Origin of the sequence: Slackia heliotrinireducens DSM 20476 (genome assembly GCF_000023885.1) — a bacterium.
In the GTDB taxonomy this organism is placed as follows: Bacteria; Actinomycetota; Coriobacteriia; order Coriobacteriales; family Eggerthellaceae; genus Slackia; species Slackia heliotrinireducens.
Window position 1 is genome coordinate 2,123,613 of record NC_013165.1, and the last position, 57,382, is coordinate 2,180,994.

55 protein-coding genes and 1 riboswitch (2 of these 56 only partly in view) are annotated in these 57,382 nt (G+C 60.2%); of the genes, 24 read left to right on the plus strand and 31 right to left on the minus strand.

Translation table 11 applies throughout. The annotated features are described in order from the left end of the window. The 7 genes from SHEL_RS09275 to SHEL_RS09305 all read left to right on the plus strand — a co-directional run. On the plus strand, positions 1-1,659 hold the 3' portion of the coding sequence (locus tag SHEL_RS09275; RefSeq protein ID WP_420542167.1) for a VirB4-like conjugal transfer ATPase, CD1110 family. 978 nt of this gene lie to the left of the window's left edge; the window shows 1,659 of its 2,637 coding nt (coding positions 979-2,637); its start codon lies beyond the left edge, outside the window; it ends in the stop codon at positions 1,657-1,659. A gap of 688 nt (positions 1,660-2,347) precedes the next feature. Further along, positions 2,348-3,337: a glucosaminidase domain-containing protein gene (locus tag SHEL_RS15750; protein WP_269471195.1), complete on the plus strand. Its 990-nt coding sequence runs from the start codon at positions 2,348-2,350 to the stop codon at positions 3,335-3,337. A 97-nt stretch (positions 3,338-3,434) separates the two neighbouring features. Next, positions 3,435-4,061 (plus strand): hypothetical protein, encoded by a 627-nt coding sequence (locus SHEL_RS09285; protein WP_126513796.1) that lies wholly within the window; start codon positions 3,435-3,437, stop codon positions 4,059-4,061. 2 nt (positions 4,062-4,063) lie between these two features. Next, positions 4,064-5,062, plus strand: a complete 999-nt coding sequence (locus tag SHEL_RS09290; RefSeq protein WP_012799015.1) for a VirB6/TrbL-like conjugal transfer protein, CD1112 family — start codon at positions 4,064-4,066, stop codon at positions 5,060-5,062. A 97-nt stretch (positions 5,063-5,159) separates the two neighbouring features. Continuing rightward, positions 5,160-5,666 carry a hypothetical protein gene (locus SHEL_RS09295; RefSeq protein WP_012799016.1) on the plus strand — a complete coding sequence of 169 codons (507 nt, stop codon included), beginning with the start codon at positions 5,160-5,162 and terminating at the stop codon, positions 5,664-5,666. 6 nt (positions 5,667-5,672) lie between these two features. Further along, a complete protein-coding gene (locus tag SHEL_RS09300) occupies positions 5,673-9,473 on the plus strand; it encodes a VaFE repeat-containing surface-anchored protein (RefSeq protein WP_012799017.1) in 3,801 nt (1,266 codons plus the stop codon). Between the two features lie 111 nt (positions 9,474-9,584). Next, a complete protein-coding gene (locus SHEL_RS09305; protein ID WP_012799018.1) occupies positions 9,585-10,472 on the plus strand; it encodes an abortive infection family protein in 888 nt (295 codons plus the stop codon). Positions 10,473-10,476: 4 nt separating this feature from the next. Here SHEL_RS09305 and SHEL_RS09310 read toward each other — a convergent pair whose 3' ends face one another. The 4 genes from SHEL_RS09310 to SHEL_RS09325 form a co-directional block, all read right to left on the minus strand. Then, entirely contained in the window at positions 10,477-10,776 is a 300-nt protein-coding gene (locus tag SHEL_RS09310) for a hypothetical protein (RefSeq protein ID WP_012799019.1), read from the minus strand. A gap of 171 nt (positions 10,777-10,947) precedes the next feature. Further along, entirely contained in the window at positions 10,948-11,508 is a 561-nt protein-coding gene (locus SHEL_RS09315; RefSeq protein ID WP_012799020.1) for a Mic1 family protein, read from the minus strand. Position 11,509: 1 nt separating this feature from the next. Further along, positions 11,510-12,739, minus strand: a complete 1,230-nt coding sequence (locus tag SHEL_RS09320; protein ID WP_012799021.1) for a relaxase/mobilization nuclease domain-containing protein — start codon at positions 12,737-12,739, stop codon at positions 11,510-11,512. Positions 12,740-12,743: 4 nt separating this feature from the next. Beyond that, positions 12,744-13,154, minus strand: coding sequence for a hypothetical protein (locus SHEL_RS09325; RefSeq protein WP_012799022.1), 411 nt, complete (start codon positions 13,152-13,154; stop codon positions 12,744-12,746). A gap of 424 nt (positions 13,155-13,578) precedes the next feature. Between SHEL_RS09325 and SHEL_RS09330 the strand changes: the two genes are divergently transcribed. Genes SHEL_RS09330 through SHEL_RS09360 form a run of 7 tightly spaced genes read left to right on the plus strand, consistent with a single transcriptional unit; the run spans position 13,579 to position 23,370 of the window. Then, positions 13,579-13,782, plus strand: coding sequence for a hypothetical protein (locus tag SHEL_RS09330; protein ID WP_012799023.1), 204 nt, complete (start codon positions 13,579-13,581; stop codon positions 13,780-13,782). A 1-nt stretch (position 13,783) separates the two neighbouring features. Then, complete coding sequence (locus SHEL_RS09335) at positions 13,784-15,544, plus strand: type I restriction-modification system subunit M (RefSeq protein ID WP_012799024.1); 1,761 nt, start codon at positions 13,784-13,786, stop codon at positions 15,542-15,544. 2 nt (positions 15,545-15,546) lie between these two features. Next, entirely contained in the window at positions 15,547-16,824 is a 1,278-nt protein-coding gene (locus tag SHEL_RS09340; protein ID WP_012799025.1) for a restriction endonuclease subunit S, read from the plus strand. A gap of 18 nt (positions 16,825-16,842) precedes the next feature. Continuing rightward, positions 16,843-18,681: a DUF262 domain-containing protein gene (locus SHEL_RS09345; RefSeq protein ID WP_012799026.1), complete on the plus strand. Its 1,839-nt coding sequence runs from the start codon at positions 16,843-16,845 to the stop codon at positions 18,679-18,681. 15 nt (positions 18,682-18,696) lie between these two features. After that, positions 18,697-21,711, plus strand: coding sequence for a type I restriction endonuclease subunit R (locus tag SHEL_RS09350; RefSeq protein ID WP_012799027.1), 3,015 nt, complete (start codon positions 18,697-18,699; stop codon positions 21,709-21,711). Then, positions 21,701-22,312, plus strand: a complete 612-nt coding sequence (locus SHEL_RS09355) for a hypothetical protein (protein WP_012799028.1) — start codon at positions 21,701-21,703, stop codon at positions 22,310-22,312. Before SHEL_RS09350 ends, SHEL_RS09355 begins: the two co-directional genes overlap by 11 nt. Continuing rightward, positions 22,309-23,370: a hypothetical protein gene (locus tag SHEL_RS09360; RefSeq protein WP_012799029.1), complete on the plus strand. Its 1,062-nt coding sequence runs from the start codon at positions 22,309-22,311 to the stop codon at positions 23,368-23,370. The genes SHEL_RS09355 and SHEL_RS09360 overlap by 4 nt, the downstream gene beginning before the upstream one ends. A 138-nt stretch (positions 23,371-23,508) precedes the next feature. Here the strand turns inward: SHEL_RS09360 and SHEL_RS09365 are convergent, their stop codons facing one another. The 6 genes from SHEL_RS09365 to SHEL_RS09390 form a co-directional block, all read right to left on the minus strand. Next, on the minus strand, positions 23,509-23,862 hold the full coding sequence (locus tag SHEL_RS09365) for a YraN family protein (RefSeq protein WP_012799030.1): 354 nt from the start codon (positions 23,860-23,862) through the stop codon (positions 23,509-23,511). 551 nt (positions 23,863-24,413) lie between these two features. Beyond that, positions 24,414-24,659: a hypothetical protein gene (locus SHEL_RS09370; RefSeq protein ID WP_012799031.1), complete on the minus strand. Its 246-nt coding sequence runs from the start codon at positions 24,657-24,659 to the stop codon at positions 24,414-24,416. Between the two features lie 143 nt (positions 24,660-24,802). Beyond that, positions 24,803-25,468 (minus strand): hypothetical protein, encoded by a 666-nt coding sequence (locus SHEL_RS09375; protein WP_012799032.1) that lies wholly within the window; start codon positions 25,466-25,468, stop codon positions 24,803-24,805. Between the two features lie 397 nt (positions 25,469-25,865). Beyond that, the gene (locus SHEL_RS09380; protein WP_012799033.1) at positions 25,866-26,231 is read right to left on the minus strand and encodes a plasmid mobilization protein; all 366 of its coding nucleotides are present in this window, start codon (positions 26,229-26,231) and stop codon (positions 25,866-25,868) included. Continuing rightward, a complete protein-coding gene (locus tag SHEL_RS09385; RefSeq protein ID WP_012799034.1) occupies positions 26,231-27,301 on the minus strand; it encodes a site-specific integrase in 1,071 nt (356 codons plus the stop codon). Before SHEL_RS09385 ends, SHEL_RS09380 begins: the two co-directional genes overlap by 1 nt. Further along, complete coding sequence (locus SHEL_RS09390; protein ID WP_012799035.1) at positions 27,291-27,497, minus strand: hypothetical protein; 207 nt, start codon at positions 27,495-27,497, stop codon at positions 27,291-27,293. Before SHEL_RS09390 ends, SHEL_RS09385 begins: the two co-directional genes overlap by 11 nt. A gap of 165 nt (positions 27,498-27,662) precedes the next feature. On the opposite strand from SHEL_RS09390, the gene SHEL_RS09395 reads away from it, so the two are divergent. Next, positions 27,663-28,088, plus strand: a complete 426-nt coding sequence (locus SHEL_RS09395) for a helix-turn-helix domain-containing protein (RefSeq protein WP_012799036.1) — start codon at positions 27,663-27,665, stop codon at positions 28,086-28,088. 505 nt (positions 28,089-28,593) lie between these two features. Here the strand turns inward: SHEL_RS09395 and guaA are convergent. Together guaA and SHEL_RS09405 are read right to left on the minus strand one after the other, a co-directional pair. Then, on the minus strand, positions 28,594-30,204 hold the full coding sequence (guaA, locus tag SHEL_RS09400; RefSeq protein WP_012799037.1) for a glutamine-hydrolyzing GMP synthase: 1,611 nt from the start codon (positions 30,202-30,204) through the stop codon (positions 28,594-28,596). Positions 30,205-30,346: 142 nt separating this feature from the next. Further along, positions 30,347-30,865 carry a DUF1836 domain-containing protein gene (locus tag SHEL_RS09405; protein WP_012799038.1) on the minus strand — a complete coding sequence of 173 codons (519 nt, stop codon included), beginning with the start codon at positions 30,863-30,865 and terminating at the stop codon, positions 30,347-30,349. Positions 30,866-31,039: 174 nt separating this feature from the next. Here SHEL_RS09405 and SHEL_RS09410 point away from each other — a divergent pair, with 174 nt between their 5' ends. From SHEL_RS09410 to thpR, 4 genes are all read left to right on the plus strand, one after another. After that, entirely contained in the window at positions 31,040-31,873 is an 834-nt protein-coding gene (locus SHEL_RS09410; RefSeq protein ID WP_012799039.1) for a DegV family protein, read from the plus strand. Between the two features lie 35 nt (positions 31,874-31,908). Beyond that, on the plus strand, positions 31,909-32,511 hold the full coding sequence (locus tag SHEL_RS15105; RefSeq protein ID WP_126513797.1) for a hypothetical protein: 603 nt from the start codon (positions 31,909-31,911) through the stop codon (positions 32,509-32,511). 100 nt (positions 32,512-32,611) lie between these two features. Further along, the gene (locus SHEL_RS09420) at positions 32,612-33,433 is read left to right on the plus strand and encodes a gamma-glutamyl-gamma-aminobutyrate hydrolase family protein (RefSeq protein ID WP_012799041.1); all 822 of its coding nucleotides are present in this window, start codon (positions 32,612-32,614) and stop codon (positions 33,431-33,433) included. 8 nt (positions 33,434-33,441) lie between these two features. Further along, on the plus strand, positions 33,442-34,077 hold the full coding sequence (gene thpR / locus SHEL_RS09425) for an RNA 2',3'-cyclic phosphodiesterase (protein ID WP_232001587.1): 636 nt from the start codon (positions 33,442-33,444) through the stop codon (positions 34,075-34,077). Between the two features lie 39 nt (positions 34,078-34,116). On the opposite strand, the gene SHEL_RS09430 is transcribed toward thpR, so the two are convergent. The 6 genes from SHEL_RS09430 to SHEL_RS15110 all read right to left on the minus strand — a co-directional run bounded on the left by SHEL_RS09430 (position 34,117) and on the right by SHEL_RS15110 (position 41,132). Next, on the minus strand, positions 34,117-35,568 hold the full coding sequence (locus SHEL_RS09430; RefSeq protein WP_012799043.1) for a hypothetical protein: 1,452 nt from the start codon (positions 35,566-35,568) through the stop codon (positions 34,117-34,119). A gap of 84 nt (positions 35,569-35,652) precedes the next feature. Then, the gene (locus SHEL_RS09435) at positions 35,653-36,276 is read right to left on the minus strand and encodes a response regulator transcription factor (RefSeq protein WP_012799044.1); all 624 of its coding nucleotides are present in this window, start codon (positions 36,274-36,276) and stop codon (positions 35,653-35,655) included. 12 nt (positions 36,277-36,288) lie between these two features. Continuing rightward, a complete protein-coding gene (locus SHEL_RS14480; RefSeq protein WP_126513798.1) occupies positions 36,289-37,695 on the minus strand; it encodes a sensor histidine kinase in 1,407 nt (468 codons plus the stop codon). Positions 37,696-37,742: 47 nt separating this feature from the next. Then, complete coding sequence (locus SHEL_RS09445) at positions 37,743-39,272, minus strand: hypothetical protein (protein WP_126513799.1); 1,530 nt, start codon at positions 39,270-39,272, stop codon at positions 37,743-37,745. Positions 39,273-39,732: 460 nt separating this feature from the next. Beyond that, a complete protein-coding gene (locus tag SHEL_RS09450) occupies positions 39,733-40,554 on the minus strand; it encodes a hypothetical protein (RefSeq protein WP_012799047.1) in 822 nt (273 codons plus the stop codon). Positions 40,555-40,688: 134 nt separating this feature from the next. Beyond that, entirely contained in the window at positions 40,689-41,132 is a 444-nt protein-coding gene (locus tag SHEL_RS15110; RefSeq protein ID WP_126513800.1) for a hypothetical protein, read from the minus strand. A 139-nt stretch (positions 41,133-41,271) separates the two neighbouring features. Beyond that, positions 41,272-41,367, plus strand: a riboswitch (NiCo riboswitch). Positions 41,368-41,453: 86 nt separating this feature from the next. Between SHEL_RS15110 and SHEL_RS09460 the strand changes: the two genes are divergently transcribed. Continuing rightward, positions 41,454-42,350: a cation diffusion facilitator family transporter gene (locus SHEL_RS09460; protein ID WP_012799049.1), complete on the plus strand. Its 897-nt coding sequence runs from the start codon at positions 41,454-41,456 to the stop codon at positions 42,348-42,350. 10 nt (positions 42,351-42,360) lie between these two features. Here the strand turns inward: SHEL_RS09460 and SHEL_RS09465 are convergent, their stop codons facing one another. Then, positions 42,361-42,783, minus strand: coding sequence for a Fur family transcriptional regulator (locus SHEL_RS09465; RefSeq protein ID WP_012799050.1), 423 nt, complete (start codon positions 42,781-42,783; stop codon positions 42,361-42,363). Between the two features lie 105 nt (positions 42,784-42,888). Between SHEL_RS09465 and SHEL_RS09470 the strand changes: the two genes are divergently transcribed. Next, complete coding sequence (locus SHEL_RS09470; protein ID WP_012799051.1) at positions 42,889-43,617, plus strand: ZIP family metal transporter; 729 nt, start codon at positions 42,889-42,891, stop codon at positions 43,615-43,617. 109 nt (positions 43,618-43,726) lie between these two features. Here SHEL_RS09470 and SHEL_RS09475 read toward each other — a convergent pair whose 3' ends face one another. Further along, on the minus strand, positions 43,727-43,978 hold the full coding sequence (locus tag SHEL_RS09475) for a hypothetical protein (protein ID WP_012799052.1): 252 nt from the start codon (positions 43,976-43,978) through the stop codon (positions 43,727-43,729). 353 nt (positions 43,979-44,331) lie between these two features. Between SHEL_RS09475 and SHEL_RS09480 the strand changes: the two genes are divergently transcribed. After that, positions 44,332-45,615, plus strand: a complete 1,284-nt coding sequence (locus tag SHEL_RS09480; protein ID WP_012799053.1) for a glutamate-5-semialdehyde dehydrogenase — start codon at positions 44,332-44,334, stop codon at positions 45,613-45,615. A gap of 4 nt (positions 45,616-45,619) precedes the next feature. Then, positions 45,620-46,360, plus strand: coding sequence for a YdcF family protein (locus SHEL_RS09485; RefSeq protein WP_012799054.1), 741 nt, complete (start codon positions 45,620-45,622; stop codon positions 46,358-46,360). A gap of 119 nt (positions 46,361-46,479) precedes the next feature. Here SHEL_RS09485 and SHEL_RS09490 read toward each other — a convergent pair whose 3' ends face one another. Continuing rightward, positions 46,480-47,307, minus strand: coding sequence for a helix-turn-helix domain-containing protein (locus SHEL_RS09490; RefSeq protein ID WP_126513801.1), 828 nt, complete (start codon positions 47,305-47,307; stop codon positions 46,480-46,482). Positions 47,308-47,418: 111 nt separating this feature from the next. Here SHEL_RS09490 and SHEL_RS15115 point away from each other — a divergent pair, with 111 nt between their 5' ends. Beyond that, the gene (locus tag SHEL_RS15115) at positions 47,419-47,607 is read left to right on the plus strand and encodes a hypothetical protein (protein ID WP_126513802.1); all 189 of its coding nucleotides are present in this window, start codon (positions 47,419-47,421) and stop codon (positions 47,605-47,607) included. Between the two features lie 181 nt (positions 47,608-47,788). Here SHEL_RS15115 and SHEL_RS09495 read toward each other — a convergent pair whose 3' ends face one another. The 10 genes from SHEL_RS09495 to ispD form a co-directional block, all read right to left on the minus strand. Beyond that, positions 47,789-48,427, minus strand: coding sequence for a MarR family winged helix-turn-helix transcriptional regulator (locus tag SHEL_RS09495; RefSeq protein WP_126513803.1), 639 nt, complete (start codon positions 48,425-48,427; stop codon positions 47,789-47,791). A 441-nt stretch (positions 48,428-48,868) separates the two neighbouring features. Further along, positions 48,869-51,382, minus strand: coding sequence for an excinuclease ABC subunit UvrA (locus SHEL_RS09500; protein WP_012799057.1), 2,514 nt, complete (start codon positions 51,380-51,382; stop codon positions 48,869-48,871). A 51-nt stretch (positions 51,383-51,433) separates the two neighbouring features. Continuing rightward, positions 51,434-51,853 carry a rhodanese-like domain-containing protein gene (locus tag SHEL_RS09505; RefSeq protein WP_012799058.1) on the minus strand — a complete coding sequence of 140 codons (420 nt, stop codon included), beginning with the start codon at positions 51,851-51,853 and terminating at the stop codon, positions 51,434-51,436. 18 nt (positions 51,854-51,871) lie between these two features. After that, entirely contained in the window at positions 51,872-52,459 is a 588-nt protein-coding gene (locus SHEL_RS09510) for a metallophosphoesterase family protein (RefSeq protein WP_012799059.1), read from the minus strand. 101 nt (positions 52,460-52,560) lie between these two features. Next, positions 52,561-53,031, minus strand: a complete 471-nt coding sequence (gene rlmH / locus SHEL_RS09515; RefSeq protein WP_012799060.1) for a 23S rRNA (pseudouridine(1915)-N(3))-methyltransferase RlmH — start codon at positions 53,029-53,031, stop codon at positions 52,561-52,563. A gap of 117 nt (positions 53,032-53,148) precedes the next feature. Continuing rightward, on the minus strand, positions 53,149-53,694 hold the full coding sequence (locus tag SHEL_RS09520; RefSeq protein WP_012799061.1) for an NYN domain-containing protein: 546 nt from the start codon (positions 53,692-53,694) through the stop codon (positions 53,149-53,151). Between the two features lie 9 nt (positions 53,695-53,703). Further along, entirely contained in the window at positions 53,704-54,474 is a 771-nt protein-coding gene (rlmB, locus tag SHEL_RS09525) for a 23S rRNA (guanosine(2251)-2'-O)-methyltransferase RlmB (RefSeq protein ID WP_012799062.1), read from the minus strand. 49 nt (positions 54,475-54,523) lie between these two features. Then, positions 54,524-56,020 (minus strand): cysteine--tRNA ligase, encoded by a 1,497-nt coding sequence (gene cysS / locus SHEL_RS09530; RefSeq protein ID WP_012799063.1) that lies wholly within the window; start codon positions 56,018-56,020, stop codon positions 54,524-54,526. 160 nt (positions 56,021-56,180) lie between these two features. Next, entirely contained in the window at positions 56,181-56,675 is a 495-nt protein-coding gene (ispF, locus tag SHEL_RS09535) for a 2-C-methyl-D-erythritol 2,4-cyclodiphosphate synthase (RefSeq protein WP_012799064.1), read from the minus strand. Positions 56,676-56,678: 3 nt separating this feature from the next. Further along, positions 56,679-57,382, minus strand: the 3' portion of a protein-coding gene (ispD, locus tag SHEL_RS09540) for a 2-C-methyl-D-erythritol 4-phosphate cytidylyltransferase (RefSeq protein WP_012799065.1). It continues 166 nt past the right edge of the window; only the last 704 of its 870 coding nucleotides appear in the window; its start codon lies beyond the right edge, outside the window; it ends in the stop codon at positions 56,679-56,681.

Here is a 57,382-nt window from a genome sequence, read left to right on the forward strand (position 1 = left end):
CTCGACCACCTGCAGAACAAGAACCAGCGCCTGTTCGTCTACACGGGGCTCGTGTTCACCTACGCCCCGACGCGCGAGGAGCTCGACGACCAGGTAATGCAGATCGTCGCCACCGCCAGGCGCAACTCCATCGAGTGCGACACGCTCGACTACCGCCAGCGCGAGGGCATGAACTCGATCCTACCGCTCGGCCACAACCACGTGCAGGTGTGCCGCATGATGACGACCGCGCAGGTCGCCATCCAGATGCCCTTCGCGACCCAGGAGCTCGCCCAGGAGGGCGGCGGCTACTACGGCCAGAACAAGCAGAGCTCCAACCTGGTGCTGTGCAACCGCAAGCGCCTCGCGAGCCCCATGGGCTTCGTCGCGGGCAAGCCGGGGTCGGGCAAGTCCTTCTCCGTGAAGCGCGAGATCGAGAACACGATCCTTGCGTACCCCGACGACGAGGTCATCATCCTCGACCCCGCCGGCGAGTACGCGCCAGTGGTGGAGGGCAACGGCGGCGAGTGCATCCGCTTCGCCCCCGACTCCGGCACGCACCTGAACCCCTTCGACCTCTCCGACGTGGCGCACCAGTCGACGGCGGCGCAGATGGCGTTCAAGATCGACGCGTTCCTGGCGCTCTCGTCGGCCACCATGGCGGAGGGAAGCCAGGGGCTTCCCGAGGCGGACAAGTCCATCATCAGCAGGTGCGTGGAGCTCGCGTACTCCGAGTGCGCCGACGAGGGGCGCCTGCCGCTTCTGGGCGACTTCCACCGCATCCTCTCGGAACAGCCCGAGCGCGAGGCCCGCGACATCGCGCTGCGCTACGAGCGCTACGTGAAGGGGGCGCTCTCGTTCTTCAACCACGAGTCCAACGTCACCTTCGAGAAGCGCATCACAAACATCGACTTCAAGGACCTCTCGGAGAACATGCGGGCCTTCGGCATCGTCGCCGTCCTGGAGACGGTGCGCAACCGCATGTACTACAACTTCGAGCGCGGCGTGACCACCTGGCTCTACATCGACGAGGTGCAGAGCCTGTTCGGGCACCCGGCGGTGATCACGTACTTCTCGAAGTTCTGGGCCGAGGGCCGCAAGTTCAACCTCGTCTGCACCGGCATCACGCAGAACAGCGTCTACATGCTGGAGCACGAGGAGGCCCGCAACATGGTGCTCAACTCCGACTTCATCCTGCTGCACAAGCAGTCCCCGCTCGACCGCAAGGCATGGGTCGACCTGCTGGACCTCTCCGCACAGGAGGCCGGGTACATCGACGAGTCGATACGCGCCGGCGAGGGCCTGCTCGTCGCCGGCGGCGCGCGCATCCCCATAAAAGACGACTTCCCCAAGGGCGCGCTCTACGACCTCTTCAACACCAAGCCTGAGGAGATCGCCGCAATGAAGAAGGCCTCCGAGTTCGCCGCGAGGGCGCGCGAGCGCAAGGGGTCGGCGGCCCACGCAACGCTCGCGGAGCGCTGCGCGCGGCTCGCGAGGGAGTCCGGAGGCGCCTGGCGGGGCACGGCGACCGAGCTCGCCGACGCCCTCGGCATGGCGGGCGCCAACCCCTCGAAGCTCTCCAAGGACGTCGCTGCATGCGGCCTGGAGTCCGCGGGTGCGTCCATGAGGCGCGAGGCGCGCGGAAAGCGCACGACGATCGTCATCTCCGCGACGGCGTGATCCGACCATGCCCGCGAAGGACGTCGCATACGAGACCCACGCGCCGACGCTCGCGTCCGACGCCGCATCGGCGGCAAGGGACGCGGGAGAGGCAGCGCGCACGGGCAGGACAGACGCCGTATCCGCGGGCATCGTCCGCGCGTCCGAAAGGCGCGAGTTCGGGGCGAAAACGGCCGGCAGACCGCCCGCAACTCCATCGAAACAGCAGGTCGGCGCTGCAAAGGCGTCGAAGTCAAAGCTGGATTTGACCTCAGAGGAGCAATCCAGGACGGCATTGCACAGGGCGACCGGAGCGGCATACGCGGGCGCCGCATCGGTCGCGAGGGCGGCCGACGGGACAGACGACGGCGACGAGGACGAGAGCGTCGCCTACCCGCCGTCGAGGAGGCCGGCATCGGCCAGGGCGGCGGAGCACGCGGCAGACGCCAAGGAAGCGGCAGTGGCTGATCAGCAACAAGCCGCCCGGGCCTCCGCCGCGAAGCACGCCGACAAGGCGCGGTCCGCGGGCAAGGCGGGAAAGGCCGCCAAGGCCGACCGCGAGCGAAGGAGGGCATCGGCCGCGAAGGCGCGCATGCAGTCGAGGCGGACGTGGCTCAAGGCGCGCGCGTCCCAGGAGGCGCAGGCGAAGGCAGCGGGCACCGTCGCGAAGAAGGGGGTGCGGGCCAGGCTAGCCGTCGCGGCGTCGTCGATGGCGGCGCCGGCTGCGGGCGCGCTCGCGGGGATCCTGTTCTTCGTGCTCGCCGCAATCCTCGTCTCGCAGCTCGTGAGCGCGCTGTTCGGCTTCTGGGACAACGAGGCCAGGGCCCAGGCGGTCGAGGGCCTTCCGCCCTACATAACCGCCGACATGGTCGAGGCGGCGCTCGAGTGCCAGGAGCAGTACGGCCACCCGGCCGGATGCACGCTCGCGCAGATCATCTGCGAGTCGGGCCAGGGAGACCACCTGTCGGGGCTCGCCACCCAGGACAACAACCTCTTCGGCATCAAGTGGGCGGCTAGCTTCGCCTCGTGCCCCGAGGTGTCGGGCAAGTCGTCATGGTCGACCGGCGAGGAGTACGGCGGCGAGTACGTGACCATCATGGCCGACTTCACGAGCTTCAGGTCCCACAGGGACTGCATCGTCTTCCGCTCCCGCGTGCTGCTGCAGAGCGACCGCTACGCCGGGAACGAGCTCATACAGCGAGCTATCGCCGAGCACGACTCGGACCTCATGGCCGAGGGCCTCAAGGACGCCGGCTACGCGACGAGCTCCGTCTACGTCGAGTCGCTGAAATCCGTGATGGACACGTACGGCCTGAGGCGCTTCGACGGCATGAGCGTGGAGGACTGGAAGAGCGGCACAGCCTCCGGCAACGCCGTCGTCGCCGCCGCGACGAGCCAGCTCGGCGTTCCCTACGTCTGGGGCGGCTCCACGCCGGGCGTGGGCCTGGACTGCTCGGGACTAACCCAGTGGTGCTACGCGCAGGCCGGCATCGCGATCCCGCGCACGGCCGACGCCCAGGCTGCGGCGGGCACGCACGTGCCGCTGTCCGAGGCGAGGCCCGGCGACATCCTCTGGCGCCCGGGCCACGTCGCCATCTACGCCGGAGGAGACGAGTACATACACGAGCCCCACTCGGGGGCCGTCTGCGAGAGGTCGAGCGGCATCGCGTACTTCACCTGCGCGGTCCGGTTCCGATGAGAAGGGAGAAGAGATGGACAGGAAGAACAAGGTGATGCTCGCCGCCGCGATCGGCGCCATAGTCGTCCTCGTCGCGAGCAGCGCGGTGAGATGCGCGGTGTCGAGGACGGCGGACACGGCCCCAGAGCAGCCCGCAGCCGAGCAGTCCCAGGAGGGCGACATGAGCGCCCGGGACAAGGCCATGGAGGCGCTGCGCGGCCACGCATGGCGCTCGGAGGCCGACGCGTCCGCGTCCGTCGAGTTCCGCGAGGGCAGCTTCGTCGAGACCAGGGGCGGGCAGGCAACCGTGACCGCATTCGAGGTGACGGGCTCCTCGGAGGGAGACGACTGGGCGAGCCTGGACGTCTCCTTCGTGCGCGACGGCGCCTCCGGCGACGCCGTCGTCATGCTCGAGGGGCGCGAGGGGTCGCTGCGCGTCGCGAGCGACGCCTTCGCCAACGCCGACGCCTACGTCGAGGGCAAGGCCTCGGCGGGCCCCGTGGCGGTCTCCGGCGTCACCGAGCCCTACACGTCCCTCATCGACGGCAGGACCGACGAGCTCGCGGGCGCCGTCGCCGACCACTGCCGCAAAAAGGTGCCCGCCGCGACGCGGGCGGACTTCGACGGCGAGGTCTTCGTCGACGTCAAGGGAGGACGCGTGAGCGCGACATTCACCTGCGACGACCCGGCCCGCACGATCCTCAACGTCACCTACGACGGCGCGACCTTCAAGGTGGAGGGCTAGCCGTGGGCGCGATAAGACAGGCCCTCTCCGACAGGCGCTTCGCGTACGGCTTCGCCGCGGCCGTCGTGCTCCTGACGGCCGCGCTGGCGCTGCCGGAGCCCGCGTTCGCGGGCATAGCCGAGGACATCAACGCGTGGATCTGCGGCGTGCTGCGGGACACCTGCAACTGGATCTTCAACAGCCAGGTGGACATGCTGCGCGGCATCGGCGTTGACGGCGTCCTGTCGGCCGACTTCACACAGATGCTCGGGTCCGCAGGCTCCATAACGATGTACGACGTCGTCCGCGCGGTGTGGCAGAACGCGATCCTGCCCATCGGATGCGGCGTGCTGTCGTTCGTGTTCACCGTGCAGCTCATCAAGGTGAGCCAGCGCATGGACGGAAACGCCAGCATGCCCGGCGTCAAGGAGGTCGTGTTCCTGCTGGTTTTCTTCGCGGTGTTCCTGTTCCTCGTGCAGAACAGCTTCGAGATCATGCAGGGCATCTACGGCATCGCCAAGATCGCCATCTCGCGCACGGCGGGGCTGTTCGGCACGGGAGGCGAGCTCGACCTCTCCACGGTCTCGATCGCCACCACCGACGACGACGTGGCGGCGCTGCTCGCGATGCTCGTCATCGCGCTCATCAGCTGGGTCGTCGTCATCGTCGCCTACGTGGTGGCGCTCGTCGTGAGCTGGGCGCGGGCCCTGCAGATCTACATCATGGCGGCCTTCGCGCCGATCCCGATATCGCTCCTGGCGCTCGACGAGACGCGGCAGATGGGCGTGGGCTACCTCAAGAACTTCGCGGCGGTGTGCCTGGCGGGCGTGATCATCCTCGTGCTCCTCGTGAGCTTCCCGATCGTGCTCGGGGGCCTGAACGCCGCCACCGTGGGCGTGCCCGTCGTCGACTCGGTCGTAGGGGGCCTCAGCTACGCCCTGCAGTACCTGGCCATGTGCATCCTGCTCATCATCTCGCTCGTCAAGAGCGGATCGTGGGCGCGCGACGTCATGGGCGGCTAGGGAGAGGAGGCCTGCGATGGCGAGGGGCCCATAGGGGTCCCGGCCGCCGACGGCGGCCGGCCCCATCCGTAACAAGCCAAACCGAAAGGAGGAGGAAATGGCCGACAAGGCTGAGAAGAGGAACGTCTACATCTCGCTGCACAAGCTCTACGTGCGCGAGGGCATCGAGTACGCGGACCCCGCGACCGGCGAGGCAAAGTCGTTCAACATGGCGACGCTGCCCAGGGGCACCGTCATCGACGGCAAGGACGTGAGCGGCTACCAGTTCAGCCCGCTGTACGTGAACCCGTCGAGGTTCAAGGGAGAGGACTGGCGCGACATACCGCTCCTGGCGGACCGGGAGGTGTGGCTCCAGAAATCGGTCCTCGACCCCGAGGGCAACCCCGTCATCGGCGAGGACGGGCGCCGCCAGCGCGACACCATCGTGGTGACGCCCCAGCAGATCAAGGACGCGATAGCGGAGTCGAGGCGCGCATGGCTCGCCGAGCACTCGCGCGACGACCGGGGGCTCGCCGACAGGGCGCAGCAGGCGCGGCACGCGTCCGAGGCGGCCTCGAAGGAGGCCCCCGAGCGCCCTTTGTCCCGCGACGCGGCGAGGGGGTGAGCGGCCATGAGGACAGCGGCTCGTGAGGCCTCCACCTCCAAGCTCTTCAGGGTCGTCATGGCGGCCGTGCTCGCGGTATCCATGTGCATCCCCGCAACCGCGCTGCAGGCGCAGCGCGCATTCGCGGCCTCGGACTCGCTCTCCCAGGTCACCTGGGAGGAGGCCAAGCCGCAGATCGAGCAGTACATGGGCGTGCCCTACGTGTGGGGCGGCCGCTCGACCGACGGCTGGGACTGCTCGGGCTTCGTGTCGTTCGTGATGCACGACATCTACGGCACCGACTGGCCGGGCGGCACCTGGGGCGACTCGGGCACGGGCTCGATCTACAACTACTGCGCCGACTACCAGGTGTTCTCGGGCGACTCGGCGGAGGACTACAACTCGGCGTTCGACAACGGCACCGTGAAGCCCGGCGACATCATCATCTTCCTGAACTCGCAGGTCGTGACGGTCCACGCCGCAATCGCAGGCGAGGACGCCACGGTCTACCACGCCTGGCACGAGGGCTTCGGAACCGGCAACTGCCGCTTCGACTACATGTGGGGCATCAACGGCGGGCACGGCAAGGTCTACAGCTCCTTCGTCGTCTACCGCGGCCTCACCGAGGGCGGCTACGTGACCATGGACAAGTCGTCCGCAGACGTGAAGGTCACGGGTGGCAACGCGCAGTACTCGCTCGCGGGGGCCGTCTTCGGCGTGTACCGCGACGGCGCGCAGGTGGCCACCATCACCACCGACGGGGACGGCCACGGCTCCACATCCGACAAGCTCCCGAACGGCTCCTACACCGTGAGGGAGATCGAGGCGCCGGCAGGCTACGCGCTCGACGGCCGCACGTTCCCCGTCACCGTCTCCGGCTCCGACGCCGGGGCGGAGATGGCCGAGCGGCCCGTCACCGTCACCCTCACCGTCGCGAAGTTCGACGACGGCACCGGGCGGCGTGAGGCGCAGGGCGACGCCACGCTCGACGGGGCGGTCTACGAGGCAAGCTACGCCTACGACGGTGGCACGAAGACCGTCACGGGCACGACGAGCAACGGCACCGTGACCTTCGAAGGCATCCCGCTCGGCGACGTCACCGTGCGCGAGCTTGAGGCTCCCGAGGGCTACCTTCCCGACGCCGAGAAGCACACCCTGACCGTGAGCGCCGGCATGGCCGGCCACGACCCCGTCTTCTACTACGAGCCGGCCGACGAGTTTGCGGAGACCGTCTTTCGCGGCGGCATCACCGTCGGCAAGGCCGACTCCGAGGAGTACGACCACAGGGACGGCGACTACGCCAACTACGCCCAGGGCGACGCGACCTTCGCGGGCGCCGAGTTCGCGGTCGTGAACCGCTCCGAGGGATCGATCTGGTACGACGCGAACAAGGACGGGAAGCACCAGGATTCCGAGGACTTCGCCCCCGGCGCCGAGGTGCTTCGCATGACCACCTCCTACGACGCGGCCCTCGACGCCTACGTCGCAAAGACCGGCGAGAGGGCGCTGCCGTACGGCACCTACGGGGTCGTCGAGACCAAGTCGCCCGAGGGCTACACCGAGCGCGGCAAGGTCGACGTCACCTGCGAGATCCGCGAGGACGGCCAGGTGGTGGAACTCACCCGAGACTCCGGCATCGAGAACGAGGTGATCCGCGGCGGCGTGCAAGTGGAGAAGGACGACTGGGAGCTCGGCAAGTCCGAGGCCATCGGCGGCGCGGGCCACTCCGCGCTCGACGCGCAGGGCCACCTCGGGACGTCGCTCGAGGGCATCGAGTTCACGGTCACGAACGCCTCCAGGCACGGCGTGATGCTCGACGGCGAGTACGTTGGCAAGGGCGAGGTCGCGGCGACCATCTACACGTCCTGGAACGAGGAGCTCGGCGCCTACACGGCCCAGACCGGGCCCGACGCGCTCCCGTACGGCACCTACACCATCATGGAGACGGCCACGAACGACTCATACATGCTCACCGACGGGAAGGCCCGCACCTTCGAGGTCCGCACCGACGGCGAGACCGTGACCTTCGACAAATCCGGCGCGGACCTCACGTGGCGCGACCGCGTCGTGCGCAACGACGTCCACCTGCAGAAGAAGGGCGCCGACGACTCGCACAAGTTCGCCTACGTGCCGTTCCTCATCACCAACGTCACCACGGGCGAGGCGCACGTGGCAGTGACCGACCGCAACGGGGCGCTGAACACCTCCGCCGGCTGGAACAGCCACATCCGCGACGCTAACGCCAACGACTCGCTCATCGGCAAGGAAACCATCACGGCCTCCGACGTCGACGAGTCCTGCGGCGTGTGGTTCGGCCTTGCCGAGGACGGCTCGGTCTCCGAGCCCGACGACCGGTTCGGCGCGCTGCCGTACGGCGAGTACACCATCGAGGAGCTGCGCTGCGAGTCCAACGAGGGCTACGGCCTTTGGAGCGACAGCTTCAACGTATCGCGCGACTCCACGACGACCAAGTTCGACGTCGACCTCGGCACGGTCGACGACCAGCCCGGCCCGCGCATCGGCACGACTGCGACCGACGCCGCAGACGGCGACCACGAGGCCTACGCCGGCAAGGTCGAGATCGTCGACACCGTCGCGTACCGCAACCTCGAGCCCGGACGTGAGTACACCGTCACGGGCACGCTCATGGACAAGGCCACGGGCGAGTCCGTCAAGGACGGCGGCAAAGAGGTGACCGCCAACGCGACCTTCACCGCCAAGGACGCCAACGGCACAGTAGACGTCACCTTCTCGTTCGACGCGTCCGCGCTCGCCGGCCACGACGTCGTAGCCTTCGAGACGCTCACGCATGAGGGCCGCGAGGTCGCCGTGCACGCGGAGATCGAGGACGAGGGCCAGACCGTGAGCATCGTCCCCAAGCCCGAAATCGGCACCACGGCGGTCGACGCCGACGACCTTGACCACGAGGCGGGGGCCGACTCCAAGGTCGAGATCCGCGACGTGGTGGCCTACAAGGGGCTCACCCCCGGCAAGGCCTACACCCTCACCGGCAGCCTCATGGACAAGGAGACCGGCGAGCCCGTGCAGTCCGGAAGCAAGGACGTGACCTCGACCGTGACGTTCACGCCCGAAAAGGCCGACGGGTCGGCCGCGGTGACGTTCTCGTTCGACGGCAGAGCCCTAGCGGGCCACGACGTCGTCGCATTCGAGTCGCTTAAGTCCGGTGGCGCAGAAATCGCCTCGCACATGGACATCGAGGACGGCGGCCAAACTGTCAAGCTGGTCAAGCCCGAGGAGCCGCAGAAGCCCGAAGAGCCCTCCATCGGCACCATGGCCACCGACGCCGACGACGGCGACCACGAGGCCGTCGCGGACGCAGAGGTGACCATCGTCGACGAGGTCGCCTACAAGGGCCTCACCCCCGGGGAGGAGTACACCGTCACCGGCACGCTCATGGACAAGGAGACCGGCAAAGCCGTCCAGTCGGGCGGAAAGGATGTGACAGCCACGGCCTCGTTCGTCCCCGACAAGGCGTCCGGTTCCGTGAGCCTCTCCTTCACGTTCGACGGGAGCGCCCTCAAGGGCCACGACATCGTAGCGTTCGAGACGGTCTCCAAGGACGGGGCGGAGGTCGCGGTGCATGCCGACATCGACGACGCCGGCCAGACCGTAAGCCTGGTTGAAGAGCCCGCGACGCCTTCGAGCCCGACGCCCAAGGGCAGCCTGCCCAAGACCGGCGACGCGGTGCCCTGGATCCCGCTCGCATGCCTGGCTGCCGCGGCGGCATGCGGAATCGCCATCCTCGTGTTGATGCGCAGGAAGGGCAACTGGATCGACGAGGACGATGGCGACATTATCGAAGAGTAAGCAGCGATACGGCTCCTGTTTTCTCATTGGGAGGAGGCCCGAAAGGGCCTCCTCCCAATCTTATCCAGCGTAAAATAGACGCATGCAGCAAAGGCTCGGCATTGGAGACGCATGGACGATAAACTCAACGATTTCAACCTGCTGACGCGGCGCCCGATAATCGACATCTTGATAGGAGACGCCTCTTTGGACGACGAAGATACAAAGATGCCACGGCAGTCTGGACCCATGCTGGTTGGGCTTTTGAATAAATATGGCTCTCCGACTGAATACGGTCCCGGAGGAAAGAGCCGCTGGATGTACATGGAGGACCTGCTGAAACACTGCATCGCAAATGGCACCGTGCAGGACTTGATGGCGGAGTTCTTCTCCATTGGCCATTTCGCGAATGAACTATCGGGTATGTCCGCAGATCAAGTACGCAACGAGCATAATCGAATCGCAACGCTGGCCATTGAGAGAATCAACGGCGAGCTTCTTTTCGGGAAAAAGAAGCTCGTTGTTACCGGCAAGAGCTTCGCAATCCGTGATGCGGATGCGAAAGTCACGATTGCCGCGCCTGCAATCAAGAGAATCGACCGCGAATACGTACGAGATATAGCCAAGAGAGCCTCGAACGATGTTGAAAACGGCGACTATGACAGCGCATTGACGAAGTCAAGGACGCTGCTTGAAGAGTCCTTTTGTTATGTCATCGAACTTGCCGGCGAGAATCCGGAAGCAAAAGGAGACATCGGCAAGCTGTTCAAACAGGTGAGAAACCTGTACAGCATGCACACCGGACCTGAAGTCGATGGCAGAATCAACGAAATCGTTTCAGGGCTCATCAAAGCTGTTTCAGGCATTGGAGATTTGAGGAACGCGCAAAGTGACGCCCATGGCGTTGGAGCTAAACGAATGGCGATATCCGATTACCATGCGCAGCTGGCGGTTAATGCGTCGGCAACTGTTTCAGAATTCGTGCTGCAGGTCGCAGCGAACAAACACCGATCGGCATAGCTGACTATTCTTCCGGTGGAACGTCGGGGACCTCAAACCCACAGAGGATCTTCTCCCACCATTCCCTCGACTCAACGCCCGACTCGGCAAGCATATCAAGGAGCTTCACCTTGGCCTCGGGAGGAAGCGACTCGAAGTCGGCGCGCATGGCGGCGTCGACCTTGTCGGTGCTCGCGTCCATGGCGGCCGAGATCTCCCTCATCTCCTCGAGCGTGTAGCTCTCGGGCGAGCTCGTCGCGAGGTCGCCCCTGAAGTAGGCCATCTCGTGCTCCTCCATGAGCTTCTTGTATTCGTCCTCGCGCATCGTGCACCCGCCTTTGCTTAAATCATGCCTGACAATGCTGATTATAGTGCGGGGACGCCTCTTGGGACCCGATAAGCCGGGTTTTGCAAAACCGCAGGTAGATGAGGCGCTGTAATCGATTCTAAGGCCCGTTTATCACTCGGGTCGACCCAGAACACCTTGGAAACGGGGCTAATCGTCGAAATCCTCGCCTCCATGGACGCTGGATGCGGCGATAGCCGTCTGCGCGGCCTCGATTTCGCGCCAGGTCTCGAAGGTCATGCCCATGCGCCGGCAAATCTCATCCTCCGGGTCCCCGGCGCAGCCGTCGCCCTGCAGCGCCTCGAGGTATCTGTGCGCCGAGACGGCCCTGGGGCCGAGGTCGTCGGCGGCGTCGTAGGCGCGCATGAGCGCCGCGGCGTCGACGAGGGCGCCGGCGATCCGCTCAAGCACAATCTCCCCGTCGAGGGTGAGCCGCTCGAGCATCGCGACGTCCCCGGCGTCGGCCATAAGGAAACTCCACCCGTCGCGCCGGCGGGCTACGGGAAGGCCGGCGTCGTCCACGACGCCGCGGTACTCGTCGGCCGTTTCGTGCCAGTAGGCGCGCATCCAGATGCCGCCGCCGGAAAGCGCGCCGGACCAGTCGAGCACGTAGTTGGTGAGCAGGTTGCCGCGCAGGGGCAGCGCCTCCGTGAAGTGGTCGGTGTCGAACACGTCGACCAGCCCTCCGGGATAGTAGGCCTTCACAATCATCTCATCGGTCCTCCCTCGGGGGCCTCGGCCCCCGGTCGTCGCGCCTCGGCTGCTGCGGGGGCGCGCTCCTCTGCCTCTGCTGCTCTGAGCCGCGCCTGTATGCAGGACCCGATCCGGGTCTTTGGGTCCTCACTCCGGCAGGCCTCCTTGCCGGCGGTCTCTGCGAGCGCTCGGGGAGCATTCCCGTGCGCTCGGCCACGGCCAAAACCTTCTCCCCCATCGCGGGGGAGGCCTCGGCAGCGCGCCTCAGCTCCTCCATGCTCCTGATCCTGCGGGAGTCGACGAACGAGACGGCCTCGGCGAGGTCGCGCAGCTCGTCGACGCCGCCGACCCTCAACGCATCGGCTGCAGCTGCGGCGAGGGCGCGGCCGCCGTTAGTTGCGAGCGCCGACGCGCCAGACGAGAACCGTGCGAGCAGGCGGTCCCTTCCGTAGGAGAGCCCGAGGCTCTCGCCGGATATGCGCCTCGTCGGGGCGTCGGAGAGCGAGTAGACCCAGTCGCGCCTCTGCGCCCTGGGCGAGTTGTCCGCAACGGCGACGCCCATCTCGGAGAGCAGCGACCGGAAGTCGGCCTCGTCGCGCGCCACGGCGCGGGCTATCTCGACGCGCATGCGGATGTCGGCCACCCACGAGTAGAGCCCGCGGCGGGAAAGCTCCGCCTCCGCTCGCCTCACGTAAGTCCTCTGGAGCGTGCCCCGGGGCGGGCTGGGGGCACCCTTCGGGGCATCCTTCAGGTACGACAGCCCCATCTCCTTCGCGAGTCTCTGCGCCGACCGCTTAAGGGCTCTGGGGGCGGGATCCTGAAGCCTGCGCAGGTTGCCCACGTTGGTGTTGTTCACCACGACGTGCGCGTGCGGGATGCGCCCGGCGTTGTCATCGTGGTAGACGACCGCCACCTCGAAGTCGGCGAAGTTCTCGCGCACCCAGGCCATCGTGAGGCGCCGCAGGTCGGAGAGCTCGATGCGGTCGCCGGGATCGGGAGAGAGTACGTAGTGCTTGTAGGTGCGCGCGGGCTTGCCCTTCCACGGAGTGTCGTTGCCGGCCTCCCTGCGGGTCGCGTCCATGTCGCGGGCCCAGTCGTAGGGTGCGTACTCGGGGAGGTCCTCCCCGGGCTCGAGCGCGGGCGCCGGCAGGTTCAGGTAGTCGAATGCGAGGGCGCGGCCGTCCTTTGTGAGGTAGCGGAACACGCCGCCGCAGCCCGTGTGCCCGCTTATGGGCTTGACGATGGGCACGGCGTCACTTCTTCACGTTGAACATGGCGGCCATGCGCTGAGCCTCGGCGCGAAGCACTGCGATGTCGGCGTTGGCGCAATCGACCTTCTCCTCGACGACCTGCAGCTGCTCGAGCGCGTCGGCGGCGTCGCACATGTCGCGGCGCAGGTACATGGCGATCCGGTTCAGCGCGTGCGCGATCTGGTTGTACTGGTAGCCCCACCATCGGGTCTCGCGTGCGAGCTTGCGCGCGGAAACGGCGTCGACCACGAGCACGGGGCGCGCATCGGTGCCGGCGACGTATTCGCGGGGCAGCCGGAGCAGGATGCGGACGACGTCGGACACCGTCATGTCGCACTCGTCGGCAAGCGTTTTGGCTGACGCGAGGTCTTCCTCGGTTACGCGCAGGTCTATCCGACGCGAGTGTTTCTGCATCCTGCTCCTTCGCCAGGTGGTGGGAGGTCTCAGCCGTCGCAAGGGCGACGGCCTAGGGGCGCGGGGCATCCCCCGCATGGCGTAGTCTACGACCGGAGCGAAGCGCGGGCGGAGACGGAGCGGGCCGAAGCCCCTGCAAGCCCTCGGAAGCCCTCTTACTTCCGAGGGACGTGTGATGCGCAGGGCATGAGAGGCCTTCGGCCCAAGCTCTATTGAGTGTGTTGTACACACACAATAGGCAGCTTGCTAACAACCATGAAATCCCATCAGGAGTCCCATTTGCTGTACACCCGTTTCACACCAGGGGCATAAGATGAGAATTGGAGGTGTTTACTCGGATTTGGGTGTCCTTGCGTTCCTTCGCAGGTAGCGGTTGCAGTAAAATGATTTGTATTGCAACCGTCAAGCACATGGAGGATGCGAAATGGGCTACTCGGATCTCATCGAGAAGGGCGCTTCCAAGCAAGAGCTCAAGGAGTTCTTCGCAGGGGGCGGACAGACCGCGATAACGATCCGCATTCCCGCGAACCTGCGCGACGCCTTTAAGGAGGAGGCGGAGCTCCGCGGGATGAACTTCTCCGCGTTCCTGCGCATGTGCATGATCCAAGAGCTAAGCAAGAGAGGCTAGCATGAACCATTCCGAGATTTCAAGTTTTATTTGGGGCACTGCGGACCTCCTACGCTCCAGCTTCAAGCAGCATGAATACGGCGACATCATCCTTCCCTTCACGGTGATGCGACGCTTGGACGTCGTACTAGAGCCAACCAAGCAAGCGGTGCTTGAAGCGGCTGCGAAGAAAATGCCCGACGCGCTACGAGACACGATGCTCAAGAAGGCGGCAGGGGTCGACTTCTACAACACGAGCGAGTTCACGATGCGCGGGCTCCTGTCCGACGCCGACGGCATCCGCGAGAATCTGACCAAGTACGTCACGTCTTTCTCGCCCGAGATCGCTGACATCTTCGACAAGTTCAAGATCTTCGACGTGATAAAGGACCTCGACGACAACGACCTGCTGTTCCTAGTGGTCGAGCGCTTCTGCAACCCGAGAATCGACCTCAGCCCCGCCTCCATCAGCAATGCCGACATGGGCGACATCTACGAGGAACTAATTCGGCGCTTCTCCGAGGTATCCAACGAGACGGCCGGCGAGCACTTCTCCCCGCGCGACGGCCTGCGCCTGGCGGCGGAGCTGCTGGTTGTCGGCGAGATGGATGACCTCACCCAGCCGAACCGCATCGTGAAGGTCTGCGACCCTTGCGCCGGGACCGGCGGCGCACTCACGGTGTTCGCCGACCGCGTAGCCGAGATAAACCCGCAGGCAACCGTCGTCACCTACGCACAGGAGATCAACGGACAGTCCTACGCCATTTGCAAGTCAGACACCATACTCAAGGGCGGCAACATCGCAAACGTTCACCTGGGCGATACGCTGGCGGACGACCAGATGCCCGGTGAGACGTTCGGCTACCAGATATCGAATCCGCCCTACGGCGTCGATTGGAAGAAGTCGCAGGCTGCGGTGCGCAAGGAGCACGAGCAGCTTGGCTTCGCGGGCCGCTTCGGCGCGGGCCTTCCGCGCATCTCTGACGGGCAGCTGCTCTTCGTGCAGCACATGGTCGCCAAGATGCGGCCCGTTGACGAGGGCGGTGGCCGCATCGCTGTGTTCCTCAACGGCAGCCCGCTCTTCACGGGAGCTGCCGGCTCGGGCGAGAGCGAGGTGCGCCGCTATCTCCTGCAACACGACCTGGTTGAGGCCATCGTAGCCATGCCGAACGACTTCTTCTTCAACACGGGCATCGCCACCTACATCTGGGTGCTCGACAACACCAAGGAGCCCCGCCGCAAGGGCAAGGTGCAGCTCATCAACGCGAACGGCATCTACACGAAGATGCGCAAGAGCCTGGGCAGCAAGCGCAACGAGTTCACCGACGAGCAGATTGCGCAGATCGTCGGCCTGTACAACGATTTTGAGGACGCCGACCCGAAGCTGTCCAAGGTGTTCGCGAACGAGGAGTTCGGCTACGTGACCGTCGACGTGCGCCGCCCGCAGCGCGACGAGCGAGGTGAAATCGTGCGCGACAAGAAGGGCCGCCCCGTGGCGGACAAGGAGCTCAACGATACCGAGAACATCCCTCTGACGCAGGACGTGGACGAATACATGGCCCGCGAGGTGCTGCCCTACGCGCCCGATGCCTGGATAGAGCCGCGCAAGCAGAAGAAGGGCCAGCTGCTCGAGCTCAAGGACGGCGGCACCGTCGGCTTCGAGATCCCCTTCACCAGGCACTTCTATGAGTACACGCCGCTTCGCCCCAGCTCCGAGATCTTCGCCGAGATACGCGAGCTCGAAGCGAGCATTGCTGAGAAACTCCGGAAAGCGGGGCTGTAGCCATGGAACGCTACGAGGCGTATAAGGATTCTGGAGTTGAGTGGATTGGCGAGATACCCTCTACATGGACTTTAGCCAGGACGAAAGCAGTGTTCAGCAGTAAGAAACGCGTTGTTGGCGATAAGGCTAATGAATATCAGCGCCTTGCACTAACAATGCATGGCGTATTACTGCGCGATAAAGATGACAACGAAGGACTTCAGCCGGAGCAATTTGAGGGTTACCAAATACTTGAAGCTAATGAATTGGTATTCAAATTAATAGACTTGGAAAACATTAAAACAAGCCGTGTTGGCCTTTCGCCGTATACGGGTATTGTTTCACCTGCATATATAACGCTTACGCAAACGGATTCCGACAATAGGTACTTCTATTATTGGTTCTTCGCGCTATATCAGCAAAACGTGTTCAACCAATTAGGTGGCAATGGTGTCCGGAGTGCGCTCAACAAAGATGATCTTTTGAACCTTCCGATGCTCCTGCCAAAACAGGACGAGCAGCGGGCCATCGCCAACTACCTCGACGCCAGGACCGCCGAGATCGACGCGCTCGTTGCGGACTGCGAGCGGGAGGCCGAGCTGCTGCGGGAGTACCGCAAGGCGGTCATCTCCGAGGCCGTCACCAAGGGCCTCGACCCCGACGCGCCCATGAAGGACTCCGGCGTAGAATGGATCGGTGAGATTCCGGAGGGGTGGCTAGTACGTCCGTCTAAGACGTTGTTTGCCGAGGCGAAAGAGCTGCGACACTCCGATGACGAGCAGTGTGCTGCTACGCAGAAATACGGAATTATCCCTCAGGCTCGGTATATTGCCATCGAGAATCAACGTATGGTAGTTGCTGATAAGAACCTTGATGCGTGGAAGCACGTTGAGCCAGGGGACTTTGTTATTAGCCTTCGTAGTTTTCAGGGTGGCTTGGAGCTGAGCGAAATTACAGGGTGTGTCACTTGGCACTACATTGTGCTTAAAGGAAATGACTTAGTTGAAGCGGGATATTTCAAGTATTTGTTTAAGACAACGAAATACATAGAGTCGCTTCAAAGGACGTGTACGTATATACGAGATGGGCAAGATTTGCGGTATTCGAATTTTGTGCAGGTTCCATTGCCCTTACCGTCCAGAGAAGAGCAGGTCGCAATTGGTGTCTACCTCGACGCCAAAACCGCCGAAATCGATGCCCTTATCGAGGCCAAGCAAACCATGGCCGACAAGCTGCGGGAGTACCGCAAGTCGCTGATATCCGAGGCGGTCACGGGTAAGTTCAAGGTCCCCGGCGTCTAGCACCATGGAGAAGGAAGCATGAAGAAGATCACTGGAACAGAGAAGACGTTCAAGCAGCTGCTGCAGAACACTAAGTACTCCATCCACTACTACCAGCGCGAGTACGCCTGGCAGTACAAGCAGGTGCAGGAGCTCATCGACGACCTGACCGACGAGTTCCTCATCTACTACGACCCAACACACGAGCGCAAGGACGTCGCCCAGTACGGCGTGTACTTCATGGGCAGCGTCGTTCTCGCCGGTCGCGAGAACGCCATCATCGACGGACAGCAGCGCCTCTCGTCTCTGTCGCTGCTCCTCATCTACCTGCGTCGACGGCTGCTCGGCATGGGCATGACGATAGCGACCGTCGACCAGATGATCTTCTCCGAGAGCTTCGGCACCGCATCGTTCAACATATCGGTTGAGGACCGCGAACCGTGTCTGCAGGCGCTCAATGACGGCAAGGAGTTCGACCCCGACGGCTACGGCGAGAGCGTCAAGAACCTGTACGCCCGCTACCAGGACATATGCGACCTGTTCCCTGAAGAGATAGACGACGCGGCGCTTCCGTACTTCGCCGACTGGCTGACCGAGAAGGTCTACTTCATCGAGATAGTGACCGAGACCGAGCAGGACGCGCACAAGGTGTTCGTGTCCATGAACGACCGAGGGCTCAGCCTCACCTCCGCCGAGATGCTCAAGGGATACCTGCTCTCGGAGGTGGCCGACGACAAGCGGCGCGAGAAGCTCAACGATGCCTGGAAAGCCAAGATGCTCGCCCTGAAGGAGCTCGGCAAGAGCGAGGAGGAGGACTGCATCAAGGCGTGGCTTCGCGCCAAGTACGCCGAGAGCATCCGCGAGAACAAGAAGGGCGCGACGCCCGAGGACTTCGACCTCATCGGCGGCAGCTTCCACAAGTGGGTTCGTGACGAGCACGCGCGGCTGGGCCTCAACTCGTCGGACGAGTTCGAGCGGTTCATCGAGGAGTTCTGCAAGTTCGCGGACATCTACATACGCTTGAAGCATTGGGAGTGGGCGTTTGACAAGGAGCAGCCGTACCTCTTCTACAACGCGGCGCTCAGTTTCACCCTGCAGTCTCAGCTCTGTCTGGCGCCCATACGGGCCGAAGACCTGGGTGACACCATCGACCGGAAGATCCTGCTCGTTTCGCGCTTCATTGACATCCTCATCTACACGAGGGCCATCAACTACCGGAGCATGGACTACTCGACGATCAAGTATGCCATGTTCCAGCTGACGAAGCGCATCCGCAACCTGGGCGTTGCCGAGCTGGCAGCACAGCTCGGCAAGGAGGTCACCGACCTTGGCATGAGCATCGAGGGCGCCTGGGATGACTTCCGACTGAACTTCTACACGAAGAAGTACATCCGCCACATGCTCGCCCGCATCACCGACTACGTGGAACGCGGCTGCGACCAGCCAGGCCACTACTTGGAGTACGTGGCCGTGAAGAGCAAGCGACCCTTCGAGGTCGAGCACATCATCACCGACCACTTCGAGTGGTACCAGGACGAGTACGGCAGCCGCGAGGAGTTCGAGGCCACGAGGAACAGGCCAGGCAACCTGCTGCTGCTCGACAAGTCGACGAACGCATCGATCAACGACGACCGCTACCCGGACAAGCTGCCCGTATACGGCAGTGAGAAGGGCAACGTGCTCTCGGCGGCCCTCGTTGCAGCCTCGTACCAGCACAACCCGCGCTTCCTCAAGTTCATGGGAGAGACTGGTTTCGATTTCAAGGCATACGAGACCTTCGGGCGAGAGGAAATATCCGAAAGATCCAATCTGGTCAAAGCGCTGGCACTGGCGCTCTGGACGCCGGATTTCGATGATCTGGCGGTTATGGGTAAATAGCATCAGGGGGCGAACATGGAGCAAGTCACCTACATGGCGGTTGGACTGCCGAAGACGACGGAGAAAAACTTCGAGAACAACGTCGAGTCGATGATGCACGATGCCGGATGGGACGTGTTCGAAAGCAACGCTGAGGCTCAAGCCGACTACGACCGCAAACGGGCGCTGAAGACCAAATCGGTCCTCGGCTTCGTAAAGGAAACCCAGCCCGAAGAGTGGGCGAAGATCGAGAAAATGTACGGCGCTAAGGCCGAGGAGCGCTTCCTGAAGCGCCTCTGCGACGAGCTGGAACCGCACGATGAACGGGGCGGCGTTGTGAACGTGCTCCGCCACGGCATAAGGATGGCGCCGGGCGCGCAGTTCCGCCTATGCTTCTTCAAACCGGCGACAGGCAAGAACCCAGACGCCATCGCCCGCTACGAGGCGAACCGCTTCGAACTCGTGAGGCAGCTGCGCTACGGTACGCTGCCCGACGACAAAGACAACTCGGTGGACACCGTGCTCTTCCTGAACGGCATCCCCGTGGCGACCATGGAGTTGAAGAACAACCTCTCCGGCCAACGGACCGACCACGCCGTGAAGCAGTACAAGACCGACCGCAGCCCGAAGGAGCTGCTGTTCAAGCCGAACCGTCGCGCTATCGTGCACTTCGCGCTCGATTCCGAGACAGTCGAGATGTGCACGTGGCTCGCCAACGGCAAGTCGTACTTCCTGCCTTTCAACAGAGGCAACGGCATGAGCGGCGCGGGCAACCCGCCGAACCCGAACGGCTACCGCACTGAGTACCTGTACCGAGAGATCCTCGAGACCGATTCGCTCCTCGACATCATCCAGCGCTTCGTGCGCGTGGAGTACGATGCGGACACTCATGCGATGAAGAAGATCATCTTCCCGCGCTACCATCAGCTCGACGCCGTACGCAAGCTCGTCGCGGACGCCAAAGCGAGCGGGGCCGGCAAGAGCTACCTAATCCAGCACTCGGCGGGCTCGGGCAAGTCGAACTCCATCGCATGGCTGGCTCACCACCTGCAGTCGCTGCACGACGCCGGCGACAACCCGGTGTTCGACACCGTTGTCATATTGACCGACCGACGCAACCTGGACGCCCAGCTCTCAGAGACGATCGACTCGGTCGAGCACAAGCGCGGCGTCGTGGTGCGCATCCGCGAGGAGGATGGCTCGGCAGGCCTCAAGGAGGCTCTGAACTCGGGTGCGCAGATAATCACGTCGACCATCCAGAAGTTCCCCTACATCTGCTCTGAGACGAAGGTCTCCGGCCGCAGGTTCGCAGTCATCATCGACGAAGCGCACTCATCGCAGTCCGGCAAGGCGAACGCCAAGATGAAGATGGCGCTCATCGACCGCGACTTGGATCCCGATGAGCCGTGGGACGACGAGGACGAGCTCGCCAAGGAGATGAAGGCGCAGGGCAAGATCCCCAACCTGAGCTTCTTCGCGTTCACGGCCACGCCCAAGGCGGCCACGCTCGAGGTCTTCGGCACCCGCGACGACGAGTGCAAACGCGACGAGAACGGCATGCTCATCCCGCGGCCGTTCCATCTTTACAGCATGAAGCAGGCCATCGACGAGGGCTTCATCCTGGACGTGCTGGAGAACTACACCTGCTTCGAGAGCTACTTCAAGCTGGTGAAGACCATCGCCGACGACCCCAAGTACAAGGAGATGAAGGCCAACCGCGCCCTCATGGGCATCGCCGAGTGGAGTCCGGCCATGGTCGACCGCAAGGCGCAGATCATCGTCGAGCACTTTATGAACGACGTGGAGGGCGTGCTCGGCGGGAAATCGAAGGCCATGGTCGTTACCTGGAGCCGCCCGATGGCATACCGCCTGTACCGAGCGATGGCCGACTACATCGCCCGGGAGCGCTACGCGTGCGAGATCATGGTGGCTTTCTCGGGCAAGCTCGAGGTCGACGGCGAGGAGCTCACCGAGGCGAGCATTAACGGCGTACCGGAATCCCGAACGGCCGAGCTCTTCGACTCCGACGAGAAGCGCATCATCGTGTGCGCGAACAAGTTTCAGACAGGCTTCGACCAGCCCAAGCTTTGCGCCATGTACGTGGACAAGATGCTCACAGGTGTGGCGGCGGTGCAGACGCTCAGCCGTCTAAACCGCACGTGTTCGATCCCCGGCAAGCGCACGTTCGTGCTCGACTTCGCTAACACGTGGGACACGATCCGAGCGAGCTTCGCGAACTACTACGAGGCCACCGAGCTCGATGCCGCGACCGACCCAGACGTCATCTACAACCTGGCGAGCAGGCTTGATGATTACCACGTGTACGAGACCTCCGAGGTCGAGGCCGTGGCGGACGCCTACTTCGGCGAGCCCGACCCCGATAAGGTGTTGATGAAGGTGGAGGCGAGGCTGCAGCCCGCCGTCGACCGCTGGAAGGCGAAGGACGACACGAAGAAACGCGAGTTCAAGGCGCTGCTACGCAAGTTCCTACGCTCGTACTCGTTCATCACGCAGATGGTGAGGCTCGGCGACGAGGATCTGCACAGGCTCTTCGTATACGGCGGGTTCCTAGTCAAGAAGCTCTTCCTCGAGACCGGCGACACCCCTGACCTTCGTGACAAGGTGGAGCTGGAGTACCTCCGCATCGAGGACAAGGGCACCCAGGCCATCAAGCTGCAGAGTGAGCAGCTGCACAACGGCGGTGCTAACGCCGGCATTGCCAAGGAGGAGGAAGAGGAGCGCCTGAGCGTGCTCATCGATCACCTCAACGAGGTCTTCGGCACCGAGTGGGAGGACGCCGACAAGATCATCAAGGCGTGCGCCGACAAGATCTGCGAGGACGAGGACTTCGTGGCCAAAGCGCGAACCAACACAATGGGCGACCTGCGGGCGATCTTCGGAGGTGTGATGATGGATGCGCTCGCCGCGATCTTGTCAGACAGCCAGGACATGTTCGAGAAGTTCAGCGAGAACCCCGACGCTTTCATGCGTGTGATGGACGACGAGCTGCTGCCAATCGTGTACCGAAGGTGCAACGCAGATGTTCAATAGGAATGTGTCTCACGCGAGGTTTATCGAGCGGCAAATCGAAGACGCTCGAGCTGCGGTAAAGGCAGACAACCTGCTCTCCGCGCTTGCCCTCTCCCTGACATTTCCAGATGTCTTCGGACAGGTGCTGTTTCCGAATATTGTCTTGCAGAATGGCAGGAGAAACGCCGGAGCGCAGTACGCAAAATGGTTTGACGAGTTTGTCGGTGCTGAATATGAGGCGCCAGAAAAACCGGAGAGCCGCGAGCTCAAAAGATATTTCACCGGGAAAATGTGCTGGAAGCTGCGATGTGCCTACCTGCATGAGGGAAAGTCAGACAACAACTATCCATATGAGCCTTCTGATAGCCAGAGCAGCTCTGAACATGAATTCGAGTTCGAGCTCGCTCTCCATGCATGCGATACGATTGGTGACATGACCGAGAGCACTGCGCCCAATCGTATCAAACGACATGTGAGAATCGACATCGGCAAGCTCTGCATGTGCCTTTGTGATGCGGCAGAGCACTGTCTGCGCGACAACGCAGAATTGTTCGACGAGAGCACGAGCGATATTCTCGATCTGCCCTATATGATCAGGCTGTTCGGGATGGATGACCAATGAGCAGTATTCGCCAAGGCGCCGATTCCGCAGACCGCCCCGAGATCCATGTCGAGCAGGATGATGCCCTGGCAAGATTGGGGCTTTTCTCCAGTTGTCCCCCTGCAAGCGCGTTTCAAAAGGTTGATTTCGGCGACATCGTCCTGGGTGCCGATTTCTTCAGTACCAATTTAAGCAAGCTCATCGATAGCTCGAAGATCTGGGCAGAGTCTACGGGACTTGTCACTGCATACTACGACAGTGTCATGTCCAAGATTCCAATAGACGGTCTCGTGCAAGCCGTATCCTCGTTTTACGACCATTCTTCAGTTTTTGCAGATATCTCTAGAATTGCCGCTGATTTCAGCGAGGGCGTTGCTAAGTCCATCGGGCGAACGATTAAGGTCCAAGAAATTGCCTCGCCTCTTCTGGAATCTCTGCGACCCAGCATTGATGCCATTGGAAAGGTTCTCGACAACCTCGACGCAGAAGGATTCTGGGGCTCATGCAGAGAGTCAGCAGAAGAGTGGGGCGGGCATGGCTGGGTGCTGCTTGATGGAATGAACATGCGCATGATTAGAAGCTGCCCTGGCACTTTTCCCGAAGCGAACAGAATCTTGAAGCCTATCGCCCTGGCGAGTTTTCCTGAAACAAAAGCAGTTATTTTGGCTAACGCTCGCAAGCGAAAAGATGTCGTAGAAATGTTCTCGCTATATGAAGAAAAGCATTATAAGCCATGCGCGATGATGGCTTGCTCCCTCATCGAAGGCGAGATCATCAACTGGAAGATTGCGAAAACCCGAACCCGGAGGGTCAATTCTAAACCGACATCACTAACCATAGCCGAAGACGTCGCCTCATCGCAGCAAGCCATGGTCGATCTTGTAAGCACGATTGCAGCGTACGATCACTTTTTTAGAAACACTCATCCGTTCAATAGAGCGCTGGAAGGCGAGCTGAACAGAAACTTCCTGATGCACGGGATGATGCACAAGGAGGTCACCCAGGTTGCTTGCCTGAAGCTTTTTTACCTTTTGGAAAAGGTTGCGGTGCTTCTACCGTCTTGCGCCGTCAACGGATAAGTGGAGAGGGTGTCAGGAAGAGTCCGATGCAGACCTTGGATGTGCGTGACCCCTCGGCGCTAGCATCTTGTCATACCTTGCGCCGAGGGGCTGCCCGGGGCCGCTAGGCCCCGGGCCGTCAAGCCTTGGGGCGAGGTCTTACCCCAGCGGCGTGATCGCGTTGATGTGGTGGCGGATGAGCGCCCGGCTCTCCCCGAGGATGAGCACGCCCACGATGTCGTATCGGACCTCGGTGTTGCTCAGGTCGGCCTCGGCCAGGTAAGCCGCGGCGATGCGCTCGAAGGCCTTGCGGTCCGGCGCCTCCTCCGGGATGCCCTCGCCGGCGTTCTCGCTGACCTCGCAGTCGATGAAGACCAGCGCGTCGTCCTCGTCGGTGGCGATGAAGTCGACGGAGTCCCTGCCGTGGCACCAGCCGTCCTCGAGGATCTCGTAGCCCTTGAGCTCCAGATAGCGCCTGACGCCCTGCTTCGCCCTCTGAATCGTTGCCTCCATGATTGACCTCCTTTGGTGTTGCGGCCCGCCCCTGTGGCGAACCTTGTGGCGCCTCGTCCGCTCCGGTTCCCGGAGGATGCAAGGGAGGAAGCGAAACCCGGAGGGCTCGAGTTTTTCTGGCGCCTTCTTGGGATTCCCCAGAAAAAGTTTTCGCGGCCCTTGCGGCCGTGAGGGGTTCGGTGCGAACGTGAGCGTCCAAGGAGAGCGCAGGGCGGGTCAGCGGCCCTCAGGAGGGCTTCTGGAGGCTCTCAGAGGGTGATGCGGGTCGTCCGGTGCGTGCGATCATGGCGAGATTTCGAGCACGGTAGTTCGATGCGGGCTTCATGTTCCGTCGCCCGACTGTCGCGACTGGCTTTCTGCAGAGGCCAGTGCCGCCGGGGTTTTCCGAAAGGCATCAGATCCGCATGGTCATCAAAGCGCTGCGGCCTCCTGCCATATGAGGCTGCGCTTTCCGAGGCTGCGCGTCGCAGGCGTGCCATTTTCGAAGAGCGCGCTTCCGCACCATGCTGCAATCGCATTGCTGGGGTTCTCGCCCCAAGGCTTGAACGGGGCTACTGCACCGCGCCCACAGAGCCCTCGGCGGTCGAAATGGTTTCATTCCGAAGCCCGTCGGATTTGCCCTCTGCGATGGAGAGCACCTCTTGGAGCGACTCGTCCGCGAAATCGAGTGCCTTCAAGATGACGAAGCCCGCGTTGGGGCTGTCGCCGAGGTCGAATACGCCGGCCACGATGATGTCCTGAACGCCCTTCACGATGCACTGGACGTCGTAGGCGCGGTCGTACAGATTCGTTTCCATATGATCACCCCCTTTCGAACGTAATCGTGCGAGCATGTCGTGACTCGAACGTGACCATTCGCGCACGGATGCGTGACATGAGAAAGAAAAGACCGGCGCCCCAGTTCGGGACGCCGGTCTGAGCGGCTGTTATGCGGATGCGGCTATCCGCGCGGCTTGATCCTCGCCATCGGTCCATGGACGTAGTTGTTGGAGTTCCAGGAGAAGTCCCCGTCGTGATCCATCCAGGCGACGTAGGGCAGGTCCGGGTAGGTGACCTCGGTCTTGCCGTTTTCGCCCTCGACCCACACCGAGATGCGGTTGAACTCGGGCTGGCCGAAGCCCACGATCGGATACGCCTTCCAATCATCGTAGTGCGAGAACATCCAGACCTCGTCGCCGATCCGAAGCTCGCCCACGGGGACCTCGACGGAGTCCAGGAACTCTCCGAGACGCTCTTCCTCGGGCATCGAGCGGTCGAAGTCGCGAAGCATCTGATCGAAGTCGTACTCCTGCTGCTCGACGAACCCGTCGTAGAGTCCGATGCGGTCGACGATTTTCCAGCCATCCACGACGTAGATGCCGTTGTCGCCGGGATCCATGCGCTCGTCTGTGGTGTAGGGCATGATTCCGACGGAGTTGGTGCCTCCGAAGAAGTTGCCCATGACCTGGCACATGCGCGCCCAGCCATAGTCGTCCTTGGCGGGGTCCCGGTAGCCCTTGAGCTCGCAGTAGCGCAGCAGCGGCTCAACGGTGTCGCGTCCTCCGTTCCAGTGCAGGTAGAGCCCGAGCTTCCTTTCCGGCGTGGTGATGACGGCCCTGTTTCCCATGATTGACCTCCTTAAGCCTTGGACCCGCCCCTTGCGGGCCCTGTGGCTCCGACGCCGCCGGGGTTCGCGGAGGGCGCAAGGGAAGAAAGCGGAAACCCGGAGGGCCCCGAGTTTCCATGCATCCGGCTTGGTTGTCTCCACGGAAAGTTTTCCGCGCCCTTGCGCGCGTGAGCGGTTCTCGGCGAGCCTCAAGGAGCGCATGGCCTGCATGGGACGGGCCTGGCAGCGGAGGCCTGTGGGAAGCGGGCTTCTCGCCTTGCATGAGCGGGATTCGTCCGGACTGGATCGGTGCGTTACACAGTGCGCATTAAGCTACATGAACGCGAATACGGACCTGAAGAGCCATCTGGCGAACCTGAGCAGCGCTTTGAGCAGCTTCATCGGCATCCTCCTTCCGTCACCTGCGGGCCATGTCGAGCAGCATCTCCTCGGCGGCGGGAACGGGGCTCGCTTCGCTGGTTCTGAAGCCGACGAACTCCTTCGACAGCAGCTCGGCGAGAGCAATGACGCGCTCATCGGGGCAGCCACCGTCGACGATGCGCGAGAGCTCGCGGTAGACGAGGTCCATCCTGTCGCGCAGGGCCTTGTAGACACGACTGCTCGGCGTCACGACGATTTCCTCGCATTGGAGGCGCTTTACGATGTAGTCCTGCTTGGTCATCCCGCTTGCCGCAACGAGGTCGTTAATCCGCGCACTCTGCTCGGGTGTCACGCGGAAACCGACTGTAATCAGCCTCTTGCGATGGTCGTTGGGACAGGGCATCAGATCTTTCTCCTCCCAGCGTCGAGCGCGCTTGCCATATCCCGCTGCTTGTTGGGGAACATGTGGGCATAGCGATACGTGATGTTGGCGCTCTCGTGCCCGACGCGATCCGCGATTGCCACGGCCGAAAATCCCATGTCGATGAGCAGCGACACGTGGCTATGCCGCAGGTCGTGGATTCTAATCCTCTTGACGCCGGACTCCTTGCAGCCCCGATCCATCTCGTGGTGCATGCGCGTTTTGGTGAACGGAAAGAGTCGGTCGTGGTCTCCGACGTCAAGCGACGCTATGTACTCGGCGATTTCCTCGGAGAGAAACTTCGGCATCGTCACCAGCCTGATTGACTTCTTGGTCTTCGGCTCGGTGACGGTGTCCCTGCCGTGTATGCGCTGAAACGTCTTTGTCACCGAGATGGTCGATCGCTCCAGGTTGATGTCCGAGGGAGTGAGCGCCAGCATCTCGCCGACGCGCAGGCCGCACCAGTAGAGGATCTCGAATGCCGTGAACGAGTCAGGCTTGTCCATGATGGCCTCTGCGAACTTGAGATATTCCTCTTTAGTCCAGAACTTCATTTCATCTCCTTGCTTGGAACCCATCTTGTCGACTCGCGCGCAGGGGCTCTTGGGTAGCCCGTAGTACCTTACGGCGTGGTTAAATATCGCATTGAGCTGGTTGTTTACGGCGCGGAGGTACGTCTCGGCGTAACCAGTGCCTTTCGGCCCCTTCTCGGACATCATCTCGTTCTGCCAGCGAATGACATCAATGGTCGTGATTTCGTCCATGCTCATCTCGCCGAAAAATGGCATGATTTTCTTGTCGATCATGTGCTGCTTCGTATGCCATGTGGACTCGCGTAGGCGCGGCCTCATGTCCTCGGTATACAGATTCATGAACTGCGAGAACTTCATGCTCATGTTCTCGGAGTCGGCCTTTGAGAACGAAGCCTCCCATTCATTGGCCTCTTCTTCGCTCTTGAATCCGCGTTTGATGGTGTGGCGCCGGCGGTTGCGGGAATCCCGGTACCAGACTTGCGCGGTCCAAGTACCGTTGCCTTCGCACCTAACGCTCATCGCCCGCGCTCCTGCCTGGGAGGTCGGCAAAGTAGGCCAGCATGAACTTCCCCTCGTCAACCTTGCCCGGGATGGTCTTCTTGCCTTCGGCTTCCATGTCGGCGTTGAGGTCCCTGATGATGCGGTACGCAGTTCCCTTTGACACTCCGAGCTTGCTTGCGACTTCCTTTGCGCCGATGAGTCTGTAATCGTGCATATGTTCTCTCCTTATCTCTCATACCGCACGTTATCGTGCTGTTACATTACGAACCATAACAGCACGCATATGTGCTGTCAATGCATTGCGCACGATTTCGTGCTGTTGTATGATTTGCCGTGTCGCGTGGTGGCTTCTGATGCCACGGTTTCGGGAAGGGAAGGCATGGGCGTAGGAGAGCGCATAAGGGCGCTGCGGAGGTCCGCTGGTCTTACACAGAAGGAGCTTGCAGCCTCTATCGGGCTTACCGAGTCCGCCGTTCGCAACTACGAGCTCGGGCTGCGCACGCCCAGCGACGATCAGCTCGCCGCCATGGCGGATTCGATCGGAGTCGCCCCTGAAGCCCTCATGGACATCCGCGTCGAGAGCGCCAGACAGGCCCTCGAGGTCCTCTTCAGGATGGAGGATACGCTCGGCTTGGTGCCGCAAAGCGATGGCGACTCAATAGGCCTTGGAATCGACCCTGAAGCTGAGCAGGCCCCTATCATGCACCAGTCCCTCGTGGCCTGGAAGCGCATGCGCGACGGGCTGGAAGACGGTACCGTGACCCCTGATGAGTACGCGGCCTGGAAGGCATCTTTCACCGCATAGCCTAGATTCAGCGGCTTGCAACCCTCGTTTTCGCACCTTTTGGGAGTATTATGCCCATTGGATTGGGCGAGTAATACGTCAAGAAACACACCTCTGAGTTCCAATCCGACCCGTAGACACCCGAAAATACTCCCCATCACTGACCTGCGGAAATGCCTAATTCGCCTGTGTCCGGAGCTGCTGAGTTCCAAAGTGAGTTCCAATCGAGCCTTCAAACGCCATGCGGCCCTTTTGGGGAGTATTTTCGCGACAGTCCTTTAACCCTTCTTGTCACGCTTTAGCACCCTTTGGCACCGCTTGGTACCGAATTGCGGAGAAGCTGTGGGTAGGGAGTATTCTGCGGTGTAAAACCGCAGGTTGAAAGCCTGTTTTGACCATGAGAAAGCCCCGAAGCAAGTGCTTCGGGGCTTGAATACTCCCCATAGTTTCGGGGCGTTTTGTCCAAACGATACTACTCGGTGCCAGTCAAGGTGAGTACATACTGGAACTCAGCAAAAGTGCCAGATTACTCCCACTCGATTGTTGCGGGAGGTTTGGACGTAATGTCGTACAACACCCTGTTGACACCCGGAACTTCGGCTACGATACGGCCACTGACACGCGCCAACACTTCATAAGGAAGCTTAGCCCAGTCCGCCGTCATCGCGTCGCTCGATTCCACTGCGCGAAGGATGATCGGCCGCTGGTACGTACGTTCGTCGCCCATGACACCGACGCTCTTGATGTCAGGAAGCACGGCGAAATACTGCCAGCAGCTATGCTCGCTGTTGCGCTCCCCCGTCTCTTCGAAAAGCTTCGCGTTGTACGCATCCAGCTCTTCGCGGATAATCGCATCGGCATTTTTCAGGATTTCCAGCTTTTCAGGCGTCACGTCCCCGATGATGCGGATGGCCAGACCAGGTCCGGGGAACGGCTGACGGTGCACGATATAGTCGGGCAGGCCCAAAGCCGTACCCAGCGCACGAACCTCATCCTTGAAGAAGTGGTCCAGCGGCTCAATCAGGTCGAAATGAACCCCTTCGGGAAATGGAATCAGGTTGTGATGGCTCTTGATGGTAGAGGCTTTGCCACCGGTCTTTCGAGCGCCGCTTTCGATGATGTCAGGATAGATAGTACCCTGCGCCATGAACTGCACGGGACGCCCGTCTTCGGCGATGTCCTGCGCTACCGCGAAGAATTCGTTCCAGAACTGGGTGCCGATGATTCGGCGTTTCTCCTCGGGGTCAACCACCCCGGCAAGCAGGCCCGCATACCGCTCCTCGGCATGGACGTGCACGAAGTCGACGTCGAACTGTTTGGTGAAAACCTCCTCAACCTCTTCAGGCTCGTTTTTGCGAAGCAAACCGTGGTTCACGAACACGCAGGTCAACCGGCTGCCGATAGCTCGGGCGCACAGGGCGGCCACGACACTCGAGTCGACACCGCCGGACAGGCCCAAAATGACACGGGAATCCCCCACTTGCTCCTGGATGGCACGAACCGAGTCTTCGATGATGCCTTCCATGGTCCAGTTGGGCTGCAATCCGCAGATGTTGAACAAGAAGTTGCCCAGAAGATCCTGGCCATAGGGAGTATGCCTCACTTCAGGATGAAACTGGGTCGAGTATAGATTTCGATCGGGGCACTCCATGGAAGCAACGGGGCAGATTGCCGTCTGGGAGGTAACGCGGAACCCTTCGGGCACTTGGATGACCGCATCGCGGTGGCTCATCCATACCTGTTGCTGACTGGGCGTGCTCCCGAACAGCTTGCTGGTGCCGCCGTCGCAACGGGTGATGTCGGCATGGCCGTATTCGCCCTTTTCGGTATGGCCAACACGACCGCCGAGCGTCACGGCGATAACCTGATGGCCGTAGCAGAATCCAAGCACGGGAACCCCCAGTTCGAGCACGGCGGGATCAATAGTGGGAGCGTCTTCCGCATACACGCTCGCCGGACCGCCGGAGAGAATGATTGCCGAAGGCTTCATGTCCGCCAGCTCTTCGGCCGGAATGTCACAAGGAGCAATGGTCGAAAACACGCCTAAATCGCGAACGCGACGAGCAATCAGCTGGCCATACTGGGCACCGAAATCGAGAACGACTACCTTCTGCTCTGGAAACGTGGATTCATTCATGCTGGCCCCTTCTCTCAGACAAGCGAAACGTCATGTCAAAATCGAATGGACGAAGCATACCGCATGAAGCGCTCGTGCGCAGACGTAAACGAACGAAAACGCAAGGTATGCACTCGAAACGTCAGCAGGCAACATCCAGGATTTACTGGGATTGGCCGATTTCCTCCAGGAACTCGTCACTGGTGAAGCACGAATCCAAATAAATGATGTGGGTGAGCGCGATGATGACATTGCGCAGGGTGCGCTTGGCGAAAGTCGCATCCTCCTCTATCGTTCCTGGTTGAGCCCCTGTTTTGAACAGGTACTTGAGATGGGATTCGAACTCGTTGCAGAAATAGTCATGGGCGATTTCGATGCCGTAGGTGCTCTGTTGCAACTTGAACATGCCAACGATATTCTCCATCGACAAGACCCGTTTGGCAAGCGTGATGAACATGAGGTATGAAATCTGATCGGCATGATACCGCTTCCTGACCGGCCTTTCGATGTAACCCCTCTTCACATAATTGCTGAGCATAGATGGCGTTATTGAGATGTCCGCCCCTAGCGGCGCCAAGCAGGAGTTGATGAATTCTATGCATTGCTCCAGGTACAGGCCGACATCGGGTATCTCTCTATACCGAGGAAGATGAAAGTTTTTCATTTGATCCTGAGCAGCCATCTGTCGTTCCTGCTTGAGTTTCCAATTCTGCACCTATCCACTATATCGGTTTTTCAAGAACCGATAAAGAGGTTTCTTAAATCTTGACAAAAGCTCTTACACAAACTACCCTTAGATGTAGATTATTTATCGTGGCCTATTAGACCCAAGTCCATTCATGCAGAGGGAGAACCCATGTCCGTCAAAATCGTCTCCGACTCCTCGTCCGACACATTGTCCATCGAGGGCGTCGACTACACCACCGTCCCTCTGCACATCATTGTTGGCGAAGAGGACTTCGTCGACGATGAGAACGTGAACGTTTTGGCCATGCAGGCCGCCATCGACAAGTTCGGCGGCCCCACGTCCACGTCGTGTCCCTCCCCTCACGACTGGATTCAAGCCTTCGGAGATGCCGACGATGTGTTCTGCGTCACCATCACCAGCGGCCTTTCCGGATCTTGCGCCTCGGCGGAAACCGCCAAGCGCATGCATGAGTCAGACCACCCTGGTCGTCATGTATACGTTGTTGACTCCTTGTCTACGGGCCCCGAACTCACGCTGATCATCGAGAAGATCCGCGACCTTCTGCTTGAGGGCATTCCCGCTGCAGAAGTGTACGAACAGGTAAAGGAGTACCAAAAACGGACCCATTTGCTGTATGCCTTGGGTTCCGTTTCGAATTTGGCCAACAACGGTCGTGTGAATCCGCTGGTCGCCAAAGGCCTGGGGCTTCTGGGCATTCGCATCATCGGCACGGCATCCGAAGAAGGCACCTTGCAGATTCTAGACAAGGCACGCGGCGATAAGAAAACCGTAAAGACAATCCTTGAGCACATGATCGCCATGGGATATAACGGCGGCAAAGTATCCATTGCCCACAACGCCAATCTTGATTGCGCCTACGGCATGGCGAAGGCGATTCAGGATTCCTTCGGCTACACCGTTACCGACGTCCATCAAACTCGTGCGCTTGACAGCTATTACGCCGAGCAGAACTCCATCCTGGTAGGATTCGAGACGGAATAAGCCGTCGGCAGCAGGCACGAACCCGCGGCTCAAACATGGCGCTTTCATGGGAACAGATTCAACAGGTCTTGGGGGCTTACGCCCAAGGTAAAGAAGTGCGCCCCGTTTCGTCAAGGCGAACGCTGTTCGGCATCCCATCGTCATCTGAGCAGGCCATGACGCGAATCGCCATGGAAGTCGCCGCTGGGACCCCTTTGGATTCGCTCGAGGCAAGCCTCCTGCGAACCCGACTCATGAAAGAATCCGATGAATTGGGGCCACGTGTTGTGGTCGGTCGCGCCGATATGTATTACGTGTTCTGTGCCCGTGAAGCCGGCTTCGACATCCCGCCCTACCCATTCGACAGCAAAAGCGAACTGCCACTGTTTCTGAAGGCCGCCAACGCAGAAAACGTAGCGAACTGGTACGCCATCCAGGGCGTTCCCGCTGAAACCTACGAACGAATCTCATCGTATACCGCCATTGCAATAATTAGTTCGTATGATGACGAAGGCATGCCTGTTCGACACCTGCACCTGACAGGCAGCCCCCAGTTCGTTGACGCCTCGCGGTTCATGCCCCTGCATGAAAGCACCTTGCTGGAATTCGCAGACATTTCGACCCTGCAATCCATCGATGCCGCAATCCATGCTAACTGAAGGATTTGAAACCCTTCAGTTGCTGATACACAATTCACCTAATGCTGTGGCGTAATCCCTCTATAATGATTTCGTCTTCTGACTACCAAGAGGGGCTATTATGCAGACTTTTACACCGCTTATCGGTATAGCGCCGAAACTCGACGATAAGAACAGCATGATGCATGTTCCCGTCGAATACGTCCGGTCCATCGTCGCCGCTGGCGCTACGCCGCTCATTCTCCCTTTGACATGGGACATGAATGCATACGAACGACTGCTTCCATCCTGCGATGGATTCCTGCTTTGCGGCGGTTTGGACATCGAACCCCAGCGCTATGGCAGAGGTGACACCCATGTGAATCTCACAGCCCACACCCCTGGTCGCGATGCGCTCGAATGTCTAGTCGTCAATTACGCCTACGAATTTGACGTTCCGATTCTGGGTATATGCCGCGGCATGCAGATGCTCAACGTTGTCAGGGGCGGAACCCTTCATCTCGACCTGTCCGAACGTGCCAGCTCCGAAGAAGAACACATTGCCCACGACGCCATAGAGCATCCTTTCGATTACGTACACGATGTCGATGTTGTCCCTGGCACGATGTTCGCCGAAATTGTTGAAGAAGAACGCATTCCCGTGAACTCCCTTCACCATCAAGGCGTGAACAGCCTGGGCAGGAACATGCGCGCAAGCGCCTATGCCACCGATGGTCTCGTCGAGGCCATCGAGGCGATCGACCGGACATTCATGATGGGCGTCCAGTGGCATCCCGAAAACCTCGTGACCGACGGCCGCATGCTGAACCTGTTCGATACGCTTGCACGCCACAGCTTCGAGGCGCGCAACAGCGGCCGCCTTGAAGCAGCCCAAGGATTGTCGATCGAACTGACCCACAAGAGCGGAGCCTGGCCCGACATCACCCTCACCCGAGCCGATTAGTCCGCCATTTGCCGTTCGCAGCCCTGAGCGCGCGAATCGGCGTGGTAGTCTCAAAAGCGAATCAGGCTGGACGCCGACCCGCCATTCGACTCCATCTGCTTAGAAAGGCCAGCCACGCCATGAGGACGTTTATCGCCATTGACCCGCCTGAAGCCTTCATCGACGAAACTGCCGATCTTGCCCGATATCTGAAAACACGCATCGACGGACGCTTTATTGCCAGAGAAGCATATCACGTGACCCTGGCTTTCCTGGGCGATGCCGATCAACGGCAGATAGCCTCCGCCATGGACGCGATAGATGCCGTGGCGGATCGTGTATCTCCGACTTTGTCGCCAGGCGGCTTGGGCGTATTCGGAAAGCCCAAGGATTGCACGCTGTACCTGGAGCTGCAAAAGGACCCATCTCTTTTGACCCTATGCAAAGGCCTGCGGGAAGAGCTCGAAAGCCGCGACGTGCCCTTCGACAGCAAACCGTTTCTTCCCCACGTGACGCTCGCGCGCAGGGCGCATGTACCTGATGGGAATCTGGCAGGAATTCCTTTTCCCAACGCTTGTCGGGCCGATCGCGTCGTTCTGTTCAAGAGCGTTCTGACACCCGAAGGGGCGAGCTACTCCCCTCTCTACGAAAGGGAGCTGGGCTAGCTCGTCCAGACGTTCAGCCCAATGCCTTTCGATAGCCGTTTAGACCGATCGGGGCTCAGCCAATACGAAGACCGCCAGCACCATCATGACGCCGGCGGGCATGGCCGCCATGCCTGCAAACGGCAGGACGTCCATGATGGGAATCAGCCCCAGGCAACCCATGAAGGCAATAGCCGTGCGACAGGCCAAGTACGACCCGACGCCCCAAAGCAGCATTCCCGACGGAACGATGGCATGGGCGTATTCGCATGCATCATCCTCGAACACATCGTCATCTTCCCATTCTTCGAAGTCGTCAACATCAATCACCAGGTCATAGAACATTTGCAAGAACGTGCAGCGGCGTCCCGCATTGCCCGCTTCTTCCTGACCCTCAAGATCGACGCATTCACGCCCCAAAGAAACCAGCAATGCCCCCATCGCAAGGAGGACAGACACCGTTCCGGTCACGCCGAAGCGAAGGCATATCGCAGCCGGAGCCATGGCATAGTCGCCAAGCAGACGGTCATCCAAGCCAAACCCTCCTCCGAAAGGATGCATCAGTCCGAATACCCAATCGGCACGCCCCGACACGATCTGGTAGCCCTCGTCGAACAGCGACTTCCCAGGAGCAAGCCAGCTCGAAAGAGCCATCGAAGAACCGTCGAACGCCACTGCGTAGAGTGCGCAGGCTGACGCAGCTCCGACCAAAGCGACCCCATATCCGCCTTTTCCCATACGCATCAGCACGAAGCCGCATGCGACAAGAACCGCAACGGTCAATGCGTAGCAACGCACAAACATCGCAAGAGCGGCTGCGCCGGCAATTCCTTCAAGCAAGACGTAAAAACTACCCTCATCGTCACAGTCTTTTGCGGTGCAGCACATCCCAACGACAACGAGGGCTGCACCGATTTCGGACGCACAAATGTACATACCGAACACTTCCAGCCACCCACGCGCACCGCACCCGTAGCCGAAAACCCCTGCAGCGACCAGCGCCAAGAATCCCAGAACCGCAAACGACAGACCGAAAGAGGCCCAGTCTTCGCAACGCATCCCGTTCATGGTGCAACGAAGGCTAGATATTCCAAGGAACGCCATGGATCCGAACGCCAGAACCAGGACGTATCCGAACGACCACGAAACGGGAACCGACCCCCAATACACATCAGCAGCATAGGAGACATGGATGCTCGCGGAAAGCTCAACTAGCAGGCACATGACAGCGAAGGGAAGCACCGCCCGCTTGCTACCGCCGGAGAGGGCCCAAAGCGCCGAGCACGATGCAGCAGCCGCCAAAAACACGGCAACAAGGGCGTTCGTATAGACATCAGGACCTTCAACCGAGGCTGTTGCCGCCAAAAAGATGCCAGCTGAGGCTGCCGCACAGAAGCCAAGCCCCAATACGGCAGCCTTGTCGAAACGCTCGGAACAAAGCAGAGCGACCGCCGCCCCTCCGGTTCCCACCGCGAACAGAGCCCGAAACAACAGGCCGAATTCCCATAGCATAACGAAACCTCCTTGCAAATGACCCGATAACGGGCTTCATGCTACAAGGAGGACGTCGCGCCGATTGCGCAAGCGCCGTTTGACCTATTCGTCTTTCATGTTCGGAACGATAAGGCCGCAGGACACGGCATGCACGGCGAGCTTCAGGATGCTCTCATAGCCCGTCCGTGCCAGAATCTCGGATATGCGACGCTTCACCGTACCTTCGCTCAAGTACAGAATCTGGGCGATCTCCTTGCGGGATTTGGTTTCGCACACCAGCTTCAGAATGGCGATTTCATCTTCGGTGAAGTCAGACAGGTCGATGTCAGTCTGAATCGGCGCATGGGGATAGGTGGAGTATCCGTCCATTGTGGATTGAATCACGTTGAACAGGTCTTCCGTTCCTATGTTCTTGTACACGAAGCTGTCAACGCCAGCATCTTTGGCTTGTTGGACGAACGTGATGTCGGGCATGCCCGTCATGATGACGATCTTTACCGCAGGATTCAGCTTCTTAATCTTGGCGGAAGCGACAATGCCGCTCGAGTCGTTTTCGGTACACACGTCCATAAGGACAATGTCCGCTATGCCGCTGGCGGCCTCTTTGACCGCAACGGCAGCATCGACCTGGCGACTGACCACGCGCATGTTCTCCTGGGTATCGATTGCCTTGGCCAGAGAATCCAAAAGCATAGTCTGGTCTTCGACAATCATCACGTTAATCATTGCAACCCCCTGCTACCGTTCTCGGGCACCCATTGTACAGGGCATCTCCACTAAGACCGTGAATCTGGGACGCGGCACCACTTGGACGGTTCCGCCAAGAGACCCAACGGCTCGCCTCATGCCGCCGATACCGCCCCCGATCCTGAAGTCGCCGACAAGCGACTCGCCATCGTTGGTGACGGTCATGCGAACCTCGTCTTTTCTGCACTCGATATTCGCATCGACACGGTGCGCCTGGCCGTGGAACACCGCATTGGTTGCCGCTTCGCGCAGAGCATCCACGAGAACCGCCGCCAAGGCTTTATCGTCAGGAAGGCTTCCTGCGACATTGACTTCGACCCCAGCCAATGAGAAGGACGACACGATGGCATTTAGATCCGTCTCAGGCTCGTTGTCGCTGCTTGCAAGGTCATCCAGAATGCCGCTCAGCAATGGCTGCAGCTGCTCAACGGTCTCATCGGATATGTTGCCGTCCTCAAGGCTGCGATGCAGAATCGACAGCCGCTGCCCAATAACATCATGCACTCGGGACTTCATAATCAGGACAGCCTCGTTTTCGGCTGCCAACTGAAGGTTCTCCACGGAATCATGAAGGGAGGCCGCCGTCTCGGCAAGGCGCGCGTTCATTTCCTTAATCTGAAGGTTAAGCTGATAGCTGCCCGTAACGTCGAAGGCGATGACCCGGTCGCACAGGCCGTGCGCCAGTTTGACCTCATCCGCGACAAACATCCAAGCCCGTCCTGATCCGCCGAGTATGATGGTACCTGTCGATCCGTCTTCGTTTGAAACCGTGGATTCGCCACGTTCCTCAAGCCATGTACTCAGGCCAACTGTGCTCGCAAGGTCGGCGCGACGGCCCAAGTCGGCAAAGCAGCTGCGCATAGCATCGTTCATGAGAAGAACCTGCCCGTTTTTGGTAGCGCAGAGCACGCCCTCCGGAAGCTTGCGTACCGCCTCCACCACAGACAGGCGCGTCACTTTGCTGCGCACCCACCGCACATCCCGCCAAATCACGAAGATGCTTTGCGCCAGCAGAAGCAGGACGGACGCAACCACAGAAGCCTCCATAAGGAACGCGTCCATGCATCCCCAGATCGGGGGACACAGTGCCAGGCACGAGAAAACGCCTGGCAACCGCCACCATCTTCTGAACAGAACCATGTCACAGAGAAGCATCAAGGCCACAACGACAAGGCCGTAAAGCCCGGCGGCGACAATGGGAGCGTCGGTCCACCATTCGCTAGGTAAAGGAAGAGGAGTCAGCGTCGGGATTTCCTTTACTGCCAGAAGCATCAGGGCGGCAGCAAAGAGCATCGCGCATTCGCACGCTTTCGAGAAAGAACCGCTCAACCAAAACGTCCTCGAAACCATCACCAGGCAAACGTGGACTGAGAGCAACGTTGAAGCCACCATTGCCAAAACCAGCAGTATCACCTTGGGGAAGAATCCGCACAAAAGGGGCACGCCTACCATGCCTCACCCCCGCCCTCGGCCGTTGCCGGTACATGGGGGACGCGAACCGCAATCGCTATGCGGCCTTCCTCACCGTCATGCGAGCAGGTGGCGCCATGGGACGCCAGTTTCTCGCGGAACGCATCCAGAACAGGATTGTCGTGGGTGTCGCGCAAATTCGGGCTTTCCAAAACCACGCGCATCTCGACCAAACTCTCGTCAGCGTCGCCGAGGTACGTCATAAGGACGGGGTCGTCAAGCTCCAAGGAAAGCAGCGCCGCATCGTACAGACAGTCGTAAAGCGTGCTAAACGACTGCGCCGGCAAGGAGCGGGACGTCACCACCATCGATTCGCATTCAACGCCTGTTGTGCGGAGATCGGAGGCGACTTCTCCGATGATCAGGCGCATTCTTTCGCGGTCGTAATCATCGCCGCTCTGGCCCGATATGATCAGCCCGCCTTTCCGTTTGCAGTATGCAACCAGCATTTTCGATATGAACAACCTGCGTTGGCGCTCGATAAGCCCTTCCTGGGTGTCGTCGTCCGGCAGGTCTTCAAGCAAGGCACAAATGCGGAGCACCGTTGCATCAAGAGATCTGCCCACATCGTCCAAAAGCTCATATTCCTTCTTCTGCCTCGCAAGCCGTTCGGCAATGGAGTTCGTACGCTCAAGCGCTTCGATATTGCGTCCAAGGACCTGGTATTGTCGCTCAAGCTCATCGCGCTGCGCCTCGATGCCAGAAGTGCGCTCCGATGCCAGAACGAATCCGCCGAGCACGCGGTATACCCTGTACAGAACGCCAGGCTTCTGATTTATCCGAAACTCCGTCGAATCCAAACCACGGAGGTTTCCCATGGCAAGCGGTACCACCTCGGGGTCCATAGGTCCGAACGAGTCCGTCGATTGCCCGAGCACACCGCTTCTTGAAAAGACCCCCAGGTCGACCGGGAGGCTTCTGAACATTTCGGCATACCGGGTGAACGAAGGGAGAAACCCAAGCGCAAGGCAGATCTCGACGCCGATAACCACCATCAGCTCGTAGGCCAGCGTCAGGGGGACCGAATACAACCCGCCGACACGCAAGGCGGCGCACACCACATAGGTCAAGCCAACGGCGAACACGATGCAGACAAGTCCGATTGAGTATCGCATCTTCCTGTGCGATGACGAGGCGAGCACGGCGACATATGCCGCATACATGATGGAAGCCCACCCCAGAATCACCCAATATCCCAGCTCCAAGCCCAGGCCTCCCTGGTACACTCCATCAGCAGGTTCGACAGAGAAGACCATCTGATGCGCATGGTTGGTAAGCACCAGAAGACAGCATAGGCCGGTGATCAGATAGAGAATCGGCTCGGCAAAACCCAACGGAAGCAATCGGCCAGGTGTCCCCACGCGCAGCGCGCACATCAGAAGCACTGCTGGAGTGAACAACGCAGGCACAAAATGCAGGTACCAAAAGAACCCGGAAGGCGTTACATGGGGCATGTCGTGCCCCACCATAATGACGAACTGCCAGAACAGAAACATAAGCGCCACAATCGCGAGCCTCTGGCGGATAAACCTGTCAGAACATCGGTAAAACAACGAATAGCCCCAAGCAGCAATAAGGATGCATGACACCTCGAAAAGACATCCCACGAGATCCGATGGATACGAAAACAGGGGAAACAAACTCCAAGGCGATTCCTTGGAAAACAGAATCATCTCAAGAACAAGCAATGCGAAAGCCGCACCCACAATCCAGGCGAATCGGCGACGCCGCGAGTAAAGACCGATTGGCATCGGAACATATGGAGGGCCCTTCAGCACCGTTCGCATCACCGCAATTCACACGGGAGACTGTATGCATTCAGAATATGGCATAGCTAGACGGACATGCGCCGCATTCGGCATGAAAACGGCAGACGACATGCCTGCGGTCGCCTTCGACACCTCATTTCGACCAGCGCACCCACAATCCGTTGCAGAGACGTGCGCCAGCGAAGCAGGACCGGGATTACCCCCTCAGCTCCTGATACAGGCGTTTGTACTCTTTCGTCTGCGCCTGGACGGCTTTTATCTGGTTTCGCAACGTATTGGCCTTCGTGCATACCCAGTTGGGATCTCGCACCAAGTCGTGATAGATATATGGGAAGGATTTGCGCATATGGGCGAGGTTTTCAGACCGAACCACAAAACAGGCATGCAGCAGTTCGTGCTCGATGGTCAGCTCGTCGATGGAAAGCGAATCGATGTATGCTCGAACACCGCCGCCACGGTGGATGCTGCGGTCAATGTGGCAGAGGTCGGCCATGTCCCCTCGGGCGTAGGCAACTCTGGCCTCATCGAGCAGCTGCCCTTCCAGCAGACCGACGTCCGGATTCAAATCCGGATGCAGCTCGTCGACGATATGACGGAACATGGCTCTGAGCCGTTCCAACATGTCCTCGGTGTAACGTTCGGCGTTCAGGCATGCGTCCATAGCGTTGAGGTTGCGGGATGCGGCGCAAGCCAAAAATCGCGAAGAATCGCCAAGCTCCGCATCGATCTGCATGTCCAACGACTCTTCCGTAACCTGATACCCATGATGGGCGGCGCATTTCGCCAACTGGTATTTCCGTTTGGCACGGCGCAGGTCGATTTCGCACTTGGCAAGCCCACGCTCCCATACGCCGATAAGGGCGGAATAACGCGCCTCGGTCTCGGGGTTCAACCGTAGGTCGATGGTGTCGAACTCGACGATGACATCAAGCAGACGTCCGCGCAGACGGAAGAACTCCTCCCGAAGCTCGCTTTCATTGAACTGAATATCGATAAGACGATCATTCATAGCATCCATGAGGGCTCCTTGCCTCACTTCCCGCCTAAACGGGCTCTCATATCTCAATTGTTAGTTTAGGTTAACTATCGCATGATTTCGAGCTGTGCTGACAGATTCATCCTATCTCCTCAGAAGCCCCGACGAAAGCACCGTTAGCGCCAGCGGGCGAACCGTTCGCCCAACGCATTGGCCCATCGTTCGCACCAAAAATCGTAGTAGTCGATTCCACGGACGCGGCGACGTTTCTGCATGCGTGCTGAACGGGCCCAGATAAAAGATGTGAGACCCACAGTGGGCAGATACAGGGGCCCCAAGATAAGCGACTGGATGCAGTGACCGTACTCATGGGCAATCAGCTTGTTGATGCCGGCCTGTTCATCGGCGCGATCGACCCATCCTTTGGGAAGCACATGGTCATCGGCGAAGATGAACATGCCCAAGGAAACGCCTCCAGGCCAGTTGTTCGTAGAGGTGACAACAGCACCCTTGAAGTTTCGCCGTGGACGTTTTCCGTTCAAGACAAGCCAAACAAGACCCGCCACATTCTGCGGCAGCCCCCAAGTCCATTGAGCTATCCAAAACAACAGCTTGCCCACACACGTGCCTTTCCCGAGTCGTTCAAGGGACATTGTGCCATATGCCCCTGCCGCCCAATGGGCGCAAGCCAGAAAAGACACACCTGGACTAACTCGACGCCTGGCCTATAGAATAGCAGGATAGTCGGACAGCGTTCGACCATCCCATTCTGAACAGGCCGTGGCAATACCATGGAGCCGGGCCGGCCCAGCCGGCAGCGGAGCGTTTGCACGTTGGCGCGCCCGCGGGACAGAACATGTGCACCGCAGCTCGCACGCATGTGGGGCACGAGATCCAACCGTGGATTACGCACCAAGCAAACCGATACGAAAGGCCTGTTAATGAATACGAACCGGACTCCGGAAGAGACCCGCGAGAAAACCATCATCAACCAGATGTCAACCGTCGGCATAGCCGGCAACATCGTATTGTTCCTATTCAAACTTGTTGCTGGCGTCATCGGCAATTCAGGCGCCATGGTTTCCGACGCCGTTCACTCCCTGTCCGATGTATTCGCCACCGCCATTGCATTCATTGGCACGCGCATTTCCCGCAAACAGGCCGACGATAGCCACCCCTACGGACATGATCGACTCGAAAGCGTTGCCGCGTTGCTGCTTGGGGCCATCCTGGTCGCAACAGGACTCGGTATCGGCTGGGCCGGCGTGCAAGCAGTCATCAACGGGACATATGTACAGTCAGGCGGCCCAGAACCCATCGCAGCCGTCGCCGCCCTGGTGAGCATAGGCGTGAAAGAAGCCATGTTCTGGTACACACGGCATTACGCACGTCTGCTGGGATCGAGTGCGTTCATGGCCGACGCCTGGCACCATCGAACCGACGCGCTCTCGTCTGTCGGTGCCTTGGCAGGCATCCTGGCAGCCATAGCGGGATACCCCGTATTCGATGCTGTTGCAAGCATCGCCATCAGCGGGTTCGTGCTGTATGCGGCAGCAGAGATCATTCGCGACGCTTTCGGCGGCATGCTGGACGAAGCCTGCGACGAGCAATTCGTCGACGAGGTGCGCACCTGCCTCGAATCACAGCCTGGTGTGGTGCGCGTGGACATGCTCGCAACCCGGAGGTTCGGGTCGAAAGCCTACGTGGATGCCGAAATCGCCATCGACGGATCTAAGACTCTTAACGATGCACATGCAATCGCACATGCGGCCCATGACGAAGTGGAGCGGCGGTTCCCCAACATCAAACATGTGATGATTCACATGAACCCGGCATGATGCCGATTCGCTATTCTTGGGATGCGCAGTCTTCGCAAACGCCGTAGAACACCGTGCGCATGGGATCGATGGCGAAACCATGGGACTCCAGCATATGCCCGCTGATTTCCGCCAGATGAGCGCATTCGACGTGGATGAGCCGCCCGCACGACGTGCAGACGCAGTGGAAACAATGGGGGGTGCAGCATTGTCCTTCGGGACCTACATATTCGAAACATGCCGCGCCGTTGCTGCCCATCGAGTATTTCAGCATAAGGCCTTCGCCGACCAAGCGCTCAAGGTGCCGGTACACGGTGGCCGAACCCATACGCACACCGCTTTTATCAAGCAGCTCGCATATAGTCTTGGCCGTAAGGTGCTCTCCCTTTACGGTTTCCAGGAAGGCCACCAGATCGGCCCTTTGCTTGGTTTTGTACTCGATGCCGTTGGTCATGTCGGTTCCTTGTGTTTTGAGAATGTTTCTCAAATTGTTTCTGATATCCATTCTCAAATTTGATAACGTGCTCACAGCAATAATATCGCACAAAGGAGCCTTAAGGTGGGACTTGTCGTTACATTCATATTGGGGGCATTCGTATTGGCGGGCGCCGCAATCGGCGCCTTCGCCAAAAACGAAGAGCTCATCCGGGAGGTATCCATCGCCGTGGCATTGGGTGCCATGGCCATGCTGCTCATCGAGGACCTTGTCCCTGAAGTCGTGGAAGAGGCCTCTGTCCTGGGCTATCCGCTGATTGTCGTCGGTATCTCCCTCGGCGTGGCCGTCCTTGTGGTCCTCGACCGGTTTTTGCCCGATCACCACCACGAGGCAGACCATAACGACAGCGCCCTGCATATCGGCCTAGCGACGGCCATCGCTCTCATCATCCACAACATCGTCGAGGGCATGGGCGTATACAGCGTGTCCATCGAATCGGCCACGCTGTCGGTGCTTTTGGGCATCGGCATCGGCATTCACAACATCCCGATGGGCATGATTGTCTCCGCAGGCATCCGCGACCAGTCGACGCCGCAAAAGATCGCGGTCTTGGCTGCGGCGTCGCTTTCCACGTTTGTCGGCGGTCTGGTCATGTTCACGCTGAGCTCAGCAATCGATGAGCGAATCGTCTTGTTTATGATCTGCTTGACCATCGGCATGCTGGGCTACATCATCCTCTTCGAGCTCGTTCCGCATGTCGTGTGTTCCAAAAACAAACCTATGGCATTGCTCTGCATCGTCATAGGCCTGGCCGCCGTGGCCGCCAGCGGGTTGCTCGAAGGCCTGGCCTAATAACAACGCAGATATCCATCAGTCACGCATCCGCACCCCATCCGGGGTGCTTTTCATATGCAATCACCTCCATCTTCGCAGTGGGGTCGCCGCATCCTAAGACCGGCCCCTACACCATCCCGAGCCGATCCATGAGGTTTCGTTGCTTGCGCAGGAACCTGTCATCGAGCTCAAGGGGTTCCATCCCCATGGCCTCGCGAAGCTCGGCACCGACTTCGTTCACGCCGTCTTGCGTGCTCAACTGGGCGCAGGTCGCTTCTATTACGGTATAGTCGGGAAGAATCTCTTGTAAATGAGGGGTCGCCGACACGTCGTCGACGATATTCAATGCGACCTTCTTGTCGTGCCAATACAAGGTCATGGGTAGTTCCTTTCTGCACGCGTGCAGAAAGCACGAGCGCATCCTCTCGATAATTGCTTTGCGGATTTGTTGTTTGGGATTCCCAGTGCCACGGGCGGCCATGCCGTGGCTTCGCGATGACGTGAGTATACAACGGTTCCTCGGTGTTTCAAACGAGAATTTTCCCAGTTCAGGCTCAACTCAGGTCCACATCAGATTCAGTTTGAAACACCTTGCCAACCCCTGGTTTTCCACCATCGGACGGCACCGTGTAACGCTATTCGAACCGTCCGCCCTGCTCGTCCATACGCACTCCTCAAAGATGCGCTACCCTGTAACGCATCATCCGACATCCCAGAGTAGACGGAGACGCCATGAGCATGAAAGAGAACGCCCATCAGATGAAAATCGACTCCCCCGCTTTGGCGGCGACAAGCGTGGAGCAGCGCAACCGCGCTCTGGAGCTCATCGCCCAAGCCCTGGAAGCCAACGCGGAGGTTATCTTCGCCGCAAACGCCCAGGACATGGACGCAGCTGCAGCAATGGGCGTGACACCGCAAGTGCTTAAGCGTCTCAAGTTCAACGATGCGAAACTGCGCGACGTCATCGACGGCATCCATCAGCTCATCGGCCTGCCCGATCCGCTTGGCAAGATCACGCTGGCCCGCGAACTGGACGAAGGGCTGGTGCTGCGCCGCGTCAGCTGCCCCATCGGCGTCATCGGCGTCATCTTCGAAGCGCGCCCCGACGCCCTCGTCCAAATCTCTACGCTGTGCCTGAAAAGCGGCAACTGCGCCATCCTCAAAGGCGGCAAGGAGACCGCACACACCAACCGAGCCCTGTTCGACATCATCAAAGAGAACGCAGTGGCCGCCGGACTGCCGGAAAGCTGCCTGCTCCAGGCCGAGTCACACGACGAAATCGGAGAACTGCTCGCCTGCGACCACGATGTCGACCTGCTCATCCCCCGCGGTTCCAACGACTTCGTCCGTTACATCATGGACAACACGAAGATTCCTGTTCTGGGGCATGCCGATGGCATCTGCCACATCTACGTCGACGCCAAAGCCGACCAAGATATGGCGCTGCCCCTGATTATCGACGCGAAAACCCAGTACGCCGCAGCCTGCAACGCCGTCGAGACCATCCTGGTCAACCGCACCATCGCATCGGAGTTCCTGCCCAAGCTGGCGCAGGCCTGCGCCGATGCGGGCGTGAAGGTTCGCGGCACGCAGGAAGTCGCCGGCATCATCGCCTGCGAAACAATGGGCGAAGACGAGTTTGCCACCGAGTACCTCGACCTCATCCTATCCGTCAAACTGGTCGAAGACGTAGAAGAGGCCATCGACCACATCAACCGTTTTGGATCGCACCACACCGACTGCATCCTGACCTCCGACGATGCCGTATCGGAACGCTTCATGCAGATGGTCGACTCCGCCGGCGTGTACCGCAACGCATCGACCCGTTTCGCCGACGGCTTCCGTTACGGTTTCGGCGCCGAAGTGGGCATTTCCACGAGCAAAATCCATGCCCGCGGCCCCGTAGGGTTAGAAGGGCTGGTCACGTACAAGTACCGCTTGACCGGCGAAGGCCACATTGTGGGCGACTACGCCTCTGGTGTTCGCGCGTTCAGCCACAAAGACATCGAGCTCTAGCGTTTTGGCTATCGCTCTCGCAATAGCAGGCATCGTCTGCATCGTATACGGCATCACCATCATGGCCGCCTGGTCGGGCACGATGTTCTTTGCCGTGTGGTATGCGATTGGATTCGCGCTCATTCTTTGCGGCTGGGGCGTCCATGCAGGAGCATTCGACGCCCTGCCCCGCTTCGCCCATATATCCATAGCCGGCCTCAGCGTCGTGCTCATCGCAGGATTCCTTGTAGCTGCAGGCTGCTCGCTCAGCGGATTCGACGAGCACGGGGAACCCGATCTGGATTGCATCGTGGTTCTGGGCGCCCAGATGAAGGCCGACGGCCCAAGCATCGTGCTGCGCCTGCGGCTGGACGCCGCCTACGACTACCTTGTCGAAAACCCCGAGACGGTATGCATCGTTTCGGGGGGACAAGGGCCCAACGAACCTATAACCGAAGCCGACGGGATGGCGGATTACCTTATCGAACGAGGCATCGACGAATCGCGCATCATCCGCGAAAACACGTCTACCAACACCGTGGAGAACATCCGCAACAGCTCAGCTTTCTTCGATGCGGAACACGACCGCGTAGGCATCGTCACCAACAACTTCCACGTGTTCCGCAGCGTACGCATTGCACAAGCCCAAGGCGTGCAAAACGTATGCGGCATCTCGGCCGATTCGGTGGCTTGGTATCTGCCGAACAACATCCTTCGTGAATCGATGGGCATCGCAAAAGACCTTTTGAAAGGAAACCTCGGCTGACGCATGCGCGGGACGCAAACGATACGGAAACCCGATCGCCGCCCGCCAAGGCCAAAGCCTGACAACACCCATATCGTCGCACCAGGCATCCGGACCTCCGGCCAGCGTGAAACAGCCCGCTACGCGAACAAATACATACAGTATTCGGCCAAACCGAGCAGCAAATCGTTCGCCTCGGCGAACCCGTGCTCCTCGATTGCATGCTTCGTTACGGCACCTACCTGCTCCACTATGGCCTCGACACGCCGTTTGCCACGCTCGTTTATACAATACAGTCTATCCACGTGCACCAGGTCCCTCTTTTCGAGAGAATCCAAGAACCGCTCGACAGCCTCTTCGGGCATGGCAAGGACGTTCGCCAGCTGGCCGACCGAACAGATCCCCTGAAACCTTTCGAGCGTGCACAGGACCACCACCTGAGCAATCGACATGCCGTAATGCGAGCATTCGCGCTCCGACAGCATTCGATAGTCTATCAGCATACGAAGCGGTATCCCTGGAAACAGGGATTTGACCGAGCGTCCGCTGTCGCACCTGGAAGATAGGGTATGTAGCAACTCGACCAGATGTTCGAAGGAATCCTCGTCAAGAAGAGGGAAGACTTCAATCATGGATATGCCGACCATCTCTTCAGCCAGCGAGAGCCGCTCCTTCCCTTTTTCGGACAGCGCCAAAGCGTAACCGCGTCTATCCGACACATCGCGAATGCGTTCAACCAGCTCTTTCTGCTCCAAAAGCTCCATGTCGAAAAACGGATTCTTGGCGTATTCGTACGGCGGCTGGATTTCACGTATGGGGAGTCCGGAATCATGTTCGGACACGTTCGCAAGCATGGAGTATTCCGATGCCGTCAGATCAGATGCCACGCCGCATGTTGAATCAACCAACATGAACAAACGGTTCATCGCCACAAACATCTGACGCGCATTCCCTGATGAGGAAGACATAGGCCGTTTCCCTTCGCATATTGCACAATCACAAAAAAGGATGGCAGAAGATGGATTGGGCAAACGCCCGCTGAGCTTCGGCGGATTCGCTTCGCAAACAAGGCACGGCATATGCAGAACACCGACGGATGGAACCGGACTTTTCGGCAGCAATCGTCCGCACCGGTCGGTTTGCATCGCGCCCTTTGTCGGTCAGCCGAACAGGTCGAGTTCGACACGAGCAATACGGCAGTATTATACACGCTGCCCATGCGAAAACGACAGCTGGAAGAACATGTCGGCGGCCAAACGAACGGCTAGTAGGGGGCCGAAGCCGCATATCGCACCCCAGGCTCAAAACGGAGCATCAACCTGTGCCCATCCGGCTCGATACTGAACCAGAGGCTGCATCAAGCAGCCGTACCCCAATAGATGGCAATGTAATTGAAAACAGATTCCCAAACCGCCGAAGCGGCAGATGCGTCAGCGGAGACGTGCCCAACTAGCCCAGCGAAAAGCCGGAACGCGTCAAGATAACACGTGCAAGTTTAGAACCATGGCGCGTCAGCCGAAGCATACGGATGCGTTGATCTGCTTGCTGGGTGCCGACGTCGACAAGGTTTTGATTCTGCATGGACTTCAAAGCCATAGAGATGCGGGGCTGGGACAGCTTCGCCATATCCGATACGGCGCCAACCGATGCGGCGCCATGAGCGAACAGGAGCAGCACGGTACGAAGGGACGTTTCCGACAAGGACACGGACATCTCCGACTCGGCCTCATGGCCCGACCTGCGAAGGCTGGTCGTCGTAGTCACAAGATCAGCAAGTCTTTCCGCACCGAACTCGCGGGAAACCTCGAATACGACATTGGCCCCCTTATTCGAAAGCTTGAAATGGCATTTCCGCAAGTCTTTGGAGTCGACGCTCTCGCGGATAAGCGCACGGGCCGTGGCTTTTTTGAGGCAACGGCTTGTTTTCGAAGGAGTCCAACTCAGCTGATCCGCGATGCCGCCAGCAGTGTTGCGCTCGCTCTTCTGGAGAACCACGAGGAGCGCCAAGGTATCGAAATCCAAATCCCCCGCACTGATAATCGTGTCAAGGTCATTCTGGTCAGTGTAGATTGTCTGAAGCCTCTTCAACAGTTCGGCCCTGCTTGGAGACGGCACTGCAGTTCCCTCTTTCAAATATCATTCTGTGCATGTAGAAATGTATACGGTCCTATCATTTGCCGTATTGTAGTGGAAACATATTTGCAGATACCATTACATATCAAGCATAAAACTTTATTTCGTATCCTCCAGGCGCTTTTTTGCAGTTTCGATGGATGCATGCCATCCTGAAGGCGACATCTTCGAAAAGATGTGTGCACCCACACGCACAAAATGAATCCGCCTTAGAACTTCGGCCAAAACCCGTGCGTTATTCCTGATAGCCTCATTCGCCCTGTTCTGCTTGTTCGCGCCCGTTTCCTGCGACGGCCTGAAATCCGCCTAATCGCCATCGGACCATCCCATATTCACTTGAACTGTCGCAGCGCTTCGCATGTGCTGGCCGATGCCGCCGAGCTTGAATCGCCCGCCCTACAGGTAGCGTCCGGTAATGCTCTCTGGGTCGGCTGCGATATCCGCCGGCGTTCCGCAGGCAACGATGCGTCCGCCGGCCTCTCCTCCGCCGGGGCCCATATCGACCACATAGTCCGCATTGGCGATCATGTCCAGATCGTGCTCGATCACGATTACGGTCGCTCCGGCCTCGATCAGACTTTGGAACACGCCTATCAGCGTGCGGACATCGAGCGGGTGCAGGCCGATGGTAGGCTCGTCGAATACGAATACCGAGCTCTGCTGGCTCTTCCCCATCTCCGTCGCAAGCTTGAGCCTTTGCGCCTCGCCGCCGGACAACGCAGGCGTCGCCTCTCCTAACGTCAGGTAATCCAAACCCAGGTCAGCCAACGTCTGAAGCTTATGGGCGATCCTCTTCTCGTTCCTCATGAAGGCCAGCGCCTCATCCACGGTAAGCGACATGAGTTCGGGAAGCGATATGCCGCCAGGGAACCGCGCATCCTGAATGGACGATACGTAGCGATGTTCGTACGCCGTTTTCGCGTAGCGCCCGCCGCGGCACTCGGGACAGGGAATGTCCACGTCAGGAAGGAACTGCACGTCCAGGGAAATTTGACCGGTGCCTTCGCAGACCGGGCATTTGAGCGACCCTGTGTTGTACGAAAAGTCTTTAAGTGAAAGGCCCGCCGCCTTTGCAGAGGGCAGCGACGCATACAGCCGTCGCAGGTCATCCAACACATTGCTGTACGTGGCAACTGTCGAGCGGACATTGGCACCGATAGGCGTGGCGTCTATGAGGCTCGCTCGTTTTATGCCTTCTGCCGAAACGGCCCTCACATGGGAGGGAAGCTGCTCGCCGGCCGTCGCGGCATGCAGCGCCGGCACCAGGCTTTCCAACACCAGCGTGGTCTTGCCCGATCCCGAAACACCCGTGACGGCCGTCAGACGACCCTTGGGAATATCCAGCTCCAGCCCGTGCACGGTATGGATGGGGCTCGTCTGCAGATGGATGATGCCGTGCTCGAACAGCTCTTCTTCGGATGCCCGCTCGCGCACTACGACCTGTTCGGTGCCGGCCAGAAAGCCTCCGATGCGGGATGCGGGATTGGCCACCACAGCATCCACGGGGCCTTCGGCCACCACGCGCCCTCCCGAAGCACCCGATCCGGGGCCCATTTCCACAATCCAGTCGGCGGCACGCAGCATGCGGACGTCGTGGTCGACCAGCACGACGGAGTTGCCGTATTCCAGCAGGTCGTCGACGACCTCCAGAAGCCCGTCGATGTTCGAAGGATGCAGGCCGATGGACGGTTCGTCCAACACGTAGAGCACGCCTGTGGTGCGGTTGCGCACTGCCCGGGCAAGCTGGACGCGTTGGCGTTCGCCAGTGGAGAGCGTCGACCCGGCACGGTCCAGCGACAGATAGCCCAGTCCCAAATCAAGAAGACGTTTCGCCGTATGTACGAACTGGGACACGATGCTTTCCGCCATGTCTCGCATGTCTTCTGGCACCCACGACGGAACAGTCTGGACCCATTCGTAGGCCTCTTCCAGCGTCATGGCCGTCGCCTGGGCCAAATCGATGCCCTTGATGAGCGGCGCACGGGAAGCTTCGGACAGACGCGTGCCGCCGCATTCGGAACAGACATCCTCCCTCAAGAACCGCTGCACGCGGGCGAGCGCCTTCTCGTCTTTGGCCTTGCTTAACGCGTTTTCCACCGTGTACACCGCGTTGTAGTATGTGAAATCCATCTCGGCGAAGGTGTCGGTCTTTTTCGCCTTGTACAGGATGTGCTTCTTTTCGGCTGGACCGTGGAACACAATGTCGCGCTCTTCGGGCGTCAGCTCGCAAAACGGCACGTCGGTGCGCACGCCCATCTCGCGGGCGACATCGGTCATGAGCGACCACATGAGCGAGCCCCAAGGAACCACGGCGCCCTCGTCGATGGTGAGGGACTCGTCGGGAACCAGCTTCGACTCGTCCACCGTGCGCATGATGCCCGTGCCTTGGCAGGTCGGGCAGGCGCCTTCACTGTTGAACGCCAGAGACTCCGCACCCGGGCCGTAGAACTCCTCCCCGCATTCGGGGCAAACGATGGGTAGCTCGGCGGCTACGTTTTTCGAAGGCGGCACCATGTGGCCGTTCGGACAACGGTGGCTGGCCAACCGCGAGAACATCAGTCGCAGCACGTTGAGGAGCTCGGTCGAGGTGCCGAAGGTGCTTCGCACACTGGGAACCGCAGGCCTCTGATGAAGCGCCAGCGCGGCAGGAACGTATTCCACCCGATCGATATCGGCCTCGGCAGCGATGCTCATGCGTCGACGCGTGTAGGTAGAAAGCGCCTCCAGATAGCGCCGCGACCCTTCGGCATACAGCACGCCAAGCGCCAGCGACGATTTGCCTGAGCCCGATACGCCTGCCACACCCACCAGCTTGTTCAGCGGGATGTCGACATCTACGTTCTTCAAATTGTGCACACGTGCGCCGCGAATCTCCATTGCCTGCGGCGCAGGCTTGCGTGTCCTGCTCATAAACAAGCCTTTCGTTGTTCCGACGGTCAGCTCCGGTCGAACGGAAACCGTTTAGCGATGATGGCCGCAGCCGCAATCGCAGCCGTCGCCATGGTCATGGCGGTGCTCCGGCGCGGGGGAAACTTCCAGGTCGGCACCCCAGTCGTTGATGGAGCCGGCATCGTACACGTTTGCGTAGCCGATGGCTTCCATATGGATGCATGCCTTGGAGCTGTCCTCCCCGTCCGAGCCGTACAGCACGATGGCGGAGGCGTCGTCGGCAAACTCCATGCCTTTCAGGTTGGCGATGGCGTCAAGACCGCGTTCGGATAGCGCCTCGTCGTAGAGGCAGTCGCAAATCTCGTCCGCGGGCATGCATCCGGCCGACGGTATGTGCCCCGTCGCGAAATCCTCGCGGGAGCGCACGTCCACCAAAATGAAATGGGGATCGCCGTTGAGCAGGTCCTCCACATCTGCCATGGATATCTGCATGTCAGGTCCTTTCGAATGTTAGGAACGTGTGAGCTCGATCAGGCCGATGTTCTCCACCGACCCGTCGTTCACCAGGATCTTCATTACACATCGGTAGCTCGAGCCCCGCGGATACGTGCACGAGCCCGGGCACACGATGTAATCGGCGGGGGCCGCTTCGGCACCGCGTTTGATTTCCGGAATATGGGTATGCCCGTGAACCGCCACCGTCGTCGTGCCGTCAGGCAGCTTCAGCGGCTTCATCTTGGCACGCTCTTTTGCCGGCAATCCTTCGATAAGCGCGTTCGTGTTCGCCCGCGATGCCGCGCCGCGAATGAACATCTGCAGGTCGCGCGGTATATGGGCTACCATGAAACGAACCTTGTCCAGCGTAATCGTTGCATATTGCTCCACCGACGAGCCGTATTGCCCGTACCAGTCGTTGTTGCCCAGAACCGCCGTCACCGGAGCAAGGGCGCGAAGCTCCTCGAGTATGCCGGAATCTCCGATGTCTCCGGCGTGGATGATGTGGTCGCAGTCGGCCAGCTCGGCATAGGCCTGCTGGGGCAGCCGACCATGGGTGTCAGAAAGGATTCCAACCAGCACTTCGTCTCCGTCCGTCGTCATATCTCGCCCTCAGCATGCCAGAACTGCACCACGCAGAGGGCTACATGGCGCATTCCCCGTACAAAGAACGCAACACCGCTCCGACGGACGGATGGCGCCTGCTATTTGTGGTAAGGCTCGCCGCGGCTGATTTTGAAGGCGCGGTATATCTGCTCAAGCAGCACGACCCTGGCCAGATTATGAGGGAGCGTGATCCTTCCGAAGGACAGGCGCTCGTTGGCTGCGGATTTCACGCTGTCGCTTACGCCGTTCGATCCGCCGACCACGAACGTGATGTCGCTCACGCCACCCAACTTGATGGCGTCGATGCGCGCAGCTATGCCATCGCTCGAGAATTCCTTGCCGTCGATGTCCAGCAAGATGACATGAGAGCGTTCGGGCAGTGCCTCCAGAATGGATTTGCCCTCCTGCTTCAGGGCGTTCTCGTCGCCGCCGCATTTTTTCGGGTCGAGGTCAGGCACCTCATGGACGGTCACCTTCGCATAGCCCTTCAATCGCTTCAGATACTCGTCGCAAGCGTCGCGCCAGTACTTCTCCTTCAGCTTGCCGACGGCGATGATCTCAATTTTCATGGCAGGTCCCCAATCTACCGCTGCGCGACGTGATCGATTGCCGTCCGCATCGAAAGCAGGTTGGCGCGACACTCCCCTCTCGCAGTCCATGATAACGATAATGTTGGAAAATATCCATTACAGCCGATCGCGCAAGGCCTTCAGTTTCGCTGCGGTATCGGCGGAAACGCGCTCCATGACCGTGTTCTTGACCGAGACCTGCGGCTGTTTGCCCAGGTCGAAATCGCGGTCGTTGAGCTCCGCCGCCCGGCCGAAGCCGTTGGCGCTCATGCGGTCCACACCGAAACCGAACACCGTGTTCTGAATGGTGGCATCAGACGTGACCACCATGGTCTCGATGCCCTTTTCGCGCGCTTCGCGGCTCAGTTTCTCGATAAGCTTGTCGGCGCTGCTGCCCAAGGTCGAGAACATGATGCGCACGCCAGCTACCCGTTCCCCCTCGTCTCCCGGAGGCTCATGGTTGCCGTCGAACACGATGATGGCCTCCGCGTCGCCGCCGGCATACATGACCACGTCGTTGATGAGAGCTTCCCGGGCACGGTTGTAGGCGTCATGGTCGTAGTCGGGATTCGGAGCCGCATCGCTGATGTTGCGGTAACGGTCGCCGCTGCGCAGGACGTTGTACCCGTCGACTATCAGGAGCTTCTTGCGAGTTTTTGCCACGTTAAACGCCTACTCGGTCTTCTCGGCGACGTTGTTCGTCACCTGGCGAAGCCACTCGTACATGACGGCCGTGGACGCCTGCGCCACATTGAGGGAGCCGACCATGCCGGCCTGGGGCAGCTTGACCAGAAAGTCACAGCTTTCTAGCGTTAGGCGGGAAATTCCTTCTTGCTCGTTGCCCATAACCAGGGCGATCTTGCCGTAAAGCGGAGCTTCCCACACCGTATGCTGGGCATGTTCGGACGCGCCGGCGACCCAGAACCCCGCCTTCTTCAAACGGTCCAGAGCGCCGGTGAGGTTGGCCACCTGCGCCACGGGCAGGTGGTTGATAGCCCCCGCCGAGCTCTTGTAAGTCGCCGCAGTCACCTGCGCGCTGCGCTTGTTCGGGATGATGAGACCGCTGGCGCCCACCACTTCCGCGGAACGAGCAATGGCGCCCAAATTGCCCGCGTCGGTAATGTGATCCAGCACGATGACCAGCGCCGCATTGTTGTTTTCCTTGGCATGGTCGGCCGATGCCTTCACGATGTCCGTCATGCTGGCGTACTTGAACGGCAGCGCCTCGGCCATGACGCCCTGGTGGCTGCCGCGCTCGCTTTTCGCATCCAGCTCTTTGCGGGACACGCGTTTGACAGGCACGTTGTACTTGTTCGCCTTGCGCAGGATGTCAGCAACCTGGCCGTCGCGCTTCAGGTTGTCTGCCATCAACACGCACCTCAGAGGCATCTGAGCACGCAGCGCCTCGATGACCGGGTGTTTTCCTTCGATATAATCTGCCATGTACGGTTCTTTCTGCCATCAGGCGCCCGAAGGCGCCCGGAATTGTCGTTTACTGCTTGTAGGAGACCTTGGCGCCCTGCGGCGTATCTTCGATAACGAAGCCCAGGTCGTTCAGGCCGTTGCGAACGCCGTCGGCCACAGCCCAGTTCTTTTCCTTGCGGGCCTGGGCACGTGCGGCAAGCAGCGCCTCCACCGCCTCGGCGGCGTCAGAGCCTGCATAACCCGCCACATCGCGGGCCAGGTCGATGACCTCGGCGGGATATTCCTCACCCGCGGCCTTCTCGACCGAGATTCCGAAAACGCCCATGAGGTCCACGACCGTATCGCGGACCGCCTTGATGCGGGATGCATCCTCGGCGTTAAGGGTGGCGTTGCCCAAGGCGGCGTTGGCGTCGTTCACGAAGGTGAAGATGCACCCGAGCGCGCCCGCCGTATTGAAGTCGTCGTCCATAGCCTCGACGAAGCCCGCACGGACCGCCTCGATGCCCTGCTCGAAAGAGTAGTCGCCTGACAGCGGCTGGGCATTGCCGTCGGGGTTGGACACGAGCCAATCCATGCGCTCCACGAAGTTGACGATGCGCTCCAGCGATGCCGCTGCTTCGGCCACACGCTCCTCGTTGAAGTCCAAGGGGCTGCGGTAATGGGCGCGCGCCATGAACATGCGGAGCACCGACGGCTCCACGGTTTTCAGGATATCGCGCAGCAGCAGGAAGTTGCCCAGACTCTTGGACATCTTCTCACCGTTGATGTTGAGCATGCCGCCATGCATCCAATGGTTGGAGAAGGCCACGCCGTATGCCGCTTCAGACTGGGCGATTTCGTTCTCATGGTGCGGGAAGGCCAGATCGGCGCCGCCGCCGTGGATGTCCAGGGGCAGCCCCAGGTATTTACGGCTCATGGCCGAGCATTCGATGTGCCAGCCAGGACGGCCTTCGCCCCAAGGCGACGGCCAGCTGGGCTCGCCGGGCTTGGCCGCCTTCCATACGGCGAAGTCCAGCGGGTCGCGCTTGCGGTCCTCCAGACCCTGTCCGTCGGCGCGCAGTTCGCGGTGGCCGCCTTCGAGCTCATCGATGTTGCGATGGGACAGTTTGCCGTATTCCGGGAAGGAGCGGACGCTGAAGTACACGTCGCCTTCCACCTCGTAGGCGTGGCCGCGCTCGATCAGCGTGCTGACCAGCTCGATCATGGAATCGATTTCTTCGGTGGCTTTCGGGCGCACGTCTGGATCGAGCACGCCCATGGCACGCATGTCCTCGATGAAGGCATCGGTGTATTCCGTTGCCACCTCCGCGGCGCTTCGGCCCTCTTCGTTGGCTTTCTTGATGATCTTGTCGTCGACGTCGGTCACGTTCTGCACGAACGTGACGTCGAAGCCGCGCCACATGAGGTAGCGGCGGATGATGTCGAAGCTGATGAACGTACGGGCGTTGCCGATGTGGATATAGTTGTACACGGTGGGACCGCATACGTACATATGGATGACGCCCTCCTGATTGGGGACGAAGTCAAGCTTCTGGTGCGCTTGGGTATCGTACAGCCTTATCACAGCTGCTCCTTTCGGGATTGAACAAGTTCGACCGTTCAGTATACCCGACCCGACATGCGGCCGATAGCCGTGCGCCTCAAAGCCACGGAATTTGCAGGTCGCAACCCCGGGCCGGCTGACGGCCCGAACGAACCTGCCTCAATTGTTTCGTCGGGGAGCGTTATTTTCGCACGAGCAGCGCCACGGCCTGGGCAGACATGCCCTCGCCACGGCCCTCGAACCCCAGGTGTTCCGTTGTGGTGGCCTTCACGCCTACATTGTCCACCGGAATGCCCATGGCATCGGCGAGATTCGCGCGCATCTGCTCGCGGTAAGGGGAAAGTTTCGGCGCCTGTGCCGAAATCACACTGTCCACGTCCAGAATCTCGAAGCCCATCTCGCGGACGACCTCGGCAGCACGGGCAAGAAGCACCATGGAGTCGGCGCCCTTGAAAGCGGGGTCGTTGTCGGGAAACAGCTTGCCGATGTCGCCGGCACGGGCGGCTCCCAGCACGGCATCCGCAATGGCATGGGCCAGCACGTCGGCGTCGGAATGACCGTCAAGGCCGCGTTCGTAAGGAATATCCACGCCGCCGATGATCAGTTTGCGGCCTTCCGCCAACGCATGGACGTCGAATCCCAAACCGATGCGTATCGCTGCAGGATTGAACTCCATGGCCTATTCCCCCTCATGCTTCGACCGGCTGCTCTTCTCCACGACGGCGGACAGCACGGCATAGTCCTCGGGCACGGTCAGTTTGATGTTGTCACGAGTGCCCTTCACCACCAGAACCTTGCCGCCCAAGCGTTCGATAAGCGCCGAGTCGTCGGTGCCGATAAACCCGTCGCGCAGTGCCGAGGCGTGGGCGCGGCGGTAGATGTTTGAGCGGAACACCTGCGGCGTCTGGGCGTTCCAGAAGGCCTTGCGGTCGGGCGTGCCCACGATGACATTATCGCTGGAAACCACCTTGAGGGTGTCGATGGCCGGCGTGGCCACGATGGCGCCTTCGGCATCGATGGTGCCCTTGAGCATGTTGATGGTATGGCTGATGAGCTCCGGCGCGATAAGCGGCCGGGCGCCGTCATGCAACGCTACGAACTCGTACTCGCTGGGCGTGGCCTCAAGGCCGTTGAAGGCGCTTTCCTGACGGGTGTCGCCTGCCACTGCCATGGCGATAGGCGTGGCGAACGAGTATGGGTCGACAGCCTGGGCCCAGTATTCCTGCATACGGTCTTCGGGGCAGACCACGACGATCAGCCCCACATCGTCCACGGCGTCGAACGCCGCAATGGACCAGGACAGCATGGGGCAGCCGACAATCTTCACCAACTGCTTGCCAGTGTCACGGCCGAAGCGGTGCCCGTAGCCGCCCGCGAGGATGA

Excerpts from the sequence above, each read along its gene's own strand:
- SHEL_RS15750 (WP_269471195.1), top strand. The coding sequence starts at position 2,348 with ATGGCGGCGCCGGCTGCGGGCGCGCTCGCGGGGATCCTGTTCTTCGTG.
- SHEL_RS09295 (WP_012799016.1), top strand. The coding sequence starts at position 5,160 with ATGGCCGACAAGGCTGAGAAGAGGAACGTCTACATCTCGCTGCACAAG.
- SHEL_RS09300 (WP_012799017.1), top strand. The coding sequence starts at position 5,673 with ATGAGGACAGCGGCTCGTGAGGCCTCCACCTCCAAGCTCTTCAGGGTC.
- SHEL_RS09305 (WP_012799018.1), top strand. The coding sequence starts at position 9,585 with ATGGACGATAAACTCAACGATTTCAACCTGCTGACGCGGCGCCCGATA.
- SHEL_RS09310 (WP_012799019.1), bottom strand. The coding sequence starts at position 10,776 with ATGCGCGAGGACGAATACAAGAAGCTCATGGAGGAGCACGAGATGGCC.
- SHEL_RS09315 (WP_012799020.1), bottom strand. The coding sequence starts at position 11,508 with ATGATTGTGAAGGCCTACTATCCCGGAGGGCTGGTCGACGTGTTCGAC.
- SHEL_RS09325 (WP_012799022.1), bottom strand. The coding sequence starts at position 13,154 with ATGCAGAAACACTCGCGTCGGATAGACCTGCGCGTAACCGAGGAAGAC.
- SHEL_RS09330 (WP_012799023.1), top strand. The coding sequence starts at position 13,579 with ATGGGCTACTCGGATCTCATCGAGAAGGGCGCTTCCAAGCAAGAGCTC.
- SHEL_RS09335 (WP_012799024.1), top strand. The coding sequence starts at position 13,784 with ATGAACCATTCCGAGATTTCAAGTTTTATTTGGGGCACTGCGGACCTC.
- SHEL_RS09340 (WP_012799025.1), top strand. The coding sequence starts at position 15,547 with ATGGAACGCTACGAGGCGTATAAGGATTCTGGAGTTGAGTGGATTGGC.
- SHEL_RS09345 (WP_012799026.1), top strand. The coding sequence starts at position 16,843 with ATGAAGAAGATCACTGGAACAGAGAAGACGTTCAAGCAGCTGCTGCAG.
- SHEL_RS09350 (WP_012799027.1), top strand. The coding sequence starts at position 18,697 with ATGGAGCAAGTCACCTACATGGCGGTTGGACTGCCGAAGACGACGGAG.
- SHEL_RS09355 (WP_012799028.1), top strand. The coding sequence starts at position 21,701 with ATGTTCAATAGGAATGTGTCTCACGCGAGGTTTATCGAGCGGCAAATC.
- SHEL_RS09360 (WP_012799029.1), top strand. The coding sequence starts at position 22,309 with ATGAGCAGTATTCGCCAAGGCGCCGATTCCGCAGACCGCCCCGAGATC.
- SHEL_RS09365 (WP_012799030.1), bottom strand. The coding sequence starts at position 23,862 with ATGGAGGCAACGATTCAGAGGGCGAAGCAGGGCGTCAGGCGCTATCTG.
- SHEL_RS09370 (WP_012799031.1), bottom strand. The coding sequence starts at position 24,659 with ATGGAAACGAATCTGTACGACCGCGCCTACGACGTCCAGTGCATCGTG.
- SHEL_RS09375 (WP_012799032.1), bottom strand. The coding sequence starts at position 25,468 with ATGGGAAACAGGGCCGTCATCACCACGCCGGAAAGGAAGCTCGGGCTC.
- SHEL_RS09380 (WP_012799033.1), bottom strand. The coding sequence starts at position 26,231 with ATGCCCTGTCCCAACGACCATCGCAAGAGGCTGATTACAGTCGGTTTC.
- SHEL_RS09385 (WP_012799034.1), bottom strand. The coding sequence starts at position 27,301 with ATGAGCGTTAGGTGCGAAGGCAACGGTACTTGGACCGCGCAAGTCTGG.
- SHEL_RS09390 (WP_012799035.1), bottom strand. The coding sequence starts at position 27,497 with ATGCACGATTACAGACTCATCGGCGCAAAGGAAGTCGCAAGCAAGCTC.
- SHEL_RS09395 (WP_012799036.1), top strand. The coding sequence starts at position 27,663 with ATGGGCGTAGGAGAGCGCATAAGGGCGCTGCGGAGGTCCGCTGGTCTT.
- guaA (WP_012799037.1), bottom strand. The coding sequence starts at position 30,204 with ATGAATGAATCCACGTTTCCAGAGCAGAAGGTAGTCGTTCTCGATTTC.
- SHEL_RS09405 (WP_012799038.1), bottom strand. The coding sequence starts at position 30,865 with ATGGCTGCTCAGGATCAAATGAAAAACTTTCATCTTCCTCGGTATAGA.
- SHEL_RS09410 (WP_012799039.1), top strand. The coding sequence starts at position 31,040 with ATGTCCGTCAAAATCGTCTCCGACTCCTCGTCCGACACATTGTCCATC.
- SHEL_RS15105 (WP_126513797.1), top strand. The coding sequence starts at position 31,909 with ATGGCGCTTTCATGGGAACAGATTCAACAGGTCTTGGGGGCTTACGCC.
- SHEL_RS09420 (WP_012799041.1), top strand. The coding sequence starts at position 32,612 with ATGCAGACTTTTACACCGCTTATCGGTATAGCGCCGAAACTCGACGAT.
- SHEL_RS09430 (WP_012799043.1), bottom strand. The coding sequence starts at position 35,568 with ATGCTATGGGAATTCGGCCTGTTGTTTCGGGCTCTGTTCGCGGTGGGA.
- SHEL_RS09435 (WP_012799044.1), bottom strand. The coding sequence starts at position 36,276 with ATGATTAACGTGATGATTGTCGAAGACCAGACTATGCTTTTGGATTCT.
- SHEL_RS09450 (WP_012799047.1), bottom strand. The coding sequence starts at position 40,554 with ATGGATGCTATGAATGATCGTCTTATCGATATTCAGTTCAATGAAAGC.
- SHEL_RS09460 (WP_012799049.1), top strand. The coding sequence starts at position 41,454 with ATGAATACGAACCGGACTCCGGAAGAGACCCGCGAGAAAACCATCATC.
- SHEL_RS09465 (WP_012799050.1), bottom strand. The coding sequence starts at position 42,783 with ATGACCAACGGCATCGAGTACAAAACCAAGCAAAGGGCCGATCTGGTG.
- SHEL_RS09475 (WP_012799052.1), bottom strand. The coding sequence starts at position 43,978 with ATGACCTTGTATTGGCACGACAAGAAGGTCGCATTGAATATCGTCGAC.
- SHEL_RS09480 (WP_012799053.1), top strand. The coding sequence starts at position 44,332 with ATGAGCATGAAAGAGAACGCCCATCAGATGAAAATCGACTCCCCCGCT.
- SHEL_RS09490 (WP_126513801.1), bottom strand. The coding sequence starts at position 47,307 with ATGTCTTCCTCATCAGGGAATGCGCGTCAGATGTTTGTGGCGATGAAC.
- SHEL_RS15115 (WP_126513802.1), top strand. The coding sequence starts at position 47,419 with ATGCAGAACACCGACGGATGGAACCGGACTTTTCGGCAGCAATCGTCC.
- SHEL_RS09500 (WP_012799057.1), bottom strand. The coding sequence starts at position 51,382 with ATGAGCAGGACACGCAAGCCTGCGCCGCAGGCAATGGAGATTCGCGGC.
- SHEL_RS09505 (WP_012799058.1), bottom strand. The coding sequence starts at position 51,853 with ATGCAGATATCCATGGCAGATGTGGAGGACCTGCTCAACGGCGATCCC.
- SHEL_RS09510 (WP_012799059.1), bottom strand. The coding sequence starts at position 52,459 with ATGACGACGGACGGAGACGAAGTGCTGGTTGGAATCCTTTCTGACACC.
- rlmH (WP_012799060.1), bottom strand. The coding sequence starts at position 53,031 with ATGAAAATTGAGATCATCGCCGTCGGCAAGCTGAAGGAGAAGTACTGG.
- rlmB (WP_012799062.1), bottom strand. The coding sequence starts at position 54,474 with ATGGCAGATTATATCGAAGGAAAACACCCGGTCATCGAGGCGCTGCGT.
- ispF (WP_012799064.1), bottom strand. The coding sequence starts at position 56,675 with ATGGAGTTCAATCCTGCAGCGATACGCATCGGTTTGGGATTCGACGTC.